General features: G+C 74.1%; 50 protein-coding genes and 1 tRNA gene (1 of these 51 running past the window's edge). 23 read left to right on the top strand and 28 right to left on the bottom strand.

What is annotated here, in order from left to right; translation table 11 throughout:
• Positions 1-631 precede the first annotated feature (631 nt).
• The 3 genes from ET526_RS03885 (at position 632) to ET526_RS03895 (ending at position 4548) form a co-directional block, all read left to right on the top strand.
• The gene (locus tag ET526_RS03885) at positions 632-1669 is read left to right on the top strand and encodes an ABC transporter ATP-binding protein (RefSeq protein ID WP_275668630.1); all 1038 of its coding nucleotides are present in this window, start codon (positions 632-634) and stop codon (positions 1667-1669) included.
• Positions 1666-2676, top strand: a complete 1011-nt coding sequence (locus ET526_RS03890) for an ABC transporter ATP-binding protein (RefSeq protein ID WP_135466369.1) — start codon at positions 1666-1668, stop codon at positions 2674-2676. The genes ET526_RS03885 and ET526_RS03890 overlap by 4 nt, the downstream gene beginning before the upstream one ends.
• A 105-nt stretch (positions 2677-2781) precedes the next feature.
• On the top strand, positions 2782-4548 hold the full coding sequence (locus ET526_RS03895) for a thiamine pyrophosphate-dependent enzyme (RefSeq protein WP_135466370.1): 1767 nt from the start codon (positions 2782-2784) through the stop codon (positions 4546-4548).
• Positions 4549-4731: 183 nt separating this feature from the next.
• Here ET526_RS03895 and ET526_RS03900 read toward each other — a convergent pair whose 3' ends face one another.
• The 11 genes from ET526_RS03900 to phnG all read right to left on the bottom strand — a co-directional run bounded on the left by ET526_RS03900 (position 4732) and on the right by phnG (position 14393).
• Positions 4732-5043 (bottom strand): hypothetical protein, encoded by a 312-nt coding sequence (locus tag ET526_RS03900; RefSeq protein ID WP_135466371.1) that lies wholly within the window; start codon positions 5041-5043, stop codon positions 4732-4734.
• Positions 5044-5127: 84 nt separating this feature from the next.
• Complete coding sequence (locus tag ET526_RS03905) at positions 5128-6918, bottom strand: gamma-glutamyltransferase family protein (protein WP_135466372.1); 1791 nt, start codon at positions 6916-6918, stop codon at positions 5128-5130.
• A gap of 70 nt (positions 6919-6988) precedes the next feature.
• Entirely contained in the window at positions 6989-7975 is a 987-nt protein-coding gene (locus tag ET526_RS03910; protein ID WP_135466373.1) for a Bug family tripartite tricarboxylate transporter substrate binding protein, read from the bottom strand.
• 149 nt (positions 7976-8124) lie between these two features.
• A complete protein-coding gene (locus ET526_RS03915; protein ID WP_135466374.1) occupies positions 8125-8811 on the bottom strand; it encodes a DUF1045 domain-containing protein in 687 nt (228 codons plus the stop codon).
• Complete coding sequence (locus ET526_RS03920; RefSeq protein ID WP_135466375.1) at positions 8808-9950, bottom strand: alpha-D-ribose 1-methylphosphonate 5-triphosphate diphosphatase; 1143 nt, start codon at positions 9948-9950, stop codon at positions 8808-8810. The genes ET526_RS03915 and ET526_RS03920 overlap by 4 nt, the downstream gene beginning before the upstream one ends.
• Positions 9947-10645 (bottom strand): phosphonate C-P lyase system protein PhnL, encoded by a 699-nt coding sequence (gene phnL, locus ET526_RS03925; RefSeq protein ID WP_135466376.1) that lies wholly within the window; start codon positions 10643-10645, stop codon positions 9947-9949. The genes ET526_RS03920 and phnL overlap by 4 nt, the downstream gene beginning before the upstream one ends.
• Entirely contained in the window at positions 10642-11418 is a 777-nt protein-coding gene (gene phnK / locus ET526_RS03930) for a phosphonate C-P lyase system protein PhnK (protein WP_135466377.1), read from the bottom strand. Before phnK ends, phnL begins: the two co-directional genes overlap by 4 nt.
• Positions 11415-12257, bottom strand: a complete 843-nt coding sequence (locus ET526_RS03935; RefSeq protein ID WP_135466378.1) for an alpha-D-ribose 1-methylphosphonate 5-phosphate C-P-lyase PhnJ — start codon at positions 12255-12257, stop codon at positions 11415-11417. The genes phnK and ET526_RS03935 overlap by 4 nt, the downstream gene beginning before the upstream one ends.
• On the bottom strand, positions 12254-13342 hold the full coding sequence (locus ET526_RS03940) for a carbon-phosphorus lyase complex subunit PhnI (RefSeq protein WP_135466379.1): 1089 nt from the start codon (positions 13340-13342) through the stop codon (positions 12254-12256). The genes ET526_RS03935 and ET526_RS03940 overlap by 4 nt, the downstream gene beginning before the upstream one ends.
• The gene (phnH, locus tag ET526_RS03945; RefSeq protein ID WP_135466380.1) at positions 13342-13929 is read right to left on the bottom strand and encodes a phosphonate C-P lyase system protein PhnH; all 588 of its coding nucleotides are present in this window, start codon (positions 13927-13929) and stop codon (positions 13342-13344) included. The genes ET526_RS03940 and phnH overlap by 1 nt, the downstream gene beginning before the upstream one ends.
• On the bottom strand, positions 13926-14393 hold the full coding sequence (gene phnG / locus ET526_RS03950; protein ID WP_135466381.1) for a phosphonate C-P lyase system protein PhnG: 468 nt from the start codon (positions 14391-14393) through the stop codon (positions 13926-13928). The genes phnH and phnG overlap by 4 nt, the downstream gene beginning before the upstream one ends.
• 67 nt (positions 14394-14460) lie before the next feature.
• On the opposite strand from phnG, the gene phnF reads away from it, so the two are divergent.
• The 3 genes from phnF to ET526_RS03965 all read left to right on the top strand — a co-directional run bounded on the left by phnF (position 14461) and on the right by ET526_RS03965 (position 17215).
• Positions 14461-15204, top strand: coding sequence for a phosphonate metabolism transcriptional regulator PhnF (gene phnF, locus ET526_RS03955; protein ID WP_240048242.1), 744 nt, complete (start codon positions 14461-14463; stop codon positions 15202-15204).
• Between the two features lie 2 nt (positions 15205-15206).
• Complete coding sequence (locus ET526_RS03960) at positions 15207-16346, top strand: alpha-D-ribose 1-methylphosphonate 5-triphosphate diphosphatase (RefSeq protein WP_135466382.1); 1140 nt, start codon at positions 15207-15209, stop codon at positions 16344-16346.
• A gap of 95 nt (positions 16347-16441) precedes the next feature.
• Positions 16442-17215, top strand: a complete 774-nt coding sequence (locus tag ET526_RS03965) for an SDR family NAD(P)-dependent oxidoreductase (protein ID WP_135466383.1) — start codon at positions 16442-16444, stop codon at positions 17213-17215.
• Positions 17216-17224: 9 nt separating this feature from the next.
• Here ET526_RS03965 and ET526_RS03970 read toward each other — a convergent pair whose 3' ends face one another.
• Entirely contained in the window at positions 17225-18217 is a 993-nt protein-coding gene (locus ET526_RS03970; RefSeq protein ID WP_135466384.1) for a Bug family tripartite tricarboxylate transporter substrate binding protein, read from the bottom strand.
• A 320-nt stretch (positions 18218-18537) separates the two neighbouring features.
• Between ET526_RS03970 and ET526_RS03975 the strand changes: the two genes are divergently transcribed.
• Both ET526_RS03975 and ET526_RS03980 read left to right on the top strand, forming a co-directional pair.
• Positions 18538-19125 carry a transglycosylase gene (locus ET526_RS03975; protein ID WP_240048243.1) on the top strand — a complete coding sequence of 196 codons (588 nt, stop codon included), beginning with the start codon at positions 18538-18540 and terminating at the stop codon, positions 19123-19125.
• 96 nt (positions 19126-19221) lie between these two features.
• Complete coding sequence (locus tag ET526_RS03980) at positions 19222-19644, top strand: response regulator (RefSeq protein WP_135466385.1); 423 nt, start codon at positions 19222-19224, stop codon at positions 19642-19644.
• 161 nt (positions 19645-19805) lie between these two features.
• On the opposite strand, the gene ET526_RS03985 is transcribed toward ET526_RS03980, so the two are convergent.
• A complete protein-coding gene (locus tag ET526_RS03985; protein ID WP_135466386.1) occupies positions 19806-23009 on the bottom strand; it encodes an autotransporter domain-containing protein in 3204 nt (1067 codons plus the stop codon).
• 256 nt (positions 23010-23265) lie between these two features.
• Between ET526_RS03985 and ET526_RS03990 the strand changes: the two genes are divergently transcribed.
• The 4 genes from ET526_RS03990 (at position 23266) to ET526_RS04005 (ending at position 28072) form a co-directional block, all read left to right on the top strand.
• Positions 23266-24273, top strand: coding sequence for a 2-hydroxyacid dehydrogenase (locus ET526_RS03990; protein ID WP_135466387.1), 1008 nt, complete (start codon positions 23266-23268; stop codon positions 24271-24273).
• Between the two features lie 2 nt (positions 24274-24275).
• Positions 24276-25781: an L-lactate permease gene (locus ET526_RS03995; RefSeq protein ID WP_135466388.1), complete on the top strand. Its 1506-nt coding sequence runs from the start codon at positions 24276-24278 to the stop codon at positions 25779-25781.
• 108 nt (positions 25782-25889) lie between these two features.
• Complete coding sequence (locus ET526_RS04000; protein ID WP_135466389.1) at positions 25890-27263, top strand: NfeD family protein; 1374 nt, start codon at positions 25890-25892, stop codon at positions 27261-27263.
• Positions 27260-28072, top strand: coding sequence for a slipin family protein (locus ET526_RS04005; RefSeq protein ID WP_240048244.1), 813 nt, complete (start codon positions 27260-27262; stop codon positions 28070-28072). Before ET526_RS04000 ends, ET526_RS04005 begins: the two co-directional genes overlap by 4 nt.
• Here ET526_RS04005 and ET526_RS04010 read toward each other — a convergent pair.
• The 5 genes from ET526_RS04010 to ET526_RS04030 form a co-directional block, all read right to left on the bottom strand.
• The gene (locus ET526_RS04010; protein ID WP_135466390.1) at positions 28066-28806 is read right to left on the bottom strand and encodes an SDR family NAD(P)-dependent oxidoreductase; all 741 of its coding nucleotides are present in this window, start codon (positions 28804-28806) and stop codon (positions 28066-28068) included. The genes ET526_RS04005 and ET526_RS04010 overlap by 7 nt on opposite strands.
• A gap of 13 nt (positions 28807-28819) precedes the next feature.
• The gene (locus tag ET526_RS04015) at positions 28820-29581 is read right to left on the bottom strand and encodes an SDR family oxidoreductase (RefSeq protein ID WP_135466391.1); all 762 of its coding nucleotides are present in this window, start codon (positions 29579-29581) and stop codon (positions 28820-28822) included.
• A complete protein-coding gene (locus ET526_RS04020) occupies positions 29578-30609 on the bottom strand; it encodes a zinc-dependent alcohol dehydrogenase (RefSeq protein ID WP_135466392.1) in 1032 nt (343 codons plus the stop codon). Before ET526_RS04020 ends, ET526_RS04015 begins: the two co-directional genes overlap by 4 nt.
• A gap of 1 nt (position 30610) precedes the next feature.
• A complete protein-coding gene (locus ET526_RS04025) occupies positions 30611-32365 on the bottom strand; it encodes an acetolactate synthase catalytic subunit (protein ID WP_135466393.1) in 1755 nt (584 codons plus the stop codon).
• Between the two features lie 103 nt (positions 32366-32468).
• Positions 32469-33164, bottom strand: a complete 696-nt coding sequence (locus tag ET526_RS04030; protein ID WP_135466394.1) for a glutathione S-transferase family protein — start codon at positions 33162-33164, stop codon at positions 32469-32471.
• Positions 33165-33276: 112 nt separating this feature from the next.
• On the opposite strand from ET526_RS04030, the gene pobA reads away from it, so the two are divergent.
• Positions 33277-34452 carry a 4-hydroxybenzoate 3-monooxygenase gene (gene pobA, locus ET526_RS04035; RefSeq protein WP_135466395.1) on the top strand — a complete coding sequence of 392 codons (1176 nt, stop codon included), beginning with the start codon at positions 33277-33279 and terminating at the stop codon, positions 34450-34452.
• 26 nt (positions 34453-34478) lie between these two features.
• Here pobA and ET526_RS04040 read toward each other — a convergent pair whose 3' ends face one another.
• From ET526_RS04040 to ET526_RS04055, 4 genes are read right to left on the bottom strand one after another with little or no spacing between them, the layout of a single operon-like run.
• Positions 34479-36149 (bottom strand): hydantoinase B/oxoprolinase family protein, encoded by a 1671-nt coding sequence (locus ET526_RS04040; protein ID WP_135466396.1) that lies wholly within the window; start codon positions 36147-36149, stop codon positions 34479-34481.
• A complete protein-coding gene (locus tag ET526_RS04045) occupies positions 36146-38221 on the bottom strand; it encodes a hydantoinase/oxoprolinase family protein (protein ID WP_135466397.1) in 2076 nt (691 codons plus the stop codon). The genes ET526_RS04040 and ET526_RS04045 overlap by 4 nt, the downstream gene beginning before the upstream one ends.
• A complete protein-coding gene (locus ET526_RS04050) occupies positions 38218-39483 on the bottom strand; it encodes a Zn-dependent hydrolase (RefSeq protein WP_135466398.1) in 1266 nt (421 codons plus the stop codon). The genes ET526_RS04045 and ET526_RS04050 overlap by 4 nt, the downstream gene beginning before the upstream one ends.
• A gap of 10 nt (positions 39484-39493) precedes the next feature.
• A complete protein-coding gene (locus ET526_RS04055) occupies positions 39494-40273 on the bottom strand; it encodes an SDR family oxidoreductase (RefSeq protein WP_240048245.1) in 780 nt (259 codons plus the stop codon).
• Between the two features lie 140 nt (positions 40274-40413).
• Here ET526_RS04055 and ET526_RS04060 point away from each other — a divergent pair, with 140 nt between their 5' ends.
• Positions 40414-41388, top strand: a complete 975-nt coding sequence (locus tag ET526_RS04060) for a 2-hydroxyacid dehydrogenase (protein ID WP_135466400.1) — start codon at positions 40414-40416, stop codon at positions 41386-41388.
• A 39-nt stretch (positions 41389-41427) separates the two neighbouring features.
• Here ET526_RS04060 and ET526_RS04065 read toward each other — a convergent pair whose 3' ends face one another.
• Both ET526_RS04065 and ET526_RS04070 read right to left on the bottom strand, forming a co-directional pair.
• Entirely contained in the window at positions 41428-41961 is a 534-nt protein-coding gene (locus tag ET526_RS04065; RefSeq protein ID WP_135466401.1) for a carboxymuconolactone decarboxylase family protein, read from the bottom strand.
• 74 nt (positions 41962-42035) lie between these two features.
• Complete coding sequence (locus tag ET526_RS04070; protein WP_135466402.1) at positions 42036-42611, bottom strand: peroxiredoxin; 576 nt, start codon at positions 42609-42611, stop codon at positions 42036-42038.
• Positions 42612-43021: 410 nt separating this feature from the next.
• Here ET526_RS04070 and ET526_RS04075 point away from each other — a divergent pair, with 410 nt between their 5' ends.
• The 6 genes from ET526_RS04075 (at position 43022) to ET526_RS04100 (ending at position 48961) form a co-directional block, all read left to right on the top strand.
• Positions 43022-43945: a hydrogen peroxide-inducible genes activator gene (locus ET526_RS04075; protein ID WP_135466403.1), complete on the top strand. Its 924-nt coding sequence runs from the start codon at positions 43022-43024 to the stop codon at positions 43943-43945.
• 22 nt (positions 43946-43967) lie between these two features.
• Entirely contained in the window at positions 43968-45194 is a 1227-nt protein-coding gene (gene acdA, locus ET526_RS04080) for a 3-sulfinopropanoyl-CoA desulfinase (protein WP_135466404.1), read from the top strand.
• A 77-nt stretch (positions 45195-45271) separates the two neighbouring features.
• The gene (locus ET526_RS04085) at positions 45272-46039 is read left to right on the top strand and encodes a M48 family metalloprotease (protein WP_135466405.1); all 768 of its coding nucleotides are present in this window, start codon (positions 45272-45274) and stop codon (positions 46037-46039) included.
• Between the two features lie 165 nt (positions 46040-46204).
• Entirely contained in the window at positions 46205-47200 is a 996-nt protein-coding gene (locus tag ET526_RS04090; RefSeq protein ID WP_135466406.1) for a YVTN family beta-propeller repeat protein, read from the top strand.
• A 109-nt stretch (positions 47201-47309) separates the two neighbouring features.
• Positions 47310-47978 carry a polysaccharide deacetylase family protein gene (locus tag ET526_RS04095; RefSeq protein WP_240048246.1) on the top strand — a complete coding sequence of 223 codons (669 nt, stop codon included), beginning with the start codon at positions 47310-47312 and terminating at the stop codon, positions 47976-47978.
• On the top strand, positions 47975-48961 hold the full coding sequence (locus ET526_RS04100) for a sterol desaturase family protein (RefSeq protein ID WP_135466408.1): 987 nt from the start codon (positions 47975-47977) through the stop codon (positions 48959-48961). The genes ET526_RS04095 and ET526_RS04100 overlap by 4 nt, the downstream gene beginning before the upstream one ends.
• A gap of 32 nt (positions 48962-48993) precedes the next feature.
• On the opposite strand, the gene ET526_RS04105 is transcribed toward ET526_RS04100, so the two are convergent.
• Both ET526_RS04105 and ET526_RS04110 read right to left on the bottom strand, forming a co-directional pair.
• Complete coding sequence (locus tag ET526_RS04105; RefSeq protein WP_135466409.1) at positions 48994-50820, bottom strand: ABC-F family ATP-binding cassette domain-containing protein; 1827 nt, start codon at positions 50818-50820, stop codon at positions 48994-48996.
• Between the two features lie 141 nt (positions 50821-50961).
• On the bottom strand, positions 50962-51222 hold the full coding sequence (locus tag ET526_RS04110; protein ID WP_135466410.1) for a type II toxin-antitoxin system Phd/YefM family antitoxin: 261 nt from the start codon (positions 51220-51222) through the stop codon (positions 50962-50964).
• 131 nt (positions 51223-51353) lie between these two features.
• On the opposite strand from ET526_RS04110, the gene ET526_RS04115 reads away from it, so the two are divergent.
• The 3 genes from ET526_RS04115 to ET526_RS04125 all read left to right on the top strand — a co-directional run bounded on the left by ET526_RS04115 (position 51354) and on the right by ET526_RS04125 (position 52751).
• On the top strand, positions 51354-52061 hold the full coding sequence (locus tag ET526_RS04115; RefSeq protein ID WP_135466411.1) for an RraA family protein: 708 nt from the start codon (positions 51354-51356) through the stop codon (positions 52059-52061).
• 34 nt (positions 52062-52095) lie between these two features.
• Positions 52096-52578, top strand: coding sequence for an acyl-CoA thioesterase (locus ET526_RS04120; protein WP_135466412.1), 483 nt, complete (start codon positions 52096-52098; stop codon positions 52576-52578).
• A gap of 82 nt (positions 52579-52660) precedes the next feature.
• Positions 52661-52751, top strand: a tRNA-Ser gene (locus ET526_RS04125).
• A gap of 25 nt (positions 52752-52776) precedes the next feature.
• Here ET526_RS04125 and ET526_RS04130 read toward each other — a convergent pair.
• Both ET526_RS04130 and ET526_RS04135 read right to left on the bottom strand, forming a co-directional pair.
• The gene (locus ET526_RS04130) at positions 52777-54447 is read right to left on the bottom strand and encodes a hypothetical protein (RefSeq protein WP_135466413.1); all 1671 of its coding nucleotides are present in this window, start codon (positions 54445-54447) and stop codon (positions 52777-52779) included.
• Positions 54448-54470: 23 nt separating this feature from the next.
• Positions 54471-54869, bottom strand: partial view of a CYTH and CHAD domain-containing protein gene (locus ET526_RS04135; RefSeq protein WP_135466414.1) — the end only. 1098 nt of this gene lie beyond the right edge of the window; 399 of the gene's 1497 nt are visible here — the last part of the coding sequence; its start codon lies beyond the right edge, outside the window — the gene reads right to left on this strand; the stop codon is at positions 54471-54473.

Here is a 54869-nt window from a genome sequence, read left to right on the forward strand (position 1 = left end):
GCGGCGGAGAGCGCCGCCCACTTCTTCCGCGCCGCCGGCTGCTGCGCGCCCGCCGACCGCGGGGACATCGAGGCGGTGCGCCGACGCGTCAATGGCGGCACGCTGGGGCTTGAGGACGTGCGCCGGCGCTATCTCGCGATGCAGCAGCTTTAGTGCTGGGCGGCGTTCTGTTTCTGCACAAGATCAGCCGCCGCCTTTAGAATTTTCAGGGCGGCGTCCTTGCCGGCGGCATCGGTGATGTGCAGTGTCACCCAGGCTTCGGGATCACGCTTTCGTGAGGCGGCCGGCGCCCGTTCGCGCGGCCGGGCACCAGGGGACGAAACGCCGACAACTGCCCCCCGCGACGCGAAAGTTGTATCGTAAGCCATTGAAAAAGGCCGATATCACATAATCATCACGAATATGGCGCGCATCGGCGTCGCATTCCCCTCTCCGGACGGCCACGGGGCCGCGGCCGGGGATGGTGCCCGGCGGCGCGCCGCCTGGCTACCCGGCCCGTTCCTGCCGCCTGCGCGTGCGCGCCGGGCCGGCGCTGCACAGCCGGCGGGCAGGCGGTGCCCGCCCGGCGGATGAAGGCCGCGGCCCAAGGCGTGGCATGGACCTTGCTGTCCTCTGTGTCATGATGCGTCCCATGACCGATGACCGAGGCGGTCCGGCCCAGCCCCTGCTGGCGCTGCGCGACCTGAGGAAGCACTTCCCCATCCGGGGCGGCCTGTTCGGCGGCGCCGTCGCCACCGTGCGCGCCGTGGACGGCGTCAGCTTCGCGGTGCGCAAGGGCGAGACGCTCGGCATCGTCGGCGAGTCCGGCTGCGGCAAGTCCACCACCGCGCGGCTGCTGATGCGCCTGCTCGACCCCGATTCCGGGGAGATGGTGTTCGACGGCGAGCCGGTCGGGGTGAGCGCCCAGGCGGGCGGCATCACGCTGAAGGAGTACCGCCGCCAGGTGCAGATGGTGTTCCAGGACAGCTACGCCTCGCTCAATCCCCGCCTGCCGATCGAGGACAGCATCGCCTTCGCGCCGCGCGTGCACGGCGTGCCGGCGAGGGAGGCGCAGGAGCGGGCGCGGGAACTGCTCGCCGCCGTCGGCCTCTCGCCGGCGCAGTTCGCCCGCCGCTACCCGCACGAGCTCTCGGGCGGGCAGCGCCAGCGGGTGAACATCGCCCGCGCCCTGGCGCTGCGCCCGCGGCTGGTGATCCTGGACGAGCCGGTTTCCGCCCTCGACAAGAGCGTCGAGGCGCAGGTGCTGAACCTGCTGCTGGACCTGAAGGAGAAATTCGGCCTCACCTACGTCTTCATCAGCCACGACCTGAACGTGGTGCAGTACATCAGCGACCGGGTGCTGGTGATGTATCTCGGCATCATCGCCGAGCAGGGGCCGGTGGAGGCCATCTACGACCGCCCGGCGCACCCCTACACGCGCGCGCTGCTCGCCAGCCGCCCCTCCATGGACCCGGCGCGGCGGCGCACCGAGCCGCCGCTGACCGGCGACCCGCCCAACCCGGTCAACCCGCCCTCGGGCTGCCGCTTCCGCACGCGCTGCCCGCATGCCGAGGCGGTGTGCGCGGATCGGGTGCCGGCCCCGGCCGATCTCGGCGGCGGGCACGAGGCGGCCTGCCACATGGCGGTTCCGGGCAGCGGCCACAGCCAGGCGGGGAGGCTCGCGGCATGAGCGAGGTGATGGACCGCGCGGCCGTGGCGGCGGCCGGCGCCGCGCCGCTGGTGCGGCTGCGTGACCTGCATGTGCGCTTCGTCACCCGCGACCGCACGGTGCACGCGGTGAACGGCGTGGACATGGACCTCGCCCCGGGCGAGGTGCTGTGCATCCTGGGCGAATCGGGCTCCGGCAAGTCGGTGACGCTGCGCGCGCTGATGCGGCTGCTGCCCCGCACCGCCAAGGTGGAGGGCCGGATCGAGGTCGCCGGGCGCGACGTGCAGGCGATGACCGAGCGCGAGCTCGCCGATTTCCGCGGCGGCGACGTGGCGATGATCTTCCAGGAGCCGATGACGGCGCTCGACCCCGTCTTCACCATCGGCCGGCAGATCGCCGAGACGGTGGAGCGGCACGAGGGCGTCTCCCGCCGCGCCGCCGAGGCGCGGGCGCTGGAGCTTCTGGAGCTGGTGCAGATCCCCTCGGCGAAGCGCCGCCTCTCCGCCTATCCGCACGAGCTGTCGGGGGGCCTGCGCCAGCGCGCGATGATCGCCGTGGCGCTGGCCTGCCGGCCGAAGCTGCTGCTGGCCGACGAGCCGACCACCGCGCTCGACGCCACGGTGCAGATCCAGGTGCTGCTGCTGCTGCGCAGTCTGCAGGAGCAGATGGGCATGGGGGTGATCTTCGTCACCCACGACCTCGGCGTGGCGGGCGAGATCGCCGACCGCGTGGCGGTGATGTACGCCGGCAAGGTGGTGGAGGAAGGGCCGGTCGGGGCGATGATGCGGGCGCCGCTGCACCCCTATCCGAAGGGGCTGCTCGGCGCCACGGTGCATGCCGGGCTGCGCGGCCGGCGCCTCACCACCATCCCCGGTGCGCCGCCGAGCCTGGAGACGCTGCCCGCCGGCTGCGCCTTCGCCCCGCGCTGCCCGGAGGCCGAGCCCGCCTGCACCGCCGACGACCCGGCGCCGCGTCGGCCGGCGCCGGACCGCATGGCGCGCTGCATCAAGGTTCCGGGGCGCGCATGACGCCGCGCGCCGCGCCGTCGGCCGCGTTTTCCACGCCGAGGCGCTGACACCGCGCCCGGAAATGCTCTAGACCTCTTCCCCGGCGCAGCGGAACGGGAGGAGCGGATGGCGGCAGTGCGGAAGCCGGAGGCGCGGCTCGGCGGACATATCCTGGCGGATGCGCTGGTGGCGCAGGGCGTCACCCACGCCTTCTGCGTGCCGGGGGAGAGCTATCTCGATCTGCTGGACGGTCTCTACGCGCGGCGCAACCGCATCCAGCTCGTCACCTGCCGCTTCGAGGCGGGCGCGGTGCACATGGCGGAAGCCTACGGCAAGCTCACCGGGCGGCCCGGCGTCGCCATCGTCACCCGCGGCCCCGGCGCCTGCCATGCCAGCATCGGCGTGCATGTCGCCTTCCAGGATTCGACGCCGCTCGTGCTGATCGTCGGCCAGATCCCGTTCGAGGAGACCGACCGCGAGTCGTTCCAGGAGGTGGATTACCGCCGCATGTTCGCCCCGCTCGCCAAGTGGGTGACGCAGATAGACGACGCGGCGCGCATCCCGGAGCTGATGGCGCATGCCTTCGACGTCGCCGTCAGCGGCCGCCCCGGACCGGTGGTGGTGGCGATCTCCGAGGAGATGCAGAGGAGCATGGCGACGGTGCCCGACATCGGCCCGCCGCCGGTGCTGCCCGCCCATCCCGCGCCGGAGGCGCTGCCGCGGCTGATGGAGATGCTCGGGCGGGCGCGGCGCCCGCTCGCGGTGCTCGGCGGCAGCCGCTGGAGCGCGGAGGGGCGCGCGGCGATCCACGACTTCCTGGTGGCGAACGACCTGCCCGTGGCCGTCTCCTTCCGCCGCCAGGGCCTGTTCGACGGCACGCATTCCAACTATGTCGGCGATCTCGGTGTCGGCGCCGACACGACGCTGGTGGCGAAGGCGAAGGAGTGCGACCTGTTCCTCGCCATCGGCACCCGCCTCGGCGAGCCGGTCAGCCAGGGCTACACGCTGTTCGACATGGCCGGCGGCACGCCGATCGTGCACGTCCATCCCGAGCCGTCGGAGATCGGCCGCGTCTACCGCCCCGCTCTCGGCATCGTCTCCGACCTCAACGCCTTCGCCCTGGCGGCGAAGGCGACGCGGCCGGTGGAGCGGCCCGCCTGGTCCGGCTGGCGGGCGGAGCTGCGCGCGGCGCGGGAGGCGCAGGCGAGGGTGCCCGACTACGACGGGCCGCTGAACCTGGCCGCGGCGCTGCAGGAGCTCGAGCGCATCCTGCCGCCGGACACCATCTTCACCACCGACGCCGGCAATTTCGCCACCTGGCCGACGCGCTTCATGCACGTCTCCGAGGGGCAGGAATTCCTCGGCCCCACCAACGGCGCCATGGGCTACGGCGTGCCGGCGGCGATCGGGGCGAAGATCGTGCATCCCGAGCGCACCGTGGTCTGCTTCGTCGGCGATGGCGGCTTCCTGATGACGGGGCAGGAGATCGCCACCGCCTTCCACCATTCCGTCGCGCCGATCATCCTGGTCTTCAACAACCAGATGTACGGCACCATCCGCATGCATCAGGAGCGCACCTATCCCGGCCGCGTCTCCGGCACCTCCCTGACCAATCCGGATTTCGCCCGCTTCATCGAGAGCTTCGGCGGCCATGGGGAGGTGGTGGAGCGCACCGAGGACCTGGTGCCCGCCTTCCGCCGGGCCGAGGCCAGCGGCAGGCCGGCGGTGATCGAGGTGCGGATGAACCCGGAGCAGGTGACCAACCGCGCCACCATCGCCCAGCTTCGCGAGCAGGCCCGCAAGGCCGCCGAGGGCGCGGCCGCCGGCGCCAGGGCGCCCGCCCAGCCGGCGCGGGTGCCGGTACCCCGCCGCACCGCGCCCAGGCCGCGCTGAAGGGGGCGGAAGCGGCCTGAAGGCGCCTCCAGGCCGCCGGCATGAGGGCGCTACGGCGTGATCCGCCTGGACGGATCACGCTTCCGCCCTTCATCGGGCGGCCGGTTCACCGCTCCGGCGCGCCTGCCTCCGCGGATCAGGCGCCAGGGCATGGTCCGTTCGCCCTGGCGCACGGCATCCGCTCTACCGCGGCGCCGGCTCCGCCACCGCCGCGTCGCGGCGCCTCGGCGCGTCCTGGCGGCGCGTCGCGTCCGCGCGCTGCTGGCGCGTCATGCCGTTCCAGGCGCGGCGGGCCTCCTCAGGCGGCAGGGGCGGCTTGCCCTCCCCGGCGAGGCGCCGCTGCACCATGCGGCGTTGCTGGGGGGTCATCTCCTCGAAATTGAGCGTGCTGAGCCGACGCCGCTTCGGCGGCGCCGCGGCGGGCGGGGCACCCTGGGCGAGGGCGGGGAGGGGAAGCAGAATCAGGGACAGGCGGAGAAGGGTGCGTCGGCGCATGACTCGCATCCGTTGGGACCGGCGCGGCAGCCTGCCTCCGCCCCGTGATGCGGACAACTTAAACGCGTGTAGCCTTTCGCGCGCTCAGCGCCCCACCGCGTAACCCTGCATGCCACGCGGATTGGCGCCGGCGAGGATCTGCCCGTCGGCTTCCCGCCGCACGCCGGTGAGGCGGCCCTCGGACCACTCGCCGCCCGTCTCCGCGCGGTGGCCGCGCGCCTGCAGGGCCGCAAGCACCTCGGCCGCGAAGCGGCCCTCGATCACCACCTTGCCGGGCTTCGCGCCGCGCGGCCAGAAGCTGCTGATCCAGTGCTCGGAATGGAAGCTCGGCAGGTCGATCGCCTGCTGGATGCCGAAGCCATGGTCCAGCATGCGCATCAGCATGATCGGCTGCCACTGGTCCTGCTGCTCCCCGCCCGGCGTGCCGAAGCTCAGCCAGGGACGCCCCTCGCGCAGCACCAGGGAGGGGGAGAGGGTGGTGCGCGGCCGCTTGCCCGGGGCGAGGCCGTTCGGCAGCGACTCGTCGAGCCAGAACATCTGGCAGCGGCTGCCGAGGCAGAAGCCGAGGCCGGGGATGGCGGGGGAGGATTGCAGCCAGCCCGCCGAGGGCGTGGCGCTGACGCAATTCCCCCAGCGGTCCACCACGTCCACATGGCAGGTGTCGCCGCCGGAGGCGCCGAGGCGCGACAGCGTGGGCTCGCCGGTGCCGGCGGCCATTGCCATCTCCTCGGCGCGCCGCGCCGCGGCGGCGTAGTCGGGAAGGCGCGGCGTCCGGCCGTCGGGGCTGCCGGGGCGGAACTCCAGCGAGGCCGCCTCCCCGATCAGCCGCCGCCGCGCCTCCGTGTAGCCGGGCGAGAGCAGCGCGCGCATCGGCACCTCCACGAAGGCCGGGTCGCCGTAGAAGGCCTCGCGGTCGGCGAAGGCGAGCTTCATCGCCTCCACCGCCGTATGGACGAACTCCTCCCCGACCGGGTCCATCGCGGCGATGTCGAAGCCCTCGAGCAGCGCCAGGGTCTGCAGCATGGCGGGGCCCTGGCTCCAGGGGCCGCATTTCAGCACGGTGTGGCCGCGGTAGTCGTGGGCGAGCGGCGCCTCCACCGTCGCGCGCCAGCCCGCCATGTCCTCGGCGGTCAGCAGCGCGTGGTGGCGGCGGCCGGAAGTGTCGAGGGCGGCGAAGGAGCGGCCGAAGCGGTCGATCGCCTCGGCGACGAAGCCGCGGTACCAGGCGTCGCGCGCGGCCTCGATCTGCGCCTCGCGGTCGCTTCCGACGGCCTCGGCTTCGCGCACCAGGCGCTCGTAGGTGTCGGCGAGCGCGGGGTTGGCGTAGAGGCCGCCCGGCTCCGGCCCGCCGCCGCGCAGCCACAGCGCGGCGGAGGAGGGCCAGGCCTGCTCGAAGAGCGGGCGCACCGTCTCGATCGTCGCGCGCACGCGCGGCACCATGGGGGCGCCGTGGCGGGCGTAGCCGATCGCGAATTCCAGCACCTCGCGCGGCCGCCACGTGCCGTGGTCGCGCAGCATCAGCATCCAGGCGTCGAAGGCGCCGGGGACGGGGGCGCAGAGGAAGCCCGTGCCGGGCACGAGGTCGAGGCCGAGCTCGTCCCGCAGCTTCGCCACCGTCATCGCACGCGGCGCCGGACCCTGGCCGCAGATCACCATCTGTCGGTCGAGCCGCGCGCTGTGCAGGATGATGGGGCAGTCGCCGCCCGGCCCGTTCAGGTGCGGCTCCACCACCTGCAGCGTGAAGCCGGCGGCGCAGGCGGCGTCGAAGGCATTGCCGCCGCGCTCGAGCACCGCCATGCCGACCTGGCTGGCGATCCAGTGGGTGGAGGCGACGGCGCCGAAGGTGCCGGCGATCTCGGGCCGGGTGGTGAACATCTCTGTCTCCCTGGTCGCGCAGGCGGATGGGGCTGGGCGACGGGGCGGTACGGCGCCCGTGCCTCCAGGGTCAGTCCACCGTCGCGCCGGAGCGGCGGACCACCTCGCGCCAGCGTTCGATGTCGCGCCGGTGGATCTCCCGGAACGCCTCGGGCGTGGTCGCGGCGGGCGGCGTGATGCCCTGCGTCTCGATCAGCCAGCGCCGGAACTCCGGCTCGGCGATGATGCGGTTCACCTCGGCATTCATGCGGCGCTGGATCGGCTCCGGCAGGCCGGGGGGCGCGAACAGGGCGTACCAGGTGCTGCTTTCGAAGCCCGGCAGGCCGCAGGCCTCCTCGACCGTCGGGATCTCGGGCAGCGCGGGGACGCGGTCGCGGGTGGTGACGGCAAGGCCGCGCACCTGGCCCTGGCGAATCGCGGCGATGGCGGGGCCGGTCTGGTTGAAGAACAGGTCCACGTCCCCGGCCAGCAGCGCGCCCATCGCGCCGGGCTGCCCGCGATAGGGGATGTGCGTGATCTCTATGTTCGCCGCCGCCGCGAATTGCGCGCCGGCGAGATGCGTGGAGGCGCCGTTGCCGGTGGAGGCGTAGTTCAGCGCGCCGGGCCGGGCGCGGGCGGCGGCGATCAGGTCCTGGCAGGTCCGGTATTGCGGCCGCTTCTCCGGATTCACGGTGAGCACGTTCGGCACGTCGCCGAGCAGCGCGACATGCGTGACGTCCTGGAAGGGGTCGAAGGGCAGGGTGCGGTAGAGGCTGGCATTGATCGCGTGCGTGCCGGCGGTGCCGAACAGGAACAGGTAGCCGTCCGGACGCGCCTTGGCGACATGGTCGGAGGCGATGTTGCCGCCGGCGCCGGTGCGGTTGTCCACCACCACCGGCACGCCGAGGGCGCGGGAGAGCGGCTCGGCAAGCTTCCTTGCGTAGATGTCCACGCCGGAGCCGTTGGGGAAGCCGCCCATGATGGTGATCGGGCGGCTGGGCCAGACGTTTTGGGCAAGGGCCGTGCCGGGCAGGGCCATGGCGGAGGCGAGTGCGAGGAGTGCGCGACGGCGCATCATGCGGTGATCTCCTTCCTGTCCGGTCCGGCCTGACAGAGGATTGTAGTGCGCCGCCTTCCCGCGATGAACGCGCTTTCTCCCGGGAATGCCCGTCCCGCGGGCCCTCGCCCACGGGCTCGGCACGGGGGAATCCCGCCGGCGATGCCGTGTCAACGGCCACCCCGCAGCGGCAGGCGGCGCACGATCCGGAAGGGGGCGCCGGGCGCGGGCTGGACGAAGAGGCAGATCGAGGCCACCCGCCGCATCCGCGCCGCCGCCGCGCCGAGATGCGCGGTGACGGCAGGCAGGACCGCGGCGCGCTCCTCCGCCGACAGCCGCCGCGTCAGGGTGATGTGGAAGTGCCATTCGTCGAAGACATAGGGGTAGCCCCAGCGCGCCAGCAGCGTCTCCTGCGCAGGGGTGAGGCCCGCCTGGCGGCGGCGGGCGAGTTCCGCCTCGGCCGGCGGCGCGCGGCAGGCGTCGAGCGCCTCCACGCAGGCGTCGGCCAGGACGCGCAGGGCGGGGCAGGGCGCGGTCTCGCGCAAGGCGAGGAAGCCGGAAAGGTCCCGTACCGCCAGCGGCGGCAGGTCGAAGGGGGCGAGGCGCGCCGCCAGCGCCTCGGCCGCCGCCGCCACCGCCGCCGGCTCGCGGGCCGGGCGGAAGGGCGGCTTCAGCGTGGCGTGCAGCCCGTAGAGGCGCGGATCGGCCGTGATCTCCGCGATGTCCAGGGCCGGCAGGCGCGGCTGCGGCAGCGCCGCCCCCGTCTCCGCGTCCCGCCCCAGCCAGGCGGAGCCGAGGGCGTGCAGCGGGTCCTCGCGCTCCGGCGCCCAGTAGAGGGCGAGGCGATGGACGGTCATGCCACCCGCTCGCCCCCCCGCCAGACGCGCCGCACCACCGGCAGCGCGCCGAGCGGCCGCACCTGCGCGAGATCCGCGCGCAGCCCCGGCGCCAGCCGCCCCCGATCCTCGAGCCGCGCCATGCGCGCCGGGCGGTCGGTGATCATCGCCACCGCCGCGTGCAGGGCGATGCCGGCCTCCGCCGCGCAGCGCCAGGCGGCCTCGATCAGGGAGGCGGGAACGTAGTCGCTGGCCAGCGCGTCCACTGCGCGCTCCCGCACCAGGTCGGCGGCGGCGACGTTGCCGGAATGGCTGCCGCCGCGGACGATGTTCGGCGCACCGGCGACCACCGCCACGCCGAGCCCGGCGGCCGCCTTCGCCGCCTCCATCGCCACCGGGAATTCGCTGATGCGGATGCCGTCGGCGGCGTTGCGCGCCACCTGCTCCGGCGTCTCGTCGTCGTGGCTGGCCAGCGGCAGGGCGCGGTGCGCGATGCGGTCGAGCAGCCAGCGCCGCTGCGGTTCGCGCAGCCGGGCGCGCCGCTCCAGCAGCTCCCGGATGCGGGCTTCCACCTCGGCCTCGGTCATGTCGCGCTGGCGCCTGCGCAGCGCGCGGTAGCGGTCGAGGTCGCGGTACTGGCCGACGCCCGGGGAGTGGTCCATCAGGCTCACCATCCGCACCCGCGGATGGTCGGCGAGGACATCCAGCGCGGGCACCATGTCCGGCGCCGGCAGTTCGCAGCGGAGGTGCAGGAAATGCTCCGCCTTCAGCAGCCCGGTGCCCCCGAGCGCGTCCAGATCCTCCACCCCCTCGCGGCAGGTCCGGCCGCGGCCGGGGTCGAAGCCGAGATCGCCGAGGCAGAGCGCGTCCAGCACCGTGGTCACCCCGGCGGCGGCGCATTGCGCGTCATGCGCCAGCAGGGCGGAGCGGCTGGGCCAGCGCGCATTGGCGCGCGGCATCACCTGGCGCTCCAGATTGTCCGTGTGCAGATCCACGATGCCCGGGATCAGGTGGTCGCCCTCCAGGTCGAGCGCGGCGGGAAGGCGGGAGCGGCCCGGCTGCAGCTCCGCGATCCGCCCGTCGCGCAGCACCAGCGTGCCGGGCAGGACCTCCCCCGGCAGCACCAGAAGGGCGTTGGTGAGGATGGTCTCGGGGCTCATGCGGCGTTCGGCAGGGGTTGCACCTTGAAGACGCGGTCGGCGACGCGGCCGCGCACCTCGGCATCGTGGAAGATGCCGATGACGGCGGTGCCCGCCGCCTTCGCCTCCTCGATCATGGCGATGACGACGGCACGGTTGGCGGCGTCGAGGCTGGCGGTGGGCTCGTCCAGCAGCAGCACCGGATAGCCCGGCGCGAAGCCGCGCGCCAGGTTCACGCGCTGCTGCTCCCCGCCCGAGAAGGTGGCCGGCGGCAGGCCCTGCAGCCGCGGCGGCAGGTTCAGCCGGGCGAGCAGCGCCGCGGCGCGCCGCCGCGCCGCCTCCGGCGCCATGCCGCGGGCGAGCAGCGGCGCGGCCACGATGTCGAGCGCCGGCACGCGCGGGATCGCCCGCAGGAACTGGCTGACATGGCCGAGCGTCTCGGTCCGCACCTCGCGCATCAGCCGGGCGTCCGCCCGGGCGATGTCCAGCATCGCCCCGCGGTGGCGCAGCCAGATGCGGCCGCCGCCGGCGCCGTAATTGCCGTAGAGGCAGCGCATCAGCGTGGACTTGCCGGCGCCGGAGGGGCCGGCGAGGGCGACGCACTCACCGGGCGCCACGGCGAGGTCCACGCCCTCCAGCACCGGCAGGCGCACCCCGCCCTGCAGGTGCAGGGTGAAGCTCTTGCACAACCCTTCCGTGCGCAGCGCCGCGCTCATGCCGCGAGCACCGAGGAGACGAGAAGCTGCGTGTAGGGGTGCTGCGGGTCGTCCAGCACGCGGTCGGTGAGCCCTTCCTCCACCACCCGCCCGTGGCGCATCACCAGCAGGCGGTGCGCCAGCAGCCGCGCGGCGGCGATGTCGTGCGTGACCAGCAGCACGGCGAGGCCGAGATCGGCCACCAGCGCCCGGATCAGGTCGAGCAGGCGCGCCTGCACCGAGACGTCGAGGCCGCCGGTCGGCTCGTCCATGAAGACGAGGCGCGGATGCGTCACCAGGGTGCGCGCGATCTGCAGCCGCTGCTGCATGCCGCCGGAGAATTTCGCGGGCGGGTCGTCCATGCGCGCGGGGTCGATCTCCACCCGCCGCAGCCAGGCGGCGGCCTGCGCGCGGATGGCGCCGTAATGGCGCGCGCCGGCCGCCATCAGCCGCTCGCCGACATTGCCGCCGGCGGAGACGCCCATGCGCAGCCCGTCGCGCGGGTTCTGGTGCACGAAGCCCCAGTCGCTGCGGTGCAGGCGGCGGAGCGCCGCCTCGCCCATGCCGTGCACCTCCCGCGCCTCGCCCGCGGGATCGCGGTAGAGCACGCGCCCGGCCTGCGGCCGCGCTAGGCCGGAGAGCACGCGCAGCAGCGTGGTCTTGCCGGAGCCGGATTCGCCGACGATCGCCACCACCTCCCCCGGCCACACCGCGAGGCTGACCCGGTCGAGGGCGGGGATCGCGCCGAAGCGCAGCGACAGCCCCTCGGCCTCGAGCAGCGGCGCGGCGCTCATCCCGCCGCCTCCCGGCGCTGGCGGCACCAGTCGGTGTCGGAGCAGAGGAACATCCGCCCGCCGCGGTCGTCGGTCACCACCTCGTCCAGGTAGCTCTCGCGCGAGCCGCAGAGCGCGCAGGCGGCCTCGGCGCGCGGCGGGCGGAAGGGGTGGTCCTCGAAGTCGAGGCTGCGCACCTCCGTATAGGGCGGCACGGCGTAGAGGCGCTTCTCCCGCCCCGCGCCGAAGAGCTGCAGGGCCGGCATGCGGTGCATCTTCGGATTGTCGAAGGCCGGGATGGGGGAGGGGGCCATCAGGTAGCGCCCGTTCACCATGACCGGATAGTTGTAGCTGATGGCGATGTGGCCGTGCCGGGCGATGTCCTCGTAGAGCTTCACCTGCATCAGTCCGTAATCCGCCAGCGCGTGCATCCGCCGCGTTTCGGCGACGCGCGGCTCCAGCCGGAACAGCGGCTCCGGCATCGGCACCTGGTAGACCAGGATCTGGCCCTCGCGCAGCGGCGTCTCGGGGATGCGGTGCCTGGTCTGGATGATCGTCGCCTCCGCCGTGCGCTCGGTGGTGGCGACGCCGGCGACGCGGGCGAAGAAGCGGCGGATGGAGACGGCGTTCGTGGTGTCGTCCGCGCCCTGGTCTATCACCTTCAGGGTGTCGTCGGGGCCGATGACGCTCGCCGTCACCTGGATGCCGCCAGTGCCCCAGCCATAGGGCAGGGGCATCTCGCGCGAGCCGAAGGGCACCTGGTGGCCTGGGATCGCCACCGCCTTCAACAGGGCGCGGCGGATCATCCGCTTGGTGTTCTCGTCGAGATAGGCGAAGTTGTAGCCGGGGGCGGCGCTCACTCCGCCGCCTCCCGCGCCGCCTCGGCGGTGCGGCGCATCGCGCGCAGCTTCTCGAGCTCGCTCTGGAAGTCCACGTAGTGCGGCAGCTTCAGGTGCTCGACGAAGCCGGTCGCCTCGACGTTGTCGCAGTGGTAGAGCACGAATTCCTGATCCTGCGCCGGCGCCGCCGCCTCCTCGCCCAGCTCGGCGGCGCGCAGCGCGCGGTCCACCAGCGCCATCGCCATCGCCTTGCGCTCGCAATGGCCGAACACGAGGCCGTAGCCGCGGGTGAACTGGGGCGGTTCCGTCCGCGAGCCGGCGAACTGGTTGACCATCTGGCACTCGGTCACGGCGATGTCCCCGATCTCGACCGGAAAGCCGAGTTCGGGCGGGGCGAATTCCACCGCCACCTCGCCCATGCGGAGTTCGCCGACGAAGGGGTGGGCATTGCCCCAGCCGCGCTGGGTCGAGTAGCCGAGGGCGAGCAGGAACCCCTCGTCGCCGCGCGCCAGCGCCTGCAGGCGCAGCGGACGGTCGGCGGGGAAGGCAAGGGGCTCGCGCGTCAGGTCCGGCGGCTCGGCCTCCGAGGGCGTCTCGCGCGCCATCAGCCCCTCCTGCGCCAGGATGGCGGTGACCCGCGGCATCGGCGCCTCCTCCGCCGGTGCCCGCGGCGCGGGGGGCGGCGGCGCGGCGCCTTCGGCGGCGAGGGCGAAGTCGAGCAGGCGGTGGGTGTAGTCGAAGGTCGGGCCCAGCACCTGCCCGCCCGGCAGGTCCTTATAGGTGGCGCTGATGCGCCGGATGGGGCGCATCGCCCCGGTGTCGAGCGGCGTGCTGGCGCCGAAGCGCGGCAAAGTGGTGCGGTAGGCGCGCAGCAGGAAGGCAGCCTCGATCAGGTCGCCCCGCGCCTGCTTCACCGCCAGCGCGGCGAGGCCGCGGTCGTGGCAGGAGCCTTCCGCCATCACCCGGTCCACCGCGAGGGAGAGCTGCTGCTCGATCTGCGCCACGGAGAGTTCCGGCACCGCCGGGTCGCCGCGCCGCAGCTCGTCCAGCCAGGCGTGGGCGCCGGCGATCGCCCGCTCCCCACCCTTGACCGCGACATAGGCCATCAGCCCTGCTCCCCGATCGTCACCGTGCGGGGCAGCGCCGCAACGCGCACGCCGGCGCAGAGGATCACGTCCACCCCGCGCGGGAAGCGGCGGCGGTTGGCCGCCCATTGGGCGAGGAAGCCCTCCGGCAGCCCCGCCACCGCCAGCCGGTGCTCCCGCTCGATCCCGGGGCCGGAGAGGCGCCAGCCGGCGCCTTCCTCCAGCGCCGCCACCTGCAGGATCAGGGTGGCGGAGCGGTGCGGCTCCTCCTCGGTGCCGGCCTCCAGCGCGTCGAGGGCCGGCGGGGCACCGGTGGCGAGGGCGAAGGCCGCCGCGCCCGGCTCCGCCACCAGCGGGCAGCCGGCGTGGAAGCGCGCCCAGGCCTCCGCCGCCGGCCCGGCATCGAGCCAGACCGGCGCGTCGGCGTCGGCGAGGGTGAGCAGCACGGCGGCGGCGGCGGGGCCGAGCGGGGCGGGCGGCGCGGCGGGGGCGGGCAGGGAGCGCACGCGGCCAGGGCGGCTCATCGCCTCCAGCAGCGCGCGGAAGCAGCGCTGCGCCTCCGTCGCCGGCGCGGCGAAGCCGGGGGAGAGGGGCGGGGCCAGGCTCATCGCATCGTCGCCATAGTGAGGAACTCCACCCGCGTCGCCGCCGCCCTGGCGGCGCGCTCGGCCCGGCGCCGCGCCTCGGCCTCGGCCAGCGGGGCGATCACCGCCCGCAGCAGCGCCGGGCGCCGCGCCGGGTCCTGCAGCGCGGCGTCCAGCAGGGCAGCGAGTTCCGCCTGCCACGCATCCCGCCCCGCGACATAGGCGTGGCCGACCCGCCCATCCTCGAGGGCGACGGAGCAGCGGGTGACGGTCATCTCGCCGAGGTTGAAGGGAGCGCCGTCGCCGCCCTGGCGGCCGCGCACCATCACCAGCCCGGTCTCCGGCCCGCGCAGCCGCCGGTGCGGCGGCAGCGGCGGCAGGGGGGCGAGAAGGGCGGCGATGGCCTCGCCGCTGGCGCGGGCGAGGACGCCCATCCAGCGCCGGCGCGCCTCTTGCTCGGTCGCCGCGGGGGGGAGGGATGCGTCCATGGACATCTAGACGAGTAGATGATGCCCCTGCTAAGCGTCAAGCAGGATGCCCCATGGATCCCCTTCCGTGCGTGAAGCCCCGATGACGGCGCCGGTCGCCCGCGGCCAGGGCGTCGCGCTCTGGCGGCAGATCGCAAGCCAGGTCGAGCGGGAGATCACCGCCGCCGGGCGCAGCCCGGGCGAAAGGCTGCCGACCGAGGCCGAGCTCTCCGCCCGCTTCGGCGTCAACCGCCACACCATCCGCCGCGCCATGGAAAGCCTGGAGACGCGCGGCCTGATCCGCATCGAGCAGGGACGCGGCAGCTTCATCGCCGAGGACGTGCTGGACTATCCGCTCGGCCCGCGCACCCGCTTCTCCGAGACCATCCGCCGGCAGAACCGCGAACCGCAAGGCCGCCTGCTGCGCGTCGCCGAACAGCCCGCCGAGGTGCCGGTGGCGGAGGCGCTGCGCCTGCCCCCCGGCCATCCCGTGGTGGTGGCGGAGCGGCTCGGCCTCGCCGACGGCCGTCCGGTCGTGCTGGGCACGCACTACTTCTCCGCCGCCCGCTTCCCCTCCATCGCGGCGCTGCTGGCGGAAGACCCCTCCATCACCCGCGCCCTGGCGCGCTCCGGCCTGCCCGACTACCGCCGGCACGTCACCCGCATCACCGCGCGGATGCCGACGCCGGAGGAGGCGGGGCTGCTGCAGCAGTCGCGCTCGCGTCCCGTCCTGGTGACCGAGGCGGTGAACCTCGACCCGCGGGGCGCGCCGGTGGAGTTCGGCGTCGCCCGCTACGCCGCCGCGCGCGTGCAGCTCGTGGTCGAGAGCTGACCATGCGCTTCCGGATCCTGGGCGGCCGCGTCCTCGCAGGCGACCGGCTGGAACCGGCCGAGCTCGCCCTCGACGGAGGCCGCATCGTGGAGGTGCCGTCGGCCGGGGCGCGCTGCCTCGACGCCACGGGGCTCCTGGTGCTGCCCGGCCTCGTGGACATCCACGGGGACGCGCATGAGCGCGCCCTGCAGCCGCGGCCGGGCATCGGCTTCCCGGCCCCGCTCGCGCTGCGCGACACGGCGGCGCAGCTTCTCGCCGCCGGCATCACCACCGCCTATCTCGGCGTCACCCTGTCCTGGGAGCCCGGGCTGCGCTCGCTCGAGGCCTGGCGCGCGCTGATGGCGGCGCTCGACGGGCTGCGGCCGCGGCTCGCGCCCGACCTGCGCATCCATCTCCGCTTCGAGGCCGACAACCTGGACGCGCTGGAGGACGCGCTGGCGGACATCGCCGCGGGGCGGGTGCATCTGGTCGGCTTCAACGACCACACGCCGCCCATCCTCGCGCGCATGGGCGACGCGCGGCAGGTGGCGAAATACGCCGGCCGCGCCGGCCTCTCGCCCGAGGAGTACCGCACGCTGGTCGGGCGCGTCGCCACCCGGCGGGGCGAGGTGTCGGAGGCGCGCCGGCGCCTTGCCGCGGCGGCCGCGGCGGCCGGGCTGCCCATGCTGAGCCACGACGACGCTACGCCGGAGGACCGCGCCCTCTACCGCGCGCTCGGCGCCCGCATCTGCGAGTTCCCGATGAGCGAGGCGGTGGCCGAGGAGGCGCGCGCGCATGGGGAGGCGGTGGTGATGGGCGCGCCCAACGTGGTGCGCGGCGGCAGCCACCTCGGCTGGGCCAGCGCCGCGCCGCTCGCCGAGCGCGGGCTGGTGACGGTCCTGGCCAGCGACTACCACTGGCCCTCGATGCTGGAGGCGGCCTTCGCGATGGCCGCGCGCGGCACGCTCGGCCTGCCGGCGGCCTGGGCCCTGGTCTCGGCCAATCCCGCCGCCGCGCTGGGCCTCGAGGATCGGGGCGCGCTGCTGCCGGGCCGGCGGGGCGACGTGGTGGTGGTGGATCCGGAAGGTCCCTCCGTGGTGGCGACCTTCTGCGCCGGCCGCCTCGCCCATCTCGGCGGGGAGGGCGTGGCGCGCCTCGGCTGAGGCGCCGCGCCGGCTGGCGGGCGCGGCGGGGAGGGTGCAGTCTGGCCGCGGCACGCCGCCACCGGCGCGCGGCGGCACGGAGCGGGAGGACAGCGATGCCCTACAGGCCCTTCGACCTGACCGGGCGTGTGGCCCTGGTGACCGGCGGCAATGGCGGCATCGGCCTCGGCATGGCGACGGCGCTGGCCGAGGCCGGCGCCGATGTCGCGATCTGGGGCACCAACGAGGCGAAGAACGCCGCCGCCAGGGCGGCGCTGGAGGCCACCGGGCGGCGCATCCTGGCGCTGCGCTGCGACGTCTCCGAGGAGGCGCAGGTGGAGGAGGCCTTCGCCGAGACGCTGCGCGCGCTCGGCCGCGTGGATGGCTGCTTCGCCAATGCCGGCGTCTCCGGCGGCCGCTCCGGCCCCTTCCTCGAGCGCACGAAGGAGGAGTGGGACCGGGTGCTGCGGGTGAACCTCACCGGCGCCTTCCTCACCTTCCGCGCCGCGGCGCGCCACATGAAGGAGCGCGGCGGCGGCGGCGCGCTGGTCGGCACCGCCTCGCTGGCGGCGATCGAGGGCGCGGCGCGCAACGAGCATTACGGCGCCTCCAAGGGCGGCATGACGGCGATGATCCGGGCCCTGGCGGTGGAGCTGGCGCGCTACGGGATCCGCGCCAACGCCATCCTGCCCGGCTGGATCGAGACGGAGATGACGGCGCGCTCGATCGGCGACGAGAAGTTCGCCGGCAACGTGCTGCCGCGCATCCCGATGCGCCGCTGGGGCCGCGGCGCCGATTTCGGCGGCATCGCCGTCTACCTGATGAGCGACGCCGCCGCCTACCACACCGGCGATTCGATCGTGATCGACGGCGGATACTCGCTGTTCTGACCGCCCCGCTCAGCCGAGGCCGAGGCGGCGCGCCAGCTCGCGGTAGAGGGCGACCTGGTTGGCGACGAACTCCCGCGTCTCCGCCGGGCCGAGCAGGCGGGGGAGGGAGCCGACGCGGCGCGTCGCCTCCAGCCAGGCGGAATCCCCGGCGAGGCCGGCGAGGGCGCCGGTCCAGGCCGCGATCACCGGCTCGGGCAGGCCGGGCGGACCGAACAGGGCATTCCAGCCGGAGATCTGCGTCAGCGCCTCCACCCCCGCCTCCTTCGCGGTCGGCACCCCGGGCAGGGAGGGCAGGCGCTCCCTGGTGGAGACGACGAGGGCGCGCAACTGCCCGCCGGCGATGGCGCCGATCGTGTCGGAGAGGTTGTTGCCGATGAAGTCCACTTGGCCGCCGAGCAGCGCCGCCACCGCCTCGCCGCCGCCGCGGAAGGGGATGGCGATGCCGGCATCGATCGGCAGCCCGGCGGTGGCGAAGAGATGGCGCACGCCGAGATCGAGGATGGTGGCGGGGCCGGTGGTGGCGAAATTCACCACCCCCGGATGGTCGCGCAGGGTGGCGAGCAGCTCCTGCAGCGTCCGCCACGGCGCGTCGGCGCGCACCGCGACGACGTAGGGATTCTCGTCGAGCAGCCCAAGCATGGTGAAGCCGTCCCAGGCATAGGGGGTGCGCGGGTCGGTGGCCGGCAGGATCGCCGCCGAGGCGATGCGCGCGAGCAGCAGCGTGTAGCCGTCCGGCCGCGCGCGCGCGACGTGCAGCGTGCCGATCGCGCCGGAGGCGCCGGTGCGGTTCTCGACCACGATGGTGGCGGCGGGGTTGGGCAGGTGGCGTGGCGCGTGCGCGGCGAGGGTGCGGGCCGCGATGTCGGCCGCGCCGCCGGCGGAGAAGGGGGCGACCAGCACCACCGGGCGGTCCGGATAGGCGCCCGGCGAGGCCGCGGCCGCAAGCGGCAGCGCCAGCGGCGGCAGGGCACCCAGCAGGTGGCGGCGCGTCAGGCCTCGCATGCGGATCCTCCCGGTGATGGAGGCGGCATCCTGCGCGGCGCGGGGGGGCGGACGCCAGCGGGATCGGCGAGGCGGAACGGTTGCCCTTCGGCCCGCGCGCTGCTACCGCCGAAGCCATGACGTCCGCGAACGGAACGCCGGCGGATGCCCGCCGGCGCCCCTCAGCGGCGTCCCGTGGCGCAAAAGCGCGGGGCGCCCTCCCACCAGGGCCCGGAGACCGTGCCGCCCGATCGCGGGCCGGCCGGGCGGTGCTCCTCGCAGGCATCCTCCTCGCATCGCTGCCCCTTGCCGCCGGCGGCCCCGCCCTGGCGAGGGACCCCGTGCGGCTGCCCGACGCGCCGCACGAATTGCTGCCGCCCCCCCGCGGCGGGCCGGTCGCGTCCTCTCCGCGCCTCGCCTGCCTCGACGCGGCGCGGCGCGCGGAGGAGGTGCACGGGCTGCCGCCCGGCCTCATGGTGGCGATCGCGCTGTCCGAGAGCGGGCTGCACGCCCACGCCCTCAACATCGGCGGCCGCGCGCACTATCCCGAGAGCGCGGCGGCGGCACGCTCGCTGCTGCGCGCCGCGCCGCGGGGCGTTCCCGTCATGGCCGGCTGCGTGCAGGTGAATGCGCGCGTGCACGCGGCCGAGGCCGACTGGCCGCTGGATCCGGTCCGCTCGGCGGACTGGGCGGGCGGGGTGCTGCGGCGCTGGTATCTTGAGACGGGAAGCTGGGCGGAGGCGCTGCGCCGCTGGCATGGCGGCTCTCCCGCCACCGCGGCGCGCGCCCTCTGCCGCATCCGCGCCAAGCTGGAGGCGGTGCAGCCTGGCGCCACGCTGCTCTCCGGCCTGCGCTGCAGCGGCACCGAGATGGCGCGGATCCGCCAGGACGGGGCCGCCCTGTTGGAGGTGGCGGAAGCGCCGCCCTGACGCGCCCGCCGCGGCGCGTCACGGAGGTGTCACCCGCGCGCGGCGCAACGCCGCCCGGAACCGCGCCTTCCCAATGCGGAGGCAGGGAATCCCGTGATGCAGCCGAGCGCGCCGATACTCCTGGTCGTCGAGGACGATTTCCTGGTCCGCCTCACCCTGGTGGACGGGCTCACCGAAGGCGGCTTCGAGGTGGTGGAGGCGGGCGATGCGCAGGCCGCGCTGGCGGTCCTGTGCGAGCGGCCTGACATCGTCGCGATGCTGACCGACATCAACCTTCCCGGCGGCACCGACGGCTTCGCCCTGGCACATGCGGCGCGCGTGCTGCGCCCGGACCTGCCGGTGATCTACACCTCCGGCCGCTACGGCACGCTGGAGAACGGGAAGACCGTGGAAGGGGCGCGCTTCCTGGCCAAGCCTTTCACTCCCGCCTTGGCCTGCACGGCGATCCGCAACCTGCTGTCGGAGCAGCGGCAGCACGGTCTGCCGCAACAGGACTGCAAGGCGGCCTCGCATCCCTGATGCCGGTGGCGTCGTCGGGCACATCCGCCGCCCCCTCCGGTGAGGATGCCGTGCGGACCAGGCGCCGGAACAGGTGAGGACGCCGGCATTCCGGAAGGCCGAAGCCCTCGCCGCGCGCCCTCTCCCGCGCCCGTCCGGCGGCGGGAACCCGGCCGGTCCCGTCACCAGCGCAGGCGAAGGCCGCCGGTGATCGCCTGGGAGGTGGCGTTCTCGCGCAGATCGGCGGCATAGCTGGCATAGAGCGCCAGCCCACCCCGCAGGCCGAGGGTCAGCCCGGCCCCGGCGAGCAGCGCGTCGCGTCCGGGCCTGCTGCTGCGGACCTGGAAGCGCGCCGCCGGCGCGCCGAGGAAGGCGGCCTCGGTCGCCGTGGTCACCTCCGCGAAGTCATGCGCCCAGCCGAGACGGAAGGAGGGGGTGAGGCTCACACCCTCGCGCAGCGCCAGGGGCTTCTCCACCCGCGCGGTGAGGGTGCCGCGCAGGCTGGTCAGCGTGTCGCCCTGCACCGAGAGGCCGAGGCTGCCCGCGCCCCGCTCGGTCGCGCCGTCGCGCGACAGCCGGTCGAGGCGCAGCCCCGCCGAGGGCTCCAGCCGCCAGCCGCCCACCTCCAGCACCGTGCCGAAGCGCCCGCCGGCGCCGAAGGCGCCGCCCTCCGCCCTGGCCCGCGCCGTGCGTGCGAAGGCGCCGAGTTCGCGGCGCACCGTGTCGCTGCTCCAGGCGCCGCCGAGCTGCGCCTCGGCGAACAGGCCGCGCGGCCCGAGCCAGGCGCCGTAGGCGCCGAGGTGCAGCGCCTCGGCATCGGCATGGCCGCCGGCGCGGGAGGTGACGCGGCCCGCGCTGTAGCCCATGGCCGCGCCGGCCAGCCAGCCGGGGCCGAGGCGCACATCGCCGCCCACCGCCACGCCGCTGGTGCCGGCGCTGTAGCCCGGCGCGCCGGCGGCATGGCCGACGCGCTGCGCCGGCTGGCCGAGGGCGCGGATCCAGGCGCTGCCGCCGCGGACCCTGGCGCTGGCCGCCTCCGTCCCGGCCGGGCTCCGCCAGCCGCGGGCGGCGGCGATCTGCTCCTCCACCGCGCCGGCGAAGAGCCGCCGCGCCTCCACCCCGGCGAGGAGGGCATCGCCGTAGATCGTGCCGGAGAGGCTGTCGAGCGTGCCGCCGAGCGCCGCCGGATCGAGGCGGTAGAGCGGATCGAAGACCGCCGCCGTGGGGGCGTCCGGCCGTACGCCGGCGGCGGGGCGGAAGGCCTCGAGGCCGCGGCCGACCGCCGCCTGGTTTGGCGTCTGCGCCAGCCCGGCGGCGCCGAGATCGGCGTAGGAGGCGGGCGTCACCGCCAGGGTCAGCGCGGTCGGCGCGTACAGCGCGTCGAGGCGCGCGCCGGCGGGCAGGCCGGCGGCGGGCTGCGCCAGACCGGCGAAGGAGCCCTGCACGCCGCCCTCGGCCTCCACCACGGTGAAGCGCTGCCCGAGGGCCGGGGTGAAGCTGTTGGTCGCCGGGGGGCTGATGCCGCGCAGCACCGGCACCAGCAGGCCGCCCGCGGTGAAGGCGTTGCCGGCGCCGATCACCAGCACGCGGTCGAAATTGCCCGCGCCCGCCCCGGTGCCCGGCCCGTCCAGCTCCAGCACGAGCTGCGCGGTGGGGAGCAGGGTCACCGGCGCGGCGAAGGTCAGGGTGCCGGGCGAGCCGCCGGGCGCCAGCACGCCGGCGAGGAGGGTGGGCGCCGCGATCATGCCGGTGCCGCCGAGGTAGCCATGCGGGCCGACGGCGAGGGAAGGCAGGTGGAGGCCGCCATCCACGCGCAGCTGGCCACCGCCGAGCGTCAGCCCGCCCGTGCCGGTGACGGTGCCGAGCAGGCGCAGCTCCCCCGCGCCCCGCTTGGCCAGCGCCCCGTCCAGCGTGACCGGCCCGGCCAGCGCCACCTCGAAGCCGTTGGTGTCCACCGTCCCGCCGGCGAGGGCGACCAGGAAGGGCCGGCCGAGCGAGAGCGCCGCCAGCGCCTGCAGCGTGCCGGCGGAGAGGGTGAGCGCGCCGCCCGGCGCGCCGAGCGCCGAATCGGCGGCGATGCGCAGCGTGGCGCCGCCGGTCACCAGCGTGCCGCCGGCGTAGCTGTTGCGCCCGGTGAGGGTCAGCGCCCCGCGGCCGGTGACGGTGAGGCCGCCCGGCCCGTCGATGTCGTTGGAGAAGGTGGCGGCGTGGCCCCTCAGGTCGGCGAGGAATCCGCCCTCGATGAAGCGGGCCGGCCCCTGCACGGCGCGGCCGGCGTCCAGCATCCCCCAGCCATAGATCTCGGTCGGGCCGATCGGGCGGGCGGTGGTCAGGATCGTCTGCTGGAGGTTGTAGGCGCTCATCCAGGGGAAGGCTTCGAGCACCAGCGCCACCGCCCCGGCCACCGTCGGCGCGGCCATGGAGGTGCCGCTCAGGCGGACATAGCCGCGGCCTCCCGCCTCGGCCGAGTAGATGCCCTCATTCTCCTGGTCGTCGCCTCCCCCCGGGGCGGTCAGGCACCAGGCGGCGGCGATTCCGCAGGCATTGGCGTAGTCGGCGCGCACGCCGTCCGGACCCGTCGAGGTGACGGCGAGCCAGTTGCGGGCGAATTCGGGGAACAGCACCGGGATGCCGGGCTCCGGCCCCACCTGCATCCGGTAGTCGTTGGAGGCGGCGAAGACCAGCAGCACGTCGCGCGCCACGGCCTCGGCATAGGCGGCGACCAGGACGGGGTTCTGCGCCTCGTAGAGCGCGCGGGTGTACTGGTCGATCATGCGTGCCTGGGGGCCCTCGGCCTCCAGGCCCCAGCTGTTGTTGATCACCCGCACGCCCCGGCCGGCGAGGTAGCTGATCGCATGAGCGAGGGTGGTGCCGTCGGCCGCGGAGGGCAGGATGGGGTCCGGCCCGTCGTCATCGTCGTCATCCCCGAAGGCGGAGAGGACGGCCAGACGGGCGTTGAAGGCGACGCCATGCATCCCGATGCCATCGCGCCGGGCGGCGATGATGCCCGAGACGTGCGTGCCATGGCCCTCATCGTCCCGCAGCGCGGGAATGCCGATGACGGGCGGGATCCGGCCGAAATCGCCGCCGATGCGCACCGCGCCGCGGAACTCCGGATGGGCGGTGTCGAGCCCGGTGTCGATCACGCCCACGGTCACGCCGGCGCCGGTGTAGCCGCGCGCATAGGCCTCGGCGGCGTTGATCATGTCGAGGCCATACTGCGCCCGGTATTCGGGCGTGCGCCAGGCATCCTGCGCCGCGGCGGCGCCGGGCAGGCCGGAGAGGAAGGTTGCGGCGAGCAGCAGCGCCGCCGGGCTCCGCCGCGATGGCGCGGCACGCGCCGGAAGGGGCGCGCGGCCCGGCTTGCCTGGAAAGAAGAGGAGCATTTCGTAACCTTGGATAGATTATTCGTTCACAATATATATTTAAGGTTGAGAACTGGTAGCCCCCTTGGAGGATCGACGGACGTTTCGCCGCCCGTGCGCCCATGGGGCGCGAAGGCCACGTGCCAACCGGCCGCCGATCCGCAAGCGGCGCAGGCACAGCCCGGCCGCACCGGGCGGCGCGGTCAAATGCGCCGGAAGCCCCGTTGACGGAGGCGGGCATAGCTGCGCGCCTTCACCCCGCGAGGAGGCGACGCGGATGAGGGTGACGATCTTCAGCACCAAGCCCTACGACCGGCAGTTCCTGCAGGCCGCGAACGAGGCGCAGGGAGGCCACCACCTCGTCTTCCTGGAACCGCGGCTGACGGCCGAAACGGCGCTCCTGGCCGGCGGGTCGGACGCCGTCTGCATCTTCGTCAACGACATGGCCGATGCCGCCGTCCTGGAGGGCCTCGCCCGCCAGGGCGTGAGGCTGCTGGCGCTGCGCTGCGCCGGGTTCAACAACGTGGATCTCGGGGCGGCGCGCCGCCTCGGCATCACCGTGGCGCGCGTGCCGGCCTATTCGCCCGAGGCGGTGGCGGAACATACGGTGGCGATGATCCTCTCCCTGAACCGGCAGATCCACCGCGCCTATGTCAGGGTGCGGGAAGGCAATTTCGCGCTGGACGGGCTGCTCGGCTTCGACCTCCACGGACGCACGGTCGGGATCGTCGGTACCGGGCGCATCGGGGTGGCGGTGGCGCGCATCATGCTGGGCTTCGGCTGCCGCGTGCTGGCGCACGATCCGCAGCCCAGCGAGGAGTGCCGCGCCATGGGCGTCTCCTACGTCCCGCTGGAGACGCTGCTGGCGGATTCGGACATCGTCACGCTGCATTGCCCCCTCACCCCGGCGACCCACCACATGATCGATGCCGGGGCGATCGCGCGGATGCGACGCGGCGTGATGCTGATCAACACCAGCCGGGGCGCGATCGTGGACACGCGCGCGGTGATCGCCGGGCTGAAGGAGGGGAGGATCGGCCATCTCGGCCTCGACGTCTACGAGGAGGAGGGCGACCTCTTCTTCGAGGATCTGTCCAACCATGTCATCCACGACGACGTGTTCGCCCGGCTGCTGACCTTTCCCAACGTCCTCATCACCGGCCATCAGGCGTTCTTCACCGTCGAGGCGCTGACGGCGATCGCCGAGACCACGATCGCCAACATCACCGCCTTCGAGCGGACCGGCCGGGCGGTGCACGAGGTCTCCACCGAGAAGCTCGCCTGAGGATGGCCGCGGCCGCCGCGCTGCTGCCGATCCTGCTGATCCTGCTGCTGATGGTCGGCGCGCGCTGGGCGGCGGCGCCGGCGGGTGCCGCCGGCCTCGCCGTGGCCCTGCCCGTCGCGCTGCTGGTCTTCGGCTGGGAGGGGCCGGAGGCGGCGGGGGGAAGCGGCTGGGCGCTGCTGGGCGTTGCCGCGGAAGCCGGCTTCGCCACCCTCACCATCCTCTGGATCGTGCTTCCCGCGCTCTGCATCCACGAGCTGCAGCTCGCCTCCGGGGCGACGGCGACGCTGCGTCAGGCCCTGGCGCGGCTTTCCGGCGATCCGCGGCTTACCGCCCTGCTGGTGGCCTGGTTCTTCGCGCTGTTCTCCGAAGGCGCCGCCGGCTTCGGCACCCCCGTGGCCCTCGCCGCCCCGATCCTGGTCGCGCTGGGCTTTCCGCCCGCCCAGGCGGTGGCGCTCGCGCTGATCGGCCATGCCGTCGGGGTCTCCTTCGGGGCCGTGGGCACTCCTCTGCTGCCGCAGGTGGCCGCGACCGGGTTCGATCCGCTGGCCCTCTCCGCCACGACCGCCCTGCTGCACGCGGCGCTGGGGTGGACCATGGCCCTGTTCGTGCACCGGCTGGCCGCGGCCCAGGGCGGGGAGGCGGGGGCGGGCTGGGCGCTGCTCGCCGCCGCCTGCTTCCTCCTGCCCTATGCCGCCGTCGCGGGCTTCGTGGGACCGGAACTGCCGACCCTCGCCGGAGCCCTGCTCGGCATCGGCGCCTTCGCGCTGGCGGTCCGGATGCGGATGCCGGCGCCAGCCGGATCCTCGCCTTCCGCGCGCGCGCTGCTTGCCGCCGCGCTGCCCTACCTCGCCCTCCTGACGCTGATCCTGCTGACGCGCCTCGTGCCGCCGCTGCGCGACCTGCTGGCGGGCGTGCAATGGTCCTGGTCGCTGTTCGGCAGCTTCCAGGGCAGCGTGCAGCCGCTCTACCACCCGGGAACGATGCTGCTGCTCGGCCTCGCGATCGGGGCGCTTGGCCGCCGCACCGGCGCCTCCGCCTTGCGCGAGGCGCTGCTGCGCGCGGCGGCGCGCATGCCGCCGGTGCTGCTGGCGCTGCTGGCGATGCTCGGCCTCGCGCGCCTGATGGTGCATGCCGGGATGATCGAGGCGCTGGCCGAGGCGGCCGCGGCGCTGCTCGGCGGCGCCTGGCCGCTGCTGGCGCCGGCGACCGGGGCGCTCGGCACCTTCGTCACCGGCTCCGCCACGGCCTCGAACATCCTGCTCACGGATTTCCAGCTCGCGACGGCCACGGCGCTCGGCCTGCCAGCGCTGCTGCTGGTGGCGGCGCAGGGCTTCGGCGCGGCGGTGGGCAACATCATCTGCCCGCACAACATCGTGGCGGGCGGTGCCACGGTCGGCCTCGGCGGACGGGAAAGCGGCGAGGTGCTGCGGCGGACCCTGCCCGCCTGCGCCCTCTACGCAACATTGGGGGGGGTGCTAGTGTTCCTGGCGGCAAGGCTTTCCGGGTAGGCCGTCTCGCCCTTCCGCGAACGGAGGAGGATGGGGCACCCGGGCGCGCTTTCGACCGTCCTGCAGGCCCGGAGCGGGCCGGCAGGGCAATGTAGCCGGGAGCCCGGCATGGACCGAGCCCGACACTCAGGCGGACGCCTCTGGCCGGGTAGCGCGGCCCGCATCGGTCTGCTGCTGCTCTGCCTCCTGGCCGCGGGGATGCCGCGGCACGGCCTCGCGGGCGCCGATCCCGCGGGGCAGCCCTGGGCGCTGCTGCTCACCGTCGAGGGCGGCATCGGCCCCGGCATCACCGAATACATCAAGGACGGGCTGGACCGCGCGGCGTCCGAGGGGGCGCGGCTGGTGGTGATCCGGCTCGACACGCCGGGCGGCCTGGACGCGGCCACCCGCGCGATCGTGCGCCGCATGCTGGACTCGTCCGTTCCCGTGGCCGTCTGGGTCGCGCCCCGCGGGGCGCGCGCCGCGAGCGCGGGGCTCTTTCTCCTCTCCGCCGCACAGGTCGCGGCGATGGCGCCGGGTACGGCGACCGGCGCGGCGACGCCGGTGCGGATCGGCGGAGGGGGTGGCGGCCAGGACGATCCGATGACCGCCAAGGTGGTCAGCGACGCGGTGGCCTACATACGCGGCCTGGCCGAGTACCATGGCCGCAACCCGGACTGGGTGGAGAAGGCGGTGCGGGAGGCGGCCAGCGTTTCCGCCACGGAGGCCCTCGACCTCAGGGTGATCGACCTGATCGCCGCCGATCTTCCGGCGCTGCTGGCGGGCATGGACGGTCGCAGCGTGCGCCTACCCGAGGGCACCGCCACGCTGGACACGGCGGGCATGGCGGTGCGGCCCTTCGATCCCGACTGGCGCCACCGCCTGCTGGCGGCGATCTCCGATCCCAATGTCGCCTTCCTCCTGATGCTGGTCGGCATCTACGGGCTGATCCTGGAATTCGCCGCTCCCGGCTTCGGCGTGGGCGGCGTGGTCGGCGTCATCGCCCTGGTGCTCGGCCTGTTCGCGATGAACCTGCTGCCCGTCGACGTGACAGGCATCGCCCTGATGCTCTTCGGCCTGGCGCTCCTGGTGGCGGAGGCCTTCATGCCCTCCTTCGGCGTGCTCGGCTTCGGCGGGCTGGCCGCGCTGGTGCTCGGCGCCGCCATCGCCTTCGACTTCGACGCGCCGGGCTTCGAATTGTCGCCCGTGCTCGTGGCGGCCACGGCCGCGATCGGCATGGCGCTGCTGGCCGCGACGCTGGTCGCGACCTGGCGCTCGCGCGGGCGGCCCGCGGTCACCGGGGGGCACGCGCTGATCGGCAGGCGGGGGCGCGTGCTCTCCTGGTCGGGGGAGCAGGGGATCGTCCTGGTGCGTGGCGAACGCTGGGTGGCGACGGCGTCCACGCCGCTCCTGCCGGGGCAGCCTATCCGCGTGAGGGCCAGGCGCGGGCTGCGCCTGGAAGTGGAAGCGGAATCCAAGCCGGAGGAGAACGCAAAGCCATGATGAACGGATTCGGCGCGGCGGGGATCTACATCGTCATCCTGGCCGTGGTCCTGGCCCTTCTCTGGACCTCCATCTACGTCCTGCGCGAATACGAGCGCGCCGTCGTCTTCACCCTGGGACGGTTCGCGGGGGTGCGCGGCCCGGGCCTGATCGTGCTCATTCCCGGCGTGCAGCAGATGCAGCGCGTGGACCTGCGCACCGTGGTGATGGACGTGCCGAGCCAGGACGTGATCTCCCGCGACAACGTCTCGGTGAAGGTCAACGCGGTGGTCTATTTCCGCGTCGTGGACGCCGACCGGGCGGTGATCGAGGTGGACGACTACATGATGGCCACCAGCCAGCTCGCCCAGACCACGCTGCGCTCGGTCCTCGGCAAGCACGACCTGGACGAGATGCTGGCGGAGCGCGACAAGCTGAACCAGGACATCCAGTCCATCCTCGACAGCCAGACCGACGCCTGGGGCATCAAGGTCGGCAATGTCGAGATCAAGCATGTGGACATAGACGAGAGCATGGTGCGCGCCATCGCCCGCCAGGCGGAGGCGGAGCGCAACCGCCGCGGCCGCATCATCGACGCCGAGGGCGAGCTCCAGGCGGCCGAGAAGCTGGTGGAGGCGGCACGCACCCTGGCCGCGGTGCCGGAGGCGATGCAGCTCCGCTACCTCTCCACGCTGCAGCTCATCTCGGGGGAGCGCAGCTCCACCGTGGTGTTCCCGGTGCCGCTCGACCTGCTGCGCGGCCTCGGCACGCTGGCGGGCAGGGGGGAGACGGCCGCCGGCCGGGCGGGGCCGGGGACAGGCGCTCAGTAGGTGGCGCGGCCTCCGGAGATGTCGAACACCGCGCCCGTCGAGAAGCTGCACTCCTCGCTGGCGAGCCAGGCGGCGAGGGAGGCGATCTCCTCCACCCGGACGAAGCGGCCCGCGGGAATCTTCGACAGCATGTAGTCGATCTGCTGCTGCGTCATCTGCTCGAAGATGGCGGTCCGCGCCGCCGCGGGGGTGATGCAGTTCACCCGCACGCCGGTGGCCGCCAGCTCCTTGCCGAGGGACTTGGTGAAGCCGATCACCCCGGCCTTGGCAGCGGAGTAGGCGGCGGCGTTCGGGTTGCCCTCCTTGCCGGCGATGGAGGCGATGTTGACGATGCGCCCGTAGTCGCGCGAGCGCATCCCCGGCACGACGGCGCGGCAGCAGAGGAACACGCCGGTGAGGTCGATCTCGATCACCCGTCGCCAGGCCTCGATCGGATAGTCCTCCACGGTCGCGTTCGGCCCGCTGATCCCGGCGTTGGCGACCAGGATGTCCACCGGCCCGAGCGCCGCCTCGGTGCCGGCGAGCGCGGTGCGGATCGCGTCGTAATCGGTGACGTCCACCCGCGCCGCGTAGCCGCCGAGCCGGCGCGCCACCGCCTCGGCCTCCGGCTGGTCCACGTCCCATACCGCGATCCGCGCCCCGGAGGCGGCGAAGCGCTCGGCGATGGCGAGCCCGATGCCGCGCGCGCCGCCGGTGACGACGGCGACGCGGTTGCTGAGGTCGATCTGGTTCATCCGTGCCATCCCATCAGGGCATGAAGCTGCCGCCGCCGACGTCGATCGTGGCGCCGGTGAGGTAGGCGGCGGCGTCGGAGGCGAGGAAGGCCACCACCTCCGCCACATCCTCGGGCGTGCCGAGGCGCCCGAGCGGGATCTGCGCCAGGAAGGCCTCGTTCATCCCCGAGGCGGCGCCCCGGGCCATCGGCGTGTCTATGCGCCCCGGCGCGACGCTGTTCACGGTGATGCCGTCTGGCCCGAGCTCCACCGCAAGGCTGCGCGCGAAGCCCATCAGCCCGGTCTTGGAGGCGGCGTAGTGCGCACCGGCGACCTGGCTCTTCGTGCGCGCCGCCTGGCTGGTCATCATGACGATGCGGCCCCAGCGCCGCGCGCGCAGCGGCGGGATGCAGGCCTGCGAGACCAGGAAGGCGCCGGTCAGGTTCACCGCCAGCACCCGGTTCCACTCCTCGAGCGGCATGTCGCGGATCCGCCGCGGCCGTCCCTCGACCTTCGGCGAGATGCCGGCATTGTTCACCACGATGCCGAGCCGCTCCCACCACGCCCCGAGCGCCTGCGGCAGCGCCGCCACCTGCGCCGGATCGGCGACGTCGAGGCGGATCGCCCGCGCCTCGCCGCCGGCGCCGCGCAGCCGTGCGGCGGTGGCCTCCACCTCCTCGATCGCGTCGGCCAGCGCCACCGGGTGGCCGAGCGCGGCGAGCTTCGCAGCCACCGCCGCGCCGATGCCGCGGGCCGCGCCGGTAACCAGCGCGACTCGGTCCGCGGCCCCGCTCATGGCGTCAGGATCACCTTGCTGGCGGCGCGCTGCCGCGCCAGCTCGAAGCCCTCCAGGCCGCGTTCGAGCGGCAGGCGGTGGGTGATCATCGGCCGGAAGCCTTCGGGGTCGCGCGCCAGATGCGCGATCACCCGGTCCCAGGTGCGGCGCTCGGCGCCGTGGCTGGCGCGGAGCTGGTGGCGCATGCGCACGAACTCGGTCAGCGGCAGGGTGAGCGGCGCGGCATGGATGCCGACGACGACGCAGCTCCCTCCCTTCTTCAGCACGGAGAGGCCCTCGTTCAGGCTCTCCGGCACGCCGGTCGCCTCCAGCACCACGTCCACGGCGCGGCCGCCGGTCGCCGCCATCACCTGCCCGACGAGCGGCGCCTCGGCGACGTCGAGCAGTTCGGTGAAGCCGAGACGGCGGCAGACCTCGAAGCGCGGCGCGTCGGCGCGGCCCGCGATCAGCACCCGTGCCGCGCCCGCGAGGCGCGCCATCAGCGCGATCGCCTGGCCGATCGTGCCTGGCCCCAGCACCAGCACCGTGTCGCCGAGCCCGACTTCGCCGACCAGCACCGCCTCGGCCCCGACGCCGAGCGGCTCGGCCAGCGCGCCGAGCTCGGCATCCACCGTGTCGGGCAGGGCGACGCAGCAGCGCGCGGGCACCCGCACCTCGGCCGCGAATCCGCCGTCGCGGGTCAGGCCGATGCCCTCGCGGCGCAGGCAGTTGCGCGCGTCGCCGGCGCGGCAATTCGGGCAGGCGCCGCAGGCGACGAAGGGAATGACGCAGACCCGGTCACCCTCCCGCCAGCCCGAGCCGGTGCCGGTGCGGATGACGCGGGCGGCGAATTCGTGGCCCATGGTCAGGGGCAGCTTCGGCACCATGAACTCGTAGCCGCCGGTCCATTCGTAGGCGTGCACGTCCGAGCCGCAGATGCCCGCGGCCTCGACCTGCAGCACCACCTCGCCCGGCCCCGGCGGGTGCGCCCCCGGCACCTCCTGCAGCGCCAGGCCGAAGCCCGGCGCGGTCTTGCGCAGCGCCAGCATCTCAGAACGGCTCCGGATAGTGGCCCGCGAAGACCGAGATCGGCGGCCTGGCATCCGGATCGGTGATGACGTCGAGCAGCACCGGGCGGCGCGCCTGCAGCGCCGCGCGCAGCGCCGGGCCGATCGCGGCGCCGCCCTCCACGCGATGCCCCTCGACGCCGCAGGCGCGCGCGATGGCGGCGTGGTCCACGGCGGTGAAGTTCACCGCGATGGTGTGCTCGCCGAACTTCACCTCCTCGGCATGCTTCTGGTAGCCGAGGATGCCGTTGTTCAGGATGATCAGCGTGACCGGCAGCTCCAGCCGGCGCAGCATCTCGAGCTCCGCCCAGGAATGGCCGAAGCCGCCATCGCCGCAGAGGCAGACCACGCGCCCCTTGCCGCCCGCCTCGTCGAGCGCGATCCGCGCGCCGATCGCCATCGGCAGCCCCCAGCCGAGGCCGGCGATGCCGCGCGGCGTCAGGAAGCGCTGGCCGGCGCGCCGTGCCGTCAGGTAGTTGGCGACCCAGATCGAGGCGTAGGAGGCATCGGCCACCACCACGTCCTCCGGCCCGATCAGCCGGTCGAGCTCGGCCATCACCCGCTCCGGCCGGCAGGGCGGCGCGTCGCGGGTGGTGACGCCCTCGATGGTGCGGCGCCAGCCCGCCACCGCCTCGGCGATCTCGTGCTCGATGCCGGCGCGCGCCGCGGCCCGGGCGGAGAGGTCGCGCGCCCGCAGCGCCTCGGTCAGCGCGGCGAGGGTGAGCCCGGCGTCGCCCACCAGGCGCATCGCCTCGTAGTTGCGCCCGATCTCCATCGGGTCGGCATCCAGGTGGATGAAGCGCGTGCCCTCGGAGAACAGCCTCCAGCTATCGGTGCCGTTCTGGTTGGTGCGGTTGCCGACCAGCAGCACCAGATCGGCGCGCTCGACCATCGCCCGCAGGGCGTGGGTGCGTGCGCCCCGTCCCATGACGTAGCCGATGACGCCGAGGGTGAGCGGGTGCGTCTCGTCCGCCGCACCCTTGCCCATCACCGTCGTCGCCACGGGCAGGTGCGCCGCCTCCTGCAGCGCCGCGAGCTCGGCCGTCGCGCCGGAGAGGTGCACGCCCCCGCCCGCCACCACCAGCGGGTGCCGCGCCGCGGCCAGCGCCTCCGCCGCCGCCGAGACCGCCGCCGGATCGGCGAGCGTGCGGTCGAGCGGCACCCGGCCGAGGGAGAGGGTGCGCGGCCGCAGCAGCGAGGAACGCTCGGCGGCGGTCTCGGTCAGGAGGTCGGCCGGCACCAGCAGCACCGCGGGACCGGGGCGGCCGGAGGCGGCGGCGGTGAAGGCCATGTCCACGTAGTCGTCGAGCCGGTCGGCGCGGTCCAGCCGCCGCACCCACTTCGCCACCGGCTCGAACATGCGGATGTGGTCGAGCTCCTGGAAGGCGTTGCGGTCGAAGGCGTCGCGCGTCACCTCCTGCACCAGGGCGAGCACCGGGATCGAGGCCTTCAGCGCCTCGGCCAGCGGCGGCACCAGCAGCGTCGCGGCCGGGCCGTTCTGCGCCGTGACCACGCCGACCTTGCGCGAGATCCGCGCATAGCCGTCCGCCATCGCGCCGCCGGCATTCTCCTGCCGGTACACCTTCTGCTCGATGCCGACGGCGGGGCAGGCCAGGTGGAAGGCGGAGGGCAGGCTCTGCCCGAAGGTGAGGGTGACGCCGTGGCGCCGGAAGGCCTCGGCGAGGCGGAGGGCGACGGTCGCGTTCGTGGCGGCATTTCCCGGGGCGATGTCCGGCATGGCGCTTCCTCCGCATTCGCCCTGTCTGTGGGGCCTGGCTGGGGATAGGAACGGCGATTGCGGCGGCAGCGTCAAGCCGGCCGACCCGCGACCGGCAGGGCGCCTACGCCTCGTGGCCCGGCGCGGCCCGCGCCAGGCCGCCATGCAGGTCGAGCATGCGGCCGCGCCATTCCGCCACCGGATCCCCCGCTTCCAGCAGCGGGAAGGCGCTGATGCAGCGCGCCCACTGGAAGGCGCCGAACACGATGTAGTCGGCGTAATTGGGGGCCGCGCCGCCGAGCCAGGGCTGGGCGCGGAGGGTGAGGCGCAGCGGCTGGAGGTCCTTGCGGAATTCCCGGACCCGCGCCTCCCGCCCCGCCGTCACCTCCTCGAGCGTCATGCCGTAGCGCTGTTCCCGGCTGGCGCGGAAATAGGCCTGATCCTCCGGCCCCAGCCAGGCGGGGATGTCGGAGACCACGAGCCGCGCGACGCCGGGGTGCAGCACGCCGTCGGTCCAGCTGTTGACGAAGCGCGCCATGCCCAGGCCGCCGGTGCCACCGAAGAGGGAAGGCCGGTCCGGATAAGCCTCCTCGAGGTAGCAGGCGATCGACCAGGAATCCGCAACCGTACGGTCGCCATCCACCAGCACCGGCACCAGCCCCTGGCCGGAGAAGGCGATCCTGTCCTTCTCGGTGAAGCGCCAGGGCACCGTCTCCACCTCCAGCCCCTTGTGGGCCAGCGCCATGCGGATGCGCCAGCAGAAGGGGCTGAAGCGGCGCGCCGGATCGGCCCCGGCCAGCTCGTACAGGATGCGACTCATCGGGCACTCCTTCCGCGGGCACTCTCGCCCGGGACGGGCCGGCTGGCCAGGGCCGGGCTTGCGGGGCCGGCGCCGCAGGCTGCAATTCGGGCGCCAGCCAGGGAGAAGGCGCATGCGCACGCAGATCGGGATCATCGGAGCCGGGCCGGCGGGCCTGCTGCTCGCCCATCTCCTGCACCTGGCCGGCATCGAGTCCGTGGTGCTGGAGGCGCGCTCCCGCCGCTATGTGGAGGGACGGATCCGCGCCGGGCTGCTCGAGCAGGGGACGGTGGACATCCTCACCCAGGGCGGAGTCGCCGACCGGCTGCACCGCGAGGGCATGGTGCATGAGGGGCTGGAGCTGCGCTTCGACGGGGAGGGCCACCGCATCGACCTGCACGGCCTGACCGGCAGGCGGGTCACCATCTACGGCCAGCAGGAGGTGGTGAAGGACCTGATCGCCGCCCGCCTCGGCTATGGCGGGCCGCTGGTCTTCGAGGCCGAGGATGTGGCGCTGCACGGCCTGGACGGGGAGCGCCCGCGCATCACCTGGCGCGAGGGCGGGGAGGCGCGCAGCCTCGACTGCGACATCGTGGCGGGCTGCGACGGCTTCCACGGCATCTGCCGCGACTCCATCCCGCCCGGCCACCTCACGGTCTATGAGCGGGTCTATCCCTTCGCCTGGCTCGGCATCCTCGCCGCCGCGCCGCCGGCCTCGCACGAGCTGATCTACGCCCGCCACGCGCGCGGCTTCGCCCTCGCCACCATGCGCTCGCCGACCCTGTCGCGCCTCTACCTGCAGTGCCGGCCGGACGAGGACCTCGCCCAATGGCCGGACAGCCGCATCTGGGAGGAGCTGCACCGGCGCTTCGAGCGCCGCGACGGGGCGCGGCAGGTGAAGGAGGGACCGATCCTGCAGAAGGGCATCACCGCCATGCGCAGCTTCGTGGCCGAGCCGATGCGCTACGGCCGGCTGTTCCTGGCCGGCGACGCCGCGCACATCGTGCCGCCCACGGGCGCCAAGGGGATGAACCTGGCGGTGGCCGACGTGTACTACCTGGCGCAGGCGCTGGAGGCCTTCTGCCGTGGCCAGGGCATGGCGGCGCTGGACGGCTACTCGCGGCGCTGCCTGGCGCGGATCTGGAAGGCGCAGCGCTTCTCCTGGTGGATGACCGCCATGCTGCACCGCTTCGACGAGGCCGATGCCTTCGAGCACAAGGTGCAGCTGGCGGAGCTCGCCTATGTCTGCGAGAGCCGGGCCGGGGCGATGACGCTCGCTGAGAACTATGTGGGCCTGCCGCTGGAATAGGCACCACGGCGCGGCCCGCTCCGGGTTCAGACCTCCACGCCGTAGAGCGCCCGCGCCGCCTCGGGGCTGATCAGCCCGTCCGCCACGTCCCGCCGCACTAGCGCCGGATCGCGCCGCCGCGGATCGCCCATGCCGCCGCCACCCGGCAGCTTCAGGACCAGGCGCCTGCCCTTCGGGATGACCTGGAAGCCCTTGGTGCGCAGCGGCGTGCCGTTGGCGTCGTTCAGCCCGACCCAGCCGGGGGCGCCATCCATTCCGCCGTCGCGACCCCGCGGCGGGTTGGCGACGCGATCGAAGATGGCGTTGACGGCGAATTCGGCGTCGCCCTTGGCGCCGATCTCCATGATCTGGCCGAAGCCGCCGCGCGTGCGGCCGGCGCCGGCGCTGTCCGGGCGCAGCTCCTTGCGCCAGAAGATCACCGGGGCGACGTTCTCCGTCGCCTCCACGGGCATGGTGCGGACGCCGGAGGGGAAGGCGGTGCCGTCCAGGCCATCCTTGGCCGGCCGCGCGCCGGTGCCGCCGCTGTTGAAGGTGATGATCTCGAAATCCTCCACCTCCGCCGCCGGCCCCGACACCTGCGCGCCGCCGCGCAGCGGCGGGTTCCACAGCGCCGAGGAGCCCTCCGCCGTCACCCGCTCCGGCACCGCCTGGTGCAGGCAGCCCATCATCAGGTCGGGCAGAAGCTGGCCGATCACGTGCCGCACGCTGACCGGATAGGGCCGCGGCGCGTTGAGGATGCAGCCCTCGGGGATCCTCATGTGGAAGGGCGAGAGGCTGGCCCAGTTGTTCGGGATCTCCGGCGCCACCACGCACTTGATCCCGAAGCAGGAATAGGCGCGGCAATAGGCGGGCGGCACGTTGATGCCGCGCGTCGAGAGGCCGGAGGTGCCGGCGTAGTCCACCTCGATCCGGTCCTCGTGGATGGTCATTGCCGCCTTCAGCGTGACCGGCGCCTCGTAGCCGTCCGAGCGGATCTCGGCCGCGAAGGTGCCGCGCGGCAGCCCGCGGATCTCCTCGACGGTGGCGCGCAGGCTGCTCTCGAAGATGTGGGCGGCGAGCGGGTCGAGCGAGTCCATGTCGAACTCGTCCATCATCTCGACCAGCCGCCTGATGCCGGCGTCGTTGCAGGCGCAGAGGGAGTAGATGTCGCCCTCCAGCTCCACCGGCGTGCGGCTGCCGGCGCGGATGAAGTCGAAGAAGGTCTCGTTCGGGCGGTTGCGGTCGAAGCACTTGACGATGGGGATGTAGAGCCCCTCCTCGAACACGCTCCGCGCCTCCGGCCCCATGCCGAGTCCGCCGATGTCGATGATGTGCGCCGTGTTGGCGAACAGGCCGACGATCCTGCCCTTGCGGAAGGCGGGCGTGACCACGGTGAGGTCGTGCAGGTGGCCGGTGCCGAGCCAGGGATCGTTGGTGATGTAGTGGTCGCCCGGCCGCATGGCGTGGGCCGGGAATTTCGCCAGGAAATGCCCGACGCTCTCGGCCATGCTGTTGACGTGGCCCGGCGTGCCGGTGACGGCCTGCGCCAGCATCCGGCCCTTGAGGTCGAACACGCCGGCGGAGAGGTCGCCCGCCTCGCGCACCGTGGTGCTGAAGGCGGTGCGGATCATGGTCTGCGCCTGCTCCTCGACCACCGCGATCAGGCGGTTCCACTGGATCTGCCGCTGGATGGCGGCGAGCGCCCCCGTTTCTTTCATCGCGCGCCCTCCTGCGTCAGTTCCAGATAGCCCATGCCGTCCATCCGGCAGCTCCAGCCGGGCCCCACCAGCGTGCTCGTCTCCGCCTCGGCGATGATGCAGGGGCCGGGAAGGGTGGCGCCGGGCGGCACGGCGTCCCGGTCATAGACCGGCCAGTCGGCAACCTCGCCGCTCGCCGTGTCGCGCACCGCCTGGCGGCGCGAGGGCGGCGGGGCGGGGGCGTCGTACACCTCGGCCACGGGCTCCACCGGCTCGCTCTCCGTTGCGACGGTGACGGCGAAGCTCAGCACCTCGACATCGCTGCCGGGCACCGGGCGGTCGTAGAAGCGGGCATACTCCTCGTCGTAGCGGGCGCGGATCGCCGCCACATCCGCCACCGCCAGGTCGCGCGCCGGCAGCGCCACCGGGATCTCGTGGCCCTGGCCGACATAGCGCATGTAGGCAAGGCGGCTTTCCGCCAGCTCCGCATCGAAGGCGCCGCGCGCCACCACCTCCCTGGCCTCGCGCGCCATCTCCGCCAGCAGCGCGTTCACCGCCGCGAGGTCGAAGCCGGCGAGGCGCTGGTAGAGGCTGCGCACCACCTCATAGGCCACCGGCGCGCGCAGGAAGCCGATGGCGCTGCCGACGCCGGCGCCGGTCGGCACCAGGATGCGCCGCACGCCGATCTTCTCCGCCACGCGATACCCGTGCACCGGCCCGCCGCCGCCGAAGGCGATGAGGGTGCGGCCCTCGAAGCCCTTGCCGCTCTCGATGGCGTGGACGCGGGCGGCGTTCGCCATGTTCTCGTCCACTACCTCGACGACGCCGAGCGCCGCCATCTCGGCGGAGAGGCCGAGCCGTCCGCCGACCTCCGCCGCCAGCGCGTCGCGCGCGCGCGCAGGGTCGAGGCGCAGCGCGCCGCCGGCGAAGCGCGCCGGGTCGTAGCGGCCGAGCAGGAGATTCGCATCCGTCACCGTCGGCCGTTCCCCGCCGCGCCCGTAGCAGGCGGGGCCGGGGTCGGCGCCGGCGCTCTCCGGCCCGACCTGGATGCGGCCCATGCCGTCCACGGCGGCGATGGAGCCGCCGCCGGCGCCGATCTCCACCATCTCGATCACCGGGATGCGCAGCGGCAGGCCCGATCCCTTCTTGAAGCGCCCGACCCGCGCCACCTCGAAGCTGCGGCTGGCCTGCGGGCGGTAGTGGTCGATCAGGCAGACCTTCGCCGTGGTGCCCCCCATGTCGAAGGAGAGCACGCGGTCGAAGCCGCGCTGCCGCGCCACATGCGCCGAGAAGATCGCGCCGCCCGCCGGCCCGCTCTCCACCAGGCGGATCGGGAAGCGCGCCGCGGTCTCGAGCGTGGTCAGCCCGCCGCCCGAGAGCATCAGGAACAGCGGGCATCCGAGCCCCATCTCCCGCAGCCCCGCCTCCAGCCGGCCGAGGTAGCGGGCCATCAGCGGCTGCACATAGGCGTTGGCGACGGTGGTGGAGAAGCGCTCCCACTCCCGCATCTCCGGCGACACCTCGGAGGAGAGCGAGACCGGCACCTCGGGCCACAGCGCGCGCAGGATCTCCGCCGCGCGCCGCTCGTGGGCGGGGTTGACGAAGGCGTGCAGGAAGCCGATGGCGACGCTCTCGACGCCCTCGGCGCGCAGGAAGGCCACCTGCCGCGCCACCGCCTCCTCGTCGAGCGGCAGCAGGACCCGGCCGGTGTTGTCCAGCCGCTCCGGCACCGGCAGGCGCCAGCGCCGCGGCACCAGCGGCCGCGGCAGCTCGATGTTGAGGTCGTACTGGTCGTAGCGGCTCTCGTTGCCGAGGGCGAGGACGTCGCGGAAGCCCTCGGTGGTCAGCAGCGCCGTGCGCGCGCCCTTGCGCTCGATGATGGCGTTGGTGGCGAGCGTGGTGCCGTGGATCAGCAGCGCGATGTCGGCGGGCCCGAGGCCCGCCTTGCCGAGCACGGCGCGCACCCCCTCCAGCACGCCCCGCTCGGGCGCGGCGGGGGTGGTCAGCACCTTGGCGGTCCAGCGCTCTCCTTCGCGTTCCAGGGCGATGTCGGTGAAGGTGCCGCCGATGTCCACGGCAAGGCGTGCGGTCACTGCGCGATCTCCGCCACGAAACGCGCGGCGACGGCGCAGGCGCTGGCGAAATCCTCCATTCGCATCGCTTCCTTCGGATTGTGGCTGCCGTTCTGGTTGCGCACGAACAGCATCCCCGCCGGCACGCCCGCCTGGGCGAAGGCCGCGGCGTCGTGCCCCGCACCCGAGGGCATCACCAGGTGCGGCACGCCCAGCGCCTCGGCGGCGCGGACCAGGCCCTGCACCACGCCGGGATCCATCGGGCTCGGGCGGCTGCCGCTCTCCGGGCCGAGCTCGAAGCGCACGCCGCGGCGCGCCTCGATCTCCGCCACCTTGTCGTAGAGCACCTCGAACAGCGCGTCGCAGCTCCGCAAGCTGACGCTGCGCACGTCGAGCTGGAACCGCGCCTCGCCGGGGATCTTGGTGAAGCCGGCCTCCTCGGTCGTGGCCATGACGCAGAAGGTGCAGACCATGCGGTGGCCCTGCGCCTCCAGCCGGCACCACGCCTCGTCCAGGTGGTAGGCGAGGTCGGCGAGCGCGATGGCGGCGTCGCGGCGGTACTTGCGCGGCGTGGCGCCGGAGTGGTTGTACTCCCCGATCACGCGCGCCTCGCGCAGCCGGCGGCTGCCGGGGATGCCGGTGACGATGCCGACCGGTATGCCCTCGGCCTCCAGCACCGGGCCCTGCTCGATGTGCAGCTCCAGGAAGGCGGCGACGTCGTACGGGCCGAGCGCCTTCTCCCCGCGCGCGGCGAAGCCGGGGTCGAAGCCCTCCTCGCGCATGTGCTCGGCCAGCGTGCGGCCGCTGTCGCGGCGGCGCAGCTCCAGCTCCTCGGCGCGCAGCAGGCCGAGCGCGCCGCGGCTGCCGGGGTAGGAGGTGGGGAACCACGCCCCCGCCTCCTCGGCGCGGATCGCCATCACCGTCACGTCGCGCGAGGGGGCGAAACCCGCCCGCACCATCCCCGCGACCACGGCGAGGCCGCACAGCACGCCGGCGGCGCCGTCGAAATTGCCGCCCTGCGGCACGCTGTCGAGATGGCTGCCCAGCACCACCCGCCTCGCCGCGCGGTCGCTTCCCGGCAGGGTCATGTAGAGGTTGCCCACCGGGTCGGTGCGGGTCTCGAGGCCCAGCCCCTCCGCCGCCTCGCGCACCAGCGCGTGCGCCATGCGCTCGCCCGGCCCGTAGGCCTCGCGGGTGATGCCGACGCCGTCGAAGCTGCGCTCGCGCAGCGCGTCGAACAGCCGCGCCGCCAGCGCCAGGTCGGGGGAGAGGTTGGGGATCATCGCCGCGATCCTACAGCATGCTCCGCACCCGGCCGCCATCCACGCGGATCATGCTGCCGGTGATGTAGGCGCCCCGCTCGCTGGCGAGGAAGGCGCCCATGGGGCCGAAATCGGCCGGCATGCCCAGCCGCCCGGCCGGGATCTCCTTCGCCGCTTGCGCCAGCGCCTCGTCGAAGCTGATGCCCTGCTGCTGCGCGCGCACCGTGGTCGTCTGCGTCACGCGGTCGGTCAGGATGGTGCCGGGGGCGAGGACGTTCATCGTCACCCCGTCCTTCGCCACCTCGGCCGACAGGGTCTTCAGCCAGCCCCAGACCGAGGCGCGCAGCGTATTGGAAAGGGCGAGCGTCGGGATCGGGTGCTGCATCCCCGTGCTGCCGACCACGATCACGCGGCCCCATCCGCGCTCCCGCATCGCCGGCAGCAGCCGCATGGTGATGCGGATCGGCGAGACGACGATGTTCTGGAACCAGGCGACGAGATCCGCCTCCTGCATCTCGCTCGCCGTGCAGGGCGGCGGGCCGCCATGGTTCAGCACCAGGATGTCCACGCCCCCCATGGCGGCGAGGGCGGCCTCGGCCAGCCGGTCCATGTCCTCGCCCCGCGCCACGTCGGCCACCACGCCGGCGGCGCTGGCGGCACCCCTGGCCTTCAGCGCCGCGGCGGCCTCGTCCAGCCGCCCCTGGTCGCGGCCGCTGATCACCAGCGCCGCGCCCTCCTCGGCGAGGCTGTCGGCGATCGAGCGCCCGAGCCCCTTGGTGCCGCCCATCACCAGGGCACGACGGCCCTTCAAGCCAAGATCCATTGCCGTCTCTCCCCGGCCGCGCCGCTCCGGTGCGCGGCCCTTGCCGGCGGGACCCTGCCCCCGCCCGGCCCCGCTGGCAAGACGGCGTCGGGCTGGTAAAGGGGCGCCACGCCCGAGGAGACGCCCCCATGGCCAAGCCCGTCCTGCTCGTCACCCGCAAGCTGCCCGACGCGATCGAGGCGCGCGCTGCGGAGGAGTTCGACGCCCGGCTGAACCCGGGGGACGAGCCCTGGCACCTGGACGGCGCGGAGATCGCGCGCCGGGCGGCCGAGGCGCGGGCGGAGGGCATCCTCGCCGCCGCCGGCGACGCGCTTGGCGCCGCCTGCATCCGGGCGCTGCCGGACAGCGTGCGGATCATCGCCACCTTCAGCGTCGGCTACGACCACATCGACCTCGCCGCGGCGAGGGAGCGCGGCATCGTCGTCACCAACACGCCGGAGGTGCTCTCCTTCGCCACCGCCGAATGCGCCTTCACCCTGATGCTGATGGCGGCGCGGCGGGCGGGGGAGGGGGAGCGGCTGGTGCGCTCGGGGCAATGGAAGGGCTGGGCGCCGACGCAGCTCCTCGGCGTGACGCTGGAGCGGAAGCGCCTCGGCATCCTCGGCTTCGGGCGGATCGGCCGCGAGCTGGCCGGCATGGCCCGCGCCCTGTCGATGGAGATCCACTACCGCGACGTGCGCCGCCTGCCGGACCTCGAGGACGGCGCCATCTGGCACGATTCGGACGCCGGTTTCCTCGGCGCCATCGACGTGCTGTCCATGCACGTGCCAGGCGGGGAGGGGACGCGGAAATGGCTGAACGCCGAGCGGCTGCGGATGATGCGGAAGGGCGCGATCGTGGTGAACACCGGGCGCGGCTCCTCGGTGGACGACGAGGCGCTGATCGCCGCCCTGCGCTCGGGGCACATCCGCGCCGCCGGCCTCGACGTCTACGACGGGGAGCCGCGGGTGAACCCCGGCTATCTCGGCCTCGAGAACGTCGTGCTGCTGCCGCATCTCGGCAGCGCCACGGAGGAGACCCGGCAGGCGATGGGCGAGCGCTGCCTGGAGAATCTCGGCGCCGTGCTGCTGCGCGGCGAGGCGCCGCCGCGCGCGGTGCGCTGACGCCCGGCCCGCGGGGGCCGGGCGGCCTGCGGCGCGGCGTCAGGCGGCGGCGAGGCAGGTCTCGGCGTCGAGGGTCACCGCCACGGCGTGCACCACCGCGGCGATGCGCACCGCGGCCTGCACCTGCTCCTTGCTCACGCCGTGCTGCAGCAGCACCTTCTCGTGCGCCTCCATGCACTTGCCGCAGCCGTTGATGGCCGAGACGGCGAGCGACCACAGCTCGAAATCCGCCTTGTCCACGCCGGGGCGCGCCATGACGTTCATGCGCAGCCTGGCCGGCATGGTGCCGTAATCGCCCTCCACCAGGTGGGTGAAGCGGTAGTAGACGTTGTTCATGCCCATGATGGAGGCGGCCGCCTTGGCGGCGGTCAGCGCCTCGGGCGACAGCTTCGGCCCGAATTCGGCGAGGATGTGCCGCGCCACCTCGGCGTTGCGGCTGGCGAGGGCGGAGACGACGAAGCAGCCGGCGCGCTGCTGCTCGGTCAGCACCGGCTCGGCGGCCAGGCTGCCGAGGTTCAGCTTCTGGTCCTTGGCGTAGTCGGGCAGGCGGTTGCGGAGGGCTTCCAGCGACATCGTGGCGCCTTTTCTCTCATGCGGCTGAAGGGAGGAGGGGCCCGCGCGGCCGCGCCGCGCGGGCGTGTCGGGGGTCAGGCCGCCTTCTCGAACAGCTCCTGCGGCTTCAGCGTCTCCTTGCCCTTCTCCCAGTTGCAGGGGCAGAGCTCGTCGGTCTGCAGCGCGTCGAGCACGCGCAGAACCTCCTGCGGGTTGCGCCCGACATTGAGGCCGTTCACCCCCACCCACTGGATGGTGCCGTCCGGATCCACGATGAAGGTCGCGCGCAGCGGCACACCCGCCTCCCTGTCCAGGATGCCGAGCGCCGAGGAGAGCTCGCGCTTGACGTCCGCCAGCATCGGGATCGGCAGGTCGCGGATGTCGTCGTTGTGCAGGCGCCAGTTCAGGTGCACGAACTCGCTGTCGGTGGAGACGCCGTACACCACCGCGTCGCGGTCTGCGAACTCGCCGGCGAGCCTGCCGAAGGCCGCGATCTCGGTCGGGCAGACGAAGGTGAAGTCCTTCGGCCAGAAGAACACGATCTTCCACTTCCCCTGATCGGTCCGCTCGGTGATCTCGGTGAAGGACTTGCCGGGGCCGCCGAGGCCTTCGGGGCCGCCCTTCACGGCAGTGAGCGCGAAGGCGGGGAACTTGTCGCCAACAGTCAGCATTCGGTCCTCTCCATCGGGTCCGGGAAGATCAGCCCACAGCGCCGCGCCGGGGGCGCGGCTTCGCTGCGCCGCAGCATATGAGGACAAATGATCGGCCGTTCCAATGAAGAGTTTTTGCGAGGATGATCGGATTCCTCTTTGTTATGTCATGCTCCTTTTCCTTCCGGAGCCTGCCCGAGGCTCCTGCGGCGGTGCCGAACGGGGAGGGCCCGCCTTTCCCGGCTCCGGACCGGGGGCGCGACCGCGGCCGCTCGTGTTGACGGAAGGGGCATTTGCGGCTTCGTGACCCCGGCAGGGGCGCTTCCCAGCCCCCGGCGGCCCCGCCGCCCTGCATCGACGGAGGTGCGCCGGGGGGCGAGGCCCGTCAGGACAGCCGCGAACCGTTCCAGATCGTTTCATTGACGGGACCGATGATCCCCCTGCCCAGCCCCCAGCAGCTCCGCTACCTGCTCGCGCTCGCCGACCATGGCCATTTCGGCCGCGCCGCCACCGCCTGCGCGGTCACCCAATCCACCCTCTCGGCCGGCATCATCGCCCTGGAGCGCCAGATGGGGGCGGCGCTGCTGGAGCGGGGCGGCGCCAAGCGGCCGATCTTCACCCCTCTCGGCCTCGAGGTGGTGGCGCGCGCCCGCACCGCGCTCGCGGCGCTGGAGGCGGTGGCGGAGACGGTCGCGGCGGCCCGCGACCCGCTGGCCGGGCCGCTCCGCTTCGGGGTCATCCCGACCGTCGGCCCCTTCCTGCTGCCGCGCCTGATGCCGGTGCTGCGGGAGAGCTTCCCCCGACTCCGGCTCTGGCTGCGCGAGGACGTGACCGAGCGGCTGGTGGCGCAGCTTCAGGCCGGCCGCCTCGACCTGCTGCTGATCGCGCTGCCCTGCGCCTGCGGCGAGGCGGAGACGCTGCCGATCGCCACCGACCCCTTCCTCGCCGCCCTGCCTCGGGGCCATCATCTGGCCGAGAGGGAGAGGGTGCCGGTCGGCGCGCTGCCCGCCGAGCCCCTCCTGCTGCTCGAGGACGGGCACTGCCTGCGCGAGCACGCGCTCGACGCCTGCGGCCTGCCGCGGCTGGCGCCGGGCCCGGACAGCTTCGCCGCCACCTCGCTGCACACCCTGGTGCAGATGGTGGCGGGTGGGCTGGGCGTGACGCTGCTGCCGAGGCTGGCGGTCGAGGGCGGGGTGCTGAACGGCGCCGCCGTCGAGGTGCGGCCGCTCGAGGCGGAGACGGCGCCGGCCCGGACGCTCGCCCTGGCCTGGCGGGCGAGGAGCCCGCGCGCCGCCGAATTCCGCGGCCTGGCGCCCGCCATTGCCGCGACGATGCAGGCTCGGCTAACAGCATAGCCGGATGTCGGGAGGGGCGCGGATGGACGGGCTCACCGCCGAGCAGCGGCGCCTGCGGGAGCGGGCGCGCGAACTGGCCCGGGAGGCCGCGGCGCAGGCCGCCGAGACCGACCGCACGGAACAGTATCCCTGGCCGATGGTCCGCCGGATGACCGAGGCCGGCTTCCTCGGCATGACCATCCCGAAGGAGTGGGGCGGACCGGGCCTTTCCTACTTCGACGCCGTGCTGGTGATCGAGGAGCTCGCCAGGGCCTGCGCCGTCTGCGGGCGCGTCGCAGTCGAGGCCAACATGGGCGCCATCGGCGCCGTCATGGCCTACGGCACGGAGGCGCAGAAGCGCCTCGCCGCCGAACTCGTCCTCGCCGGGGACAAGCCGGCGATCTGCATTACCGAGCCTGGCGCCGGCTCGGCCGCCACCGAGATGACGACGCGCGCGGTGCGCCGCGGCGACACCTGGGTGCTCGACGGGGTGAAGCACTGGATCACCGGCGGCGGCGTCTCACGCCTGCACCTGATCTTCGCCCGCGCCGTGGAGGACGGGGAGGAGAGGGGGATCGGCGGCTTCCTGGCGGTGCGCCGGGGCGAGGCCGATCCGCCCGGCCTCGTGATCCACCGGCGCATCCCCTCCATGGGGCTCAGGGGCATGCCGGAGGCGGAGATCCGCCTGCGGGGGCTCGAGGTGCCGGATGCGATGGTGCTGCGCCCGCCCGGCGGCTTCGCCCGCGGCTTCGGCCGGCTGATGGACGCCTACAACGGCCAGCGCGTCGGCGCCGCGACGGTGGCGCTCGGCCTCGCCGCCGGGGCCTATGAGCACGCGCTCGGCTACGCGCAGCGGCGCCGGCAATTCGGCCGGCCGATCGCCGAGTTCCAGGGCCTCGCCTGGATGCTCGCCGACATGTCCATCCGGCTGGAGGCGGCCCGCGCCCTGGTCTGGCGCGCCGCCCGCAGCGCCGGCCCCGCCGGCTTCCCGGACCGGCTGGCCGCCGCCCAGGCCAAGGTGCTCGCCGCCGACACCGCGATCGAGGTGACCAACGCGGCGCTGCAGGTCTGGGGCGCGGCCGGCTACTCCCGCGAGAACCCGATGGAGCGCTACCTCCGCGATGCCCGCATGTTCGCGATCGCGGGCGGCACGGCGCAGGTGCTGCGCAACCAGGTGGCGGAGCAGATCCTCGGCCGCAAGCTGCCGCAGACGCGCGACGGCTATCTGAGGCTGGCGGCGGAGGAGGGGGCGAGGGAGGCGGCGGAGTAGGCCCGGCTTCCGGCCGCTGCAACCCGCGCGCGGGGGGCCGGTTTCTGCGCCGGTGCGTGCCGAATCCGGAGGCTGCGATGCTGGGGCGCTTTCGTCCGATCCTGTTCCTGGCCGGCGTCTCGCTGGCCGGCTGCGGGCCGCAATTCGCCTTCCCGGAGCCGGGGCGCGCGGAGCTCGTCACGGCGCAGCAGCAGCTCGCCGCCGCCGCGCCGCTGCGCGAGCACGACCGCAGCGTGGCCGAGCAGCAGGCCATGCTGCGCCGGGTGGCGAGCCGGGTGGCCGCCGCCGCACAGCCCTTCTGCGAGCAGTATCGCGGCCAGCGATGCGCCTTCCGCGTCGCCTACGACCCCTCGCCGCAGGTCAACGCCTATGCCGCGGGGCAGGGGGATGTCGCGGTGACCGCCGGGCTGCTGCGGATCGTGGACAACGATTCGCAGCTCGCCGCCGTGGTGGCGCACGAATTCGCCCACCACGTCGCCGGCCATATCGGCCGCGCCCAGGCGCGGACCACCCTCGGCGCCCTGGCCGGGGCGGTGATCGGGTCGGCGGCGGGGCTCGGCGACCTGTCGGCGCTCGGCGCCGGCGCCGCCCGCCTGGTCTATTCTCAGGCCGAGGAGCGGGAGGCCGATTACCTCGCCGCCTTCATCGTCGCCCGGGCGGGCTACGATCTGGAGGAGGCGGGCGGCATCTGGGCCAGGCTCGCCGCCTCGGGCGACCGGCGCGTGCAGGCCGGGCTGCTGGACACCCACCCGGCCGGCCCGGAGCGGCTGGCGGCCTGGCAGGCGGCGATGCGCGAGATCGCAGCCTCGCCGGACGCCATGCCGCGCCGGCTCGGCGCACGATGAATCTACCGCCCTCTTGGGCGCCGTCCTGCGGGTTCGGCGCCCCTGGCGGGCCGGTTGCGTGCATCATCGCTTCCGTGCCGCAATATGTCGGGTTATCCGGGCGCGCGTTCCGCTAGACAGCGGAGGCGGCCGGAGGGATCATTCCTGGCCTGGAAGGAAGGCGCCATGCGTGGAATCCGAGGCAGCCTGGTGGCGCTGCTCCTGCTCTCGGTGGGGCTCCTGCCGGGCACCGCCCAGGCGAACCTGGTCTTCGTGCTGAACTCCGGCGAGGCCTCGATCAGCCTGCTCGACGCCGCGCGGCGCGAGCAGATCCGGCGCATCCCCGTGCTGCGCGAGCCGCACCACCTGGTGCTGACCCCCGACGGGCGCTCCCTGGTCGTCGGCGATTCGGCGGGCAACGAGCTGCTGTTCTTCGACCCCGCCACCGGCGAGCTGCAGAGGCGGGAGCGGATCAGCAATCCCTACCACCTGGATTTCAGCCCCGACGGGCGCTGGCTCGTCATCGCCAGCCTGCGCCGCGGGCAGATCGACATCTACGAGGCGCCCGGCGAGGACGGGGGGCTGCGGCTGGTGCGGCGGCACCGCTTCCCGCACATGCCGAGCCACATGGCCTTCAGCCCCGACAGCCGCACCGTCTACCTCACCCTGCAGGGCGCCGGCAGGGTCGTGGCGATCAGCCTGGAGACGATGGAGGTCCTCTGGCAGGCCGAGGTCGGCCCGGAGCCGGCCGGGATCCTGTGGCACCGGGGGCAGCTCATCGTCGGCATCATGGGCAGGGACCATTTCGCGGTCCTCGACCCCGAGCTGCGGCAGGTGGTGCGCACCATCCCGATCGGCCGCGGCGCCCATGCCATCTTCGCCGCGCCGGGCGGGCAGGTGCTGTGGGCGACCAGCCGGGTGGACAGCCGCGTGGCGGCGATCGATCCCGAAAGCCTGCGGGTGCTGCAGGTGTTCGAGATCCCGGGCGGACCCGACTGCCTGGCCTTCGATGCCGAGGGCCGCGTCTGGATGACGCTGCGCTGGGTCGGGCGGGTCGGGAGGCTCGACCCGGAAACCGGACAGGTGGAGACCATCCGGGTCGGCCGCTCGCCGCACGGCATCTTCGTCCACTGGCCGCGCGGCGCGGAAGGCCCCGCTGCGCCTCCCTCCGCGCAGCGCTGAGGCGGGCATGGGGGCGGGCCGTGGCGGCGCGGCGCCTTGCCTCGCGCGCCGGACCTTCCTGGCCGGCCTGCTCTCGGCGCCGGGGGTGGCCGCCGCCCGGTGCGGGGGGATGGTGTATCTCACCATAGATACCGGCTGGGGGCGCGAGGCCGAGCGGATCGCGGCGATCCTGCGGCGGCGCGGGATACGCGCCACCCTCTTCGTCGCCGACGAGCCGAGCTTCAACGGCACCACCACCCTTTCGGATGCCTGGGCGCCGTTCTGGCGCGCGCGCGCCGCCGAGGGCCATGTCTTCGCCAGCCATACCTGGCGGCACTGGTATTTCCGCGGCGATCCGGCGCCGGGGCGCGTGCGCTACGTCTCCCGCGGCGGCAGGCAGGCGGAGGTGCTGGACCAGGAGGCGCTGTGCGCCGAGCTGAGGCGCCCGACGGAGCGGCTCCGGGAAATGGTGCCGGATGCGGTCATCCTGCCGCTCTGGAGGGCGCCGGGCGGCATCACCACCCCGAACGCCCTCGCCATGGCCGAGGCCTGCGGCCTGCGGCACCAGGGCTGGACCGCCAACGGCTTCTGGGGGGACGAGCTGGACAGCGCCGCGCACCCGAACGCCACCCTGGCCGAGCGCGCGATCCGGCGCACCCGGCCGGGGGAGGTCGTGGTCATCCACTGGGGCGTGCGCTCCCGGCAGGTGCCCTTCGCCGAGGTGCTCGACCACGTGCTCGAGGGCATCCAGGCGAGGGGCCTGTGCTTCGACGTGCTTCCCGCGGGGGGCTTGCCATGAAGGCGCTCGAGATCCTGGAAGAAGCCTATGATGCCCTGCTCGGCCGGCTGTTCGAGGACGCCGTCCAGCCGGCGCTGTATGCGCTCGGCCTGATGCACTGGTCCGAAAGCGCCTTCGAGTGGATCGAGTTCTCCCTGTTCGGCCTGCTCTCGATCGTCGTCTCCTACGCCGTGTGCAGGCCCCTGGAAGCGTGGCGGCCGGTGGAGGCGGTGCGCGACAGGCGCGCGATCCGCACCGACATCGTCTACACCCTGCTGAGCCGCCTCGGCCTGCTGCCGATCCTGGCCTTCGTCCTTCTGTCCTTCCTCAAGATCCACTGGGAGGGGCTGGTCGCGGACGCGGGCGTGATCCCGCCGACGCTCGAGACGCTTCTGCCCTGGCTACGGGACTGGCCGCTCCTAGCCTTCCTCCTCTACGTCGTCGTGCTGGATTTCGGCGAGTACTGGCGCCACAGGTTCCAGCACATGTTCCGCTGGTGGTGGGCCCTGCACTCCATCCACCACGCCCAGAGGCAGATGACGTTCTGGACCGACAACAGGAACCACGTCATCGACGATGCCATCGCGGCGCTCTGGTTCAGCGGGCTCGCGGTGCTGATCGGGGTGCCTCCCGCGCAGTTCCCCCTCATCCTGCTGATCCTGACCGTCATCGAGAGCCTGTCCCACGCCAATGCGCGCCTGCATTTCGGAAGGGTGGGGGAGCGGCTGATCGTCTCCCCCCGCTTCCACAGGGTGCATCACGGCGAACTCTCCGCGGGGGAGAAGGGAAGGAACTACGCCGTGCTGTTCCCCGTCTGGGACCTGCTGTTCGGGACCGCGGACTTCGACTCGAGGACGCCCGCGAGGACGGGCGACCCCGACGGCCCTGAGGCGCTGGCCACGGGAGGGTGGCTGCGCCAGCAGACGGAGGGGCTGCGCTACCTGATGCGGAGCATCGCCCGGCCGCGCCGGAGCGGCGGCTCGCAGCCCTCGGGCACCGATTGAGGCGGCCCGGTGGGCGCCCGCGCAGCCCCGCCTCAGCCGCCCCCGGCCTCGATCTCCTCGCGCAGCATCTCGAGCGAGAGCCACTCCTCCTCGGCCCGCGCCAGCGCCGCCTCGCGCTCGGCCAGCGCCGCGGTGAAGCGGTCGAAGCGGCCGCGGTCGCGGGCATAGAGCGTCGGGTCAGCCAGCGCCTGGCGCAGCCGCGCCACCTCCTCCTGCAGCGCCTCGATCCGCGCCGGCAGCGTCTCGAGCGCGTGCTGCTGCCGCGAGCTCAGCCGCCGCCTCGCCGGCGCCTCCCGCGCCGCCCCGGCCCGCGACGCGGGACGCGGCGGCGCGGCCGGCCGCGCCGCGGGCCCTTCCACGCCGCGCCCGCGCTGCGCCAGCATGTCGGAGTAGCCGCCCGCGTATTCCTGCCAGCGCCCGCCGCCCTCGGCGACGATCACGGAGGTGGCGACGCGGTCGAGGAAGTCGCGGTCGTGGCTGACCAGCAGCACGGTGCCCTGGTAGTCCGCCAGCACCTCCTCCAGCAGGTCGAGGGTCTCGAGGTCGAGGTCGTTGGTCGGCTCGTCCAGCACCAGCAGGTTGGAGGGGCGGGCGAGCGCGCGGGCCAGCAGCAGCCGCCCCCGCTCCCCGCCCGAGAGCGCGCCGACGGGGGTACGCGCCTGCTCGGGCAGGAACAGGAAGTCCTTCATGTAGCCGACCACGTGGCGCGGCCGGCCGCCGACGAGGACGGTCTCGCCGCGCGCCTCGCCGGTCAGCGTCTCGGCCAGGGTCCGCGTGGGGTCGAGCGCCTCCCGCTTCTGGTCGAGCGTCACCATCTCGATCCCGGCGCCGAGCCGCACCGTGCCGGAATCGGGCGCCAGCCTTCCCGTCAGCATGGCGAGCAGCGTGGTCTTGCCCGCGCCGTTCGGGCCGACCAGCCCCACCCGGTCGCGCCGCAGGATGCGCGTCGAGAAGTCCCGCACCACCGGCGGCGCATCGCCGAAGCGCTTGCAGAGGCCCTCCGCCTCGATCACCAGCGTGCCCGAGCCGGCGCCCTCGGCCGCCGCCATGCGCACCGCGCCGGCCGGGCGCAGCGCCTCGCGCCGGCGCTGGCGCAGCGCCGCCAGCTCGGCCACGCGGCGCATGTTGCGCTTCCGGCGCGCGGTGACGCCGTGGCGCAGCCAGTGCTCCTCCCGCTCGATCTGGCGGTCGAGCCTGTGGCGGGCGCGCGCCTCCTCCTCCAGCACCTGGTCGCGCCAGGCCTCGAAGGCGGCGAAGCCCTGCTCCAGCCGGCGCGTGGCGCCGCGGTCGAGCCAGACCATGGCGCGGGAGAGCGCCTCCAGGAAGCGGCGGTCGTGGCTGACCAGCACCAGCGCCGTGCCGCGCATCGCGGCGAGTTCCTGCTCCAGCCAGGCGATGGCAGGCAGGTCGAGATGGTTGGTCGGCTCGTCCAGCAGCAGGATGTCGGGGGAGGGGGCGAGCACCCGCGCCAGCGCCGCCCGCCGCGCCTCGCCGCCCGAAAGCGTCGCCGGCGCCTCCTCCCCGCGCAGGCCGAGCGCCTCCAGCAGGTGGCGGGCGCGGTGCGGGTCGTCGGCCGGGCCGAGCCCCGCCAGCACGTAGCCGAGAACGGTGGCGTGGCCGGAGAGGTCGGGCTCCTGCGGCAGGTAGCGCAGCGTGGCGCCGGGCTGCAGGAAGCGGGTGCCGGCATCGGCCTCGGCGAGGCCCGCGGCGATGCGCAGCAGCGTGGACTTGCCGCTGCCGTTGCGCCCGACCAGCGCCAGCCGCTCTCCGGGCGCCACCGACAGGGTCGCGCCCGCGAGCAGCGGCGCGCCGCCGAGGCGGAAAACGATGTCCTGCAGCAGGAGGAGCGGCGCGGTCATGCCGGCGCCCCACCATGGCGCGCCGCCGCGGTCAAGGGGCAGGTGCCGCGCCCCGTGCCGGCGGAAACCGGGGATGCACGCCGGCCGCGGCGAAATCCGGGCGGTTGCGCGCGGAGGCGTCCGGCGATGTCGCCGGCCGGGTCAGGGCTCCTCCGCTCCGATCACCGGCGGTCGCGGCGCGGAGAGCCAGAGGCGGCGATAGGCGTCGAGCGGCAGCAGCACGAAGGCGTCGCGCCCGTGGCGGGTCAGCACCACCGGGCCACGCAGCATCCGGTCGATCAGCCCGGGCAGTGCCGCCTCCAGCGCCTCGAGCCCGGCGCGCGGCAGCCCTTCCAGGCCCGGCGCCGGATCGCCCTCCGGCGTCGTGCGGAGCGCCTCGTCCTCGTGGCGGCGTGCGGGCATGGCGGGCCTCCGGCGGGGAGGGAGCAGGATGCGGACCCTTCCGCCCCGCGCGCAACGCTCCCCGGCACGGGGCGGGTTTGACCCGCGGCCCCGTCTCAACGATCCTTGCGCGCCGAGGAGAGGACCCCCCGATGCCCGATCGCCCCTTCACCAGCGCCGATCTCGAATTGCTGCGCAAGTGGGACACGCCCACCATCTGCAACGCGCTGGAGATCGTGGTGCCGGCGCGCCGGGCGCGCGGCTTCTCCTACCGGCCCTTCGTCGTCGCCGACCCGGCGCTGCCGCCGATCTGCGGCCTGGCGCGCACCGGGCGGATCCGCGCCGCCGCGCCCTCCGGCCGCTCCCGCGAGGAGGACCGCGCCGCCCGGCTCGGCTGGTACGAATACGTCGCCGACGCCGACCTGCCGACCGTGGTGGTGATCGAGGACCTGGACGAGGAGCCGGGCTTCGGCGCCTTCTGGGGCGAGGTGAACTCCGCCATCCACAAGGGGCTCGGCGTGCTCGGCTGCGTCACCAACGGCTCCTTCCGCGACATCGACATGCTGGCGCCGGGCTTCCAGATCCTCGGCGGCGTGGTGAACCCCTCGCACGCCCATGTGCATGTCGTGGATTTCCGCGGCGAGGTGACGGTCCATGGCATGCCCTGTGCGCATGACGAGGTGGTGCACGCCGACCGCCACGGCGCCGTGGTGATCCCGGCCGAGGCGGTGCGCGCCCTGCCCGCCGCCATCGAGCTCTGCGCCCGGCGCGAGCGGGTGATCCTGGACATGGCGAAGCGCGACGATTTCGGCATCGCCCGGCTGCGCGAGGCGCTGGCCGCGGCGGAGGAGATCCATTGAAGCCCGCGTGGCGCTGCCGGGGAGCAGGGACGGGGTGAGCGGCAGGATCGTGCGGACGGAAGGCGGTCCGCTGGCGGTGGTGCGCCCGGAATGGGTGGACGCCTACGGCCACATGAACATGGCCTTCTACCTCGCCGTGTTCGACATGGCGACCGACCACCTCTGGCCGCATCTCGGCCTCGGCCCCGCCTTCCGCGCCCGCGGCCTCGGCACCTTCGCGGCCGAGACCTGGGTGAACTACGTGCGCGAGGTGCGGGAAGGGATGCCGCTCTCCTGCACCAGCGAGGTGCTGGCCTTCGACGAGAAGCGCCTGCTCGCGGTGCACGCCATGCACCATCAGGAGGAAGGCTGGCTCGCGGCCGAGAACGAGGTGCTCTACCTCTGCGTGGACCTCGCGGCGCGGCGGGTCAGCCGCTGGCCGGAGGACGTGCTGGAGCGCTTCGCCCGCCTCCGCACCGGCGCCCCGCCGCGGCGCCTGGCGCTCCGCCGGCGCGAGCCTCCCTCGGGCGGGGGCTGAGCCGCGGACGGGGCGCCCGGACGGGTTGCGGCCCCGCCGCCGCTTGACTAAGTTCCGGCCCCTCCCGGCCCGCCCGGGAGACGGATGGGTGGCCGAGTGGTCGAAGGCGCGCGCCTGGAGAGCGCGTATACGCCCAAAGCGTATCGAGGGTTCGAATCCCTCCCCATCCGCCATCCCCTGATGCCCGCCCCGGGCGCGTCAGGACGGCGCCACCTCCCATCGCCAGCGCTGCAGGTCGAGGCCGCACAGCCCGTCGAGCCCGTGCGCCGCGGCGTAGCGGCGCACCGCCGCGAAATACTCCGGGCGCGGCGGGAAGCTCTCCGGCCAGAGCGGCGGGTTGAAGGTGGAGATGCCGTTGATCGTCGGCAGCCCCAGCACCTCGGCGATCAGCATCGCCTCGGTGTTGTGGTTGTAGATGTTGTCCACCTCCTCCCCGAAGCGGCTCTCGGTGCGGGCGGCGGTGACGAAGAAGGCGCGGCATTCCGCCGGCGCGGGCGGCACGGAGCGCAGCCGGGCAAGCTCCAGCGGCCGGTCGAGGAAGCGCGGCGCGTAGGCGTTGAGCTGCTCCGCCACCAGCAGCGCCGCCAGCAGGCCGAGCGCCGGCCCCGGCCAGCGCCGCGCCCGCGCCGCCAGGAAGGCGAGGGCGAGGGCGATCACCGGCACCACCAGGAACACTTGGTAGCGCGCGACCACCCGCGCCGCCCGCGCGCCCGGCACGAACTCGTAGACCAGCCACCAGGGCGAGGCGCCGCCGATGCGCAGGGCCAGCGCCCAGGTCGCCAGGGTGGCGATGGCGAGCGCCCGCAGGAAGGCGGTGCGGTCGTCCTCCGCCGCGCCGCCGCGCCAGAGCCAGGCGAGCGCGGCGGCGAAGGCCAGCAGCAGCAGCGGCGGCAGGCCGGTCATCTGCTCCGACCAGAACGGCATGTCCGGGCGGAAGGCGGCGTTCAGCGCCCGCACCAGCCAGCCCCAGAGCAGGTTCCGCTCCCCGACATGGATCAGGTCGAGCGGGGAGAGCGTGTACTGCGCGACCATCCCTGCATAGTCGTGCATCCCCGTCTCGCGCGCCTTGGGCAGGTAGAGGCGGAGGAAGGGCAGGTTGAGCAGCAGGGCGAGGGCGCCGAGCGCGCCGAGCGCCGGCAGCGCGCCGCGCAGCGCCGCGAGCAGGCGCCGCCGCCGCTCCGCCCCGGCCACCGCCAGCCAGGCCAGGAGCAGCGCCGCGCCGAGGAAGGCCGCGTACCAGGCCATGTAGTAGCCGGTCATCAGCATCAGCGCGTGCCAGGCGAGGAACCCCGCGCCCCAGAGCAGCAGCACCCCCTGCCGCCCCCGCAGCAGCGCCGTGAGCGCGCCATGCGCCAGCACCGCGAGCAGCGGCACCAGCGAGACGCTGAAGAGCTGCACGTTGCTCGCGCGGATGGCGAGGTTGTTGCTCAGCGTGAACAGCGCCGCCCCGAGCAGCGCCCAGCCGAAGGAGAGGCCGAGCACCCGCCGCGCGGCGAGGTGGAAGCCGAGGAAGCCGATGGCGCGCAGCGCCATGTTGACCAGCTCGCCCGCCAGGAAGGGATCGGCGCCGAGCGCACGGAAGCCCGCGAACAGCAGGCCGAAGGCGAGGTAGCCGTCATTGTAGCCGAGCGTCGCCGGCACCGGGTGGAAGTAGTGGGTGGTGTCCCAGGCGGCGCGGCCGCGCAGCACGTTCGCCCAGTGCTCCATGATGGAAAGGGCGATCACCCCGTCATGCCGGTCGCCGTTCAGCAGGGTGAAGCCGTCGGCGATCTGGCCGCGGAAGAACAGGCCGACGCAGAGAGCGCAGGCGGCGAGCAGCGCCGCGAGGCGCGGCAGGGCGAAGGACGCGGTCGGCGGGGCTTGCGGCATCGGCGGTCGGGGGCGGGCGTGGGTCAGCCGGCGCGCCAGAAGGGGTCGAGCGGCAGCAGCGCGTCCCAGGCCGCATGGGCCCGCTTGCGCGCCCGCCCGGCGCGGGCAAGGGCGAAGCCCTCCACGGCCCCCACCGCCCAGGCCGGCACGGAGGAGCCGAGGGAGCCCACCAGGCTCCGCGCCACCGCGGCGTCGTTCACCGTGCCCAGCGCCTCCTGCAGCGCCGCCAGGCGCTTGAGGAAGCGCCGCGCCGGCTTGCCCGGCCAGAGCGGGGCGAACAGCTCCGCCGCGTAGCGCAGGCGCTTGCCGGTGAGGCGCAGCGCATGCAGCGCCTCCGGCGTTAGCGCGCGGATCTCCTCGCCCTCCGCGCGCAGCCGGCGCCAGCGCCGGTCGAGCACCCGCGCCGCGAAGTCGGGGGGCGC

This window comes from Crenalkalicoccus roseus (assembly GCF_004761865.1).
GTDB classification, from domain to species: domain Bacteria; phylum Pseudomonadota; class Alphaproteobacteria; order Acetobacterales; family Acetobacteraceae; genus Crenalkalicoccus; species Crenalkalicoccus roseus.

Excerpts from the sequence above, each read along its gene's own strand:
- phnH (WP_135466380.1), bottom strand. The coding sequence starts at position 13,929 with ATGAGCCTGGCCCCGCCCCTCTCCCCCGGCTTCGCCGCGCCGGCGACG.
- ET526_RS04070 (WP_135466402.1), bottom strand. The coding sequence starts at position 42,611 with ATGCTGACTGTTGGCGACAAGTTCCCCGCCTTCGCGCTCACTGCCGTG.
- ET526_RS03890 (WP_135466369.1), top strand. The coding sequence starts at position 1,666 with ATGAGCGAGGTGATGGACCGCGCGGCCGTGGCGGCGGCCGGCGCCGCG.
- ET526_RS03985 (WP_135466386.1), bottom strand. The coding sequence starts at position 23,009 with ATGCTCCTCTTCTTTCCAGGCAAGCCGGGCCGCGCGCCCCTTCCGGCG.
- ET526_RS04085 (WP_135466405.1), top strand. The coding sequence starts at position 45,272 with ATGCTGGGGCGCTTTCGTCCGATCCTGTTCCTGGCCGGCGTCTCGCTG.
- ET526_RS04105 (WP_135466409.1), bottom strand. The coding sequence starts at position 50,820 with ATGACCGCGCCGCTCCTCCTGCTGCAGGACATCGTTTTCCGCCTCGGC.
- ET526_RS04025 (WP_135466393.1), bottom strand. The coding sequence starts at position 32,365 with ATGCCGGACATCGCCCCGGGAAATGCCGCCACGAACGCGACCGTCGCC.
- ET526_RS03905 (WP_135466372.1), bottom strand. The coding sequence starts at position 6,918 with ATGTTCACCACCCGGCCCGAGATCGCCGGCACCTTCGGCGCCGTCGCC.
- ET526_RS03900 (WP_135466371.1), bottom strand. The coding sequence starts at position 5,043 with ATGCGCCGACGCACCCTTCTCCGCCTGTCCCTGATTCTGCTTCCCCTC.
- ET526_RS04075 (WP_135466403.1), top strand. The coding sequence starts at position 43,022 with ATGATCCCCCTGCCCAGCCCCCAGCAGCTCCGCTACCTGCTCGCGCTC.
- ET526_RS04020 (WP_135466392.1), bottom strand. The coding sequence starts at position 30,609 with ATGCTGGCGCTGCGCAAGACCGCGCCGGGCTTCGGCCTGGCGCTGCAG.
- ET526_RS04090 (WP_135466406.1), top strand. The coding sequence starts at position 46,205 with ATGCGTGGAATCCGAGGCAGCCTGGTGGCGCTGCTCCTGCTCTCGGTG.
- ET526_RS04110 (WP_135466410.1), bottom strand. The coding sequence starts at position 51,222 with ATGCCCGCACGCCGCCACGAGGACGAGGCGCTCCGCACGACGCCGGAG.
- ET526_RS04060 (WP_135466400.1), top strand. The coding sequence starts at position 40,414 with ATGGCCAAGCCCGTCCTGCTCGTCACCCGCAAGCTGCCCGACGCGATC.
- pobA (WP_135466395.1), top strand. The coding sequence starts at position 33,277 with ATGCGCACGCAGATCGGGATCATCGGAGCCGGGCCGGCGGGCCTGCTG.
- ET526_RS03915 (WP_135466374.1), bottom strand. The coding sequence starts at position 8,811 with ATGACCGTCCATCGCCTCGCCCTCTACTGGGCGCCGGAGCGCGAGGAC.
- ET526_RS04010 (WP_135466390.1), bottom strand. The coding sequence starts at position 28,806 with ATGAACCAGATCGACCTCAGCAACCGCGTCGCCGTCGTCACCGGCGGC.
- ET526_RS03980 (WP_135466385.1), top strand. The coding sequence starts at position 19,222 with ATGCAGCCGAGCGCGCCGATACTCCTGGTCGTCGAGGACGATTTCCTG.
- ET526_RS03885 (WP_275668630.1), top strand. The coding sequence starts at position 632 with ATGACCGATGACCGAGGCGGTCCGGCCCAGCCCCTGCTGGCGCTGCGC.
- ET526_RS03995 (WP_135466388.1), top strand. The coding sequence starts at position 24,276 with ATGGCCGCGGCCGCCGCGCTGCTGCCGATCCTGCTGATCCTGCTGCTG.
- ET526_RS04095 (WP_240048246.1), top strand. The coding sequence starts at position 47,310 with ATGGTGTATCTCACCATAGATACCGGCTGGGGGCGCGAGGCCGAGCGG.
- ET526_RS03910 (WP_135466373.1), bottom strand. The coding sequence starts at position 7,975 with ATGATGCGCCGTCGCGCACTCCTCGCACTCGCCTCCGCCATGGCCCTG.
- ET526_RS04115 (WP_135466411.1), top strand. The coding sequence starts at position 51,354 with ATGCCCGATCGCCCCTTCACCAGCGCCGATCTCGAATTGCTGCGCAAG.
- ET526_RS04030 (WP_135466394.1), bottom strand. The coding sequence starts at position 33,164 with ATGAGTCGCATCCTGTACGAGCTGGCCGGGGCCGATCCGGCGCGCCGC.
- acdA (WP_135466404.1), top strand. The coding sequence starts at position 43,968 with ATGGACGGGCTCACCGCCGAGCAGCGGCGCCTGCGGGAGCGGGCGCGC.
- phnL (WP_135466376.1), bottom strand. The coding sequence starts at position 10,645 with ATGAGCGCGGCGCTGCGCACGGAAGGGTTGTGCAAGAGCTTCACCCTG.
- ET526_RS03990 (WP_135466387.1), top strand. The coding sequence starts at position 23,266 with ATGAGGGTGACGATCTTCAGCACCAAGCCCTACGACCGGCAGTTCCTG.
- phnG (WP_135466381.1), bottom strand. The coding sequence starts at position 14,393 with ATGGACGCATCCCTCCCCCCCGCGGCGACCGAGCAAGAGGCGCGCCGG.
- ET526_RS04040 (WP_135466396.1), bottom strand. The coding sequence starts at position 36,149 with ATGAAAGAAACGGGGGCGCTCGCCGCCATCCAGCGGCAGATCCAGTGG.
- ET526_RS04130 (WP_135466413.1), bottom strand. The coding sequence starts at position 54,447 with ATGCCGCAAGCCCCGCCGACCGCGTCCTTCGCCCTGCCGCGCCTCGCG.
- ET526_RS04065 (WP_135466401.1), bottom strand. The coding sequence starts at position 41,961 with ATGTCGCTGGAAGCCCTCCGCAACCGCCTGCCCGACTACGCCAAGGAC.
- ET526_RS04005 (WP_240048244.1), top strand. The coding sequence starts at position 27,260 with ATGATGAACGGATTCGGCGCGGCGGGGATCTACATCGTCATCCTGGCC.
- ET526_RS03895 (WP_135466370.1), top strand. The coding sequence starts at position 2,782 with ATGGCGGCAGTGCGGAAGCCGGAGGCGCGGCTCGGCGGACATATCCTG.
- ET526_RS04000 (WP_135466389.1), top strand. The coding sequence starts at position 25,890 with ATGGACCGAGCCCGACACTCAGGCGGACGCCTCTGGCCGGGTAGCGCG.
- ET526_RS04100 (WP_135466408.1), top strand. The coding sequence starts at position 47,975 with ATGAAGGCGCTCGAGATCCTGGAAGAAGCCTATGATGCCCTGCTCGGC.
- ET526_RS03940 (WP_135466379.1), bottom strand. The coding sequence starts at position 13,342 with ATGGCCTATGTCGCGGTCAAGGGTGGGGAGCGGGCGATCGCCGGCGCC.
- ET526_RS04050 (WP_135466398.1), bottom strand. The coding sequence starts at position 39,483 with ATGATCCCCAACCTCTCCCCCGACCTGGCGCTGGCGGCGCGGCTGTTC.
- ET526_RS03960 (WP_135466382.1), top strand. The coding sequence starts at position 15,207 with ATGCGCTTCCGGATCCTGGGCGGCCGCGTCCTCGCAGGCGACCGGCTG.
- ET526_RS03965 (WP_135466383.1), top strand. The coding sequence starts at position 16,442 with ATGCCCTACAGGCCCTTCGACCTGACCGGGCGTGTGGCCCTGGTGACC.
- ET526_RS04015 (WP_135466391.1), bottom strand. The coding sequence starts at position 29,581 with ATGAGCGGGGCCGCGGACCGAGTCGCGCTGGTTACCGGCGCGGCCCGC.
- phnK (WP_135466377.1), bottom strand. The coding sequence starts at position 11,418 with ATGAGCGCCGCGCCGCTGCTCGAGGCCGAGGGGCTGTCGCTGCGCTTC.
- ET526_RS03920 (WP_135466375.1), bottom strand. The coding sequence starts at position 9,950 with ATGAGCCCCGAGACCATCCTCACCAACGCCCTTCTGGTGCTGCCGGGG.
- ET526_RS03970 (WP_135466384.1), bottom strand. The coding sequence starts at position 18,217 with ATGCGAGGCCTGACGCGCCGCCACCTGCTGGGTGCCCTGCCGCCGCTG.